Genomic DNA, 57,671 nt, shown 5'->3' with positions numbered 1-57,671 from the left:
AAGGGTGTTGGTGTAAATAACAGTAGCTACGGCATTGGCGGTGTCATGAAAACCGTTGATAAACTCGAAAAAGCAGGCGGCAGCCAGGCAAAGAATTAATAGAACAAGTAATCCTGTCTCTAAGCCAAACATAAAACAATAGGTGAGAAAAAAGCAGACAAAGGTAACGTAAAGAAGAAAATAGATAAGTTATCAAATTGTAAACTCTAAAGCTCCTATATAAAGTGGTTCCCATATATGTATTGGGTAAATGAAATGCTGAAGGAGCCTGTATATTAAAGAAAAAGATAGTTGCTGTTCATTTAAAAGAAGGTGAGAAAGTATTTGATGGGTTATTTCAAACAGCACTGCCTTTTACTGCACACTAATACAAAGGCAATTGGGTAAAGAAATTTTGTGCTTTTTAAAAACAAGTTCAGGTAAAACATCATCAAATGAAAAGCTTATCTTGAGGTTGTGCTTTAGAATCCTCTATATTTGCGATTATGAGCAAACAAGAGAAACAGACTGAGAACGCGCAGTTAAAAGATATTATCTCGCATGCCAAGGAGTACGGATTTGTTTTTCCTTCCAGCGAGATTTATGACGGTCTGCAGGCCGTGTATGACTACGGGCAGAACGGAGTAGAGCTAAAAAATAACCTCAAGAACCTGTGGTGGAAAGCCATGACGCAACTGCACCAAAATGTAGTGGGCATTGACGCTTCCATATTCATGCACCCGCTCACCTGGAAAGCATCGGGTCATGTGGATTCATTTAATGATCCCATGATTGATAACCTCGATTCTAAAAAGCGCTATCGCGCTGATGTATTGATTGAGGAAAAAGCTGCCGAATACGAGAAAGCCGGTGATGTGGATAAAAAGCAAAACCTGCTGAATCAAATGGCGCGTTTGCTGGAGGCCGAAGATCTGAAAGGCGTGCAGCGATTAATTATCTCAGAAAACATAAAGTGCCCAATTTCAGGCACCTGTAACTGGACAGAAGTCCGTCAGTTCAACCTGATGTTCTCCACACAGGTAGGTTCCGTGGCCGAAGACTCTAGCACTATTTACCTCCGCCCCGAGACTGCCCAGGGAATTTTTGTGAACTTCCTGAACGTGCAGAAATCGGGTCGTATGAAAGTGCCTTTTGGGATTGCCCAAATTGGCAAAGCTTTCCGAAATGAGATTGTGGCTCGTCAGTTCATTTTTAGAATGCGCGAGTTTGAGCAGATGGAAATGCAGTTCTTTGTTCGCCCTGGCACCGAAATGGAATGGTACCAGCATTGGAGAACTGTTCGCCGCCGTTGGCATGAGGCTTTGGGCGTTCCTTCTGAAAAGCTTCGCTACCACGACCACGAAAAGTTGGCTCACTACGCTAACGCCGCCGTTGATATTGAGTTTGAGTTCCCGTTCGGTTTTAAAGAAGTAGAAGGTATTCACTCCCGTACCGATTTTGACCTGACCCAGCACCAGGAACTTAGCCGTAAAAAGCAGCAGTACTTTGACAACGACCTGAACGAAGACGGTAAGCCATACGGAAACTACGTGCCATACGTAGTGGAAACATCGGTAGGCGCTGACCGTCTGTTCCTGATGACGCTGTGCAATGCGTACCAGGAAGAGGAAATCACGGAAGGCGAGAACACTAAAACCCGCACCTTCCTGAAGTTCCATCCAGCTATTGCCCCAGTAAAAGCCGCTGTTTTCCCGCTGGTGCGCAAAGATAGTTTGCCAGAGAAAGCCCAGCAAATCTTTGATGATCTGAAGTTCGATTTCAACGTGATCTATGAAGAGCGCGACGCCATAGGAAAACGCTACACCCGCCAAGACCTGATCGGTACGCCGTTCTGTATAGCCGTTGATTACGAGACCCTTGAGAACGACACCGTGACCGTACGCGAGCGCGACAGCCGAGAGCAGAAGCGCATGCACATTTCGGAGCTTCGCCAGTACATTGGTGACGCCGTGAGCTTCAAACGTATTTTCGAGAAACTTTAAATGTCTGTTTTAGGTCTGTTTTTCTGAAAATAAGCCTAAAACAAAATTAACAAAAAAGGCGCTTCCAATGCGGGAGCGCCTTTTTTGTTGTGGATACTACCAAGTGGATAAGAGGAAGAAAAATAAGTTGCTAACAGTAAAAGCGCCCCCTAAATGCAGATTCCCCCTTTTAAGGGGGTAGGGGATGTTTACACTTGCCAATTATGGCGTTCCCTGTAGGGACAGGTCGCGACCTGTCCTTTGCGGATGCCCCTACAAATTCCATTCATGTAAAGGTTCTGCGCCTGCCGGAGTGATTTTCTTTTCCATAGTAAGCCCTACATCTAGGGCCAGCGTCTCCGGACAGGTCGCGACCTGTCCCTACGATCAGCAATGCGTGATACTTTTGTGTAAACATCCCCCTTCGCCCTTCTAATGGGGAGTATCTGCAATAGTGCCGTAAAAATAAAGAGCGTTTTGGATCTGCTTTTCAGAACGAAGGTCCAAAACGCACTTCAACATTCTAGTTACTACTTCAAAGGACTTTCTAACCAAACCCCGTGCCCAGCCACATCTGAAGACAGAGTTAGATTCTCGCCGTTCTGCTGAAACCCACCGCTGAACGAATGCTCCGCTATAAACAGAGGTGTATCTAAATCAATAAATTCAAACCCTCCAATGCCCGCCGCGAAATGTGCTGAAAAAGTCATGGCCAGAATACTTTCCACCATGCCGCCAATCATTAGTCCAAGACCGTGTACTTGAGCTAACGCTGCCATCTGCAGGGCCTCCAGCACTCCGCACTTCATTAGTTTAATGTTGACAACGTTCGCACTATTATCTTGAGCCAGCCGTGCTACGTCCGCAGCGCTTCGCGCCGATTCATCTGCGGCTATGGGGAAAGGACAGGTAGTTGACAACACGGCTAATTCCTCCCAACTATCCCGTGGAAGTGGTTGTTCCAGCAAAATAATAGGGATTTTGGCTTCTGCTGCCCTGTGGACAAAGGCTTGAACACGCTCCAGATTATACCCGCAGTTTCCGTCTACAATCAAGGTAGCGGAAGGTGCGGCATTGTGGATAGCCTGCAACCGTCGCAAATCATAATCCACATCAGTTCCCTCGGTCTTTACTTTGATCACCGAGAAGCCTCTTTCCACAATTGACTTGGCCGAAGCCGCTGCGTGTGCTTCATCTCCGGCGGTAATGGTGAGATCAGTTTTCAAATAGTTTTTCACTCCGCCAAAGAAAACGTACAGTGGCATTTTGTAATGTTTACACAGCGCATCTAAAATGGCCATCTCTACACTGCAACGGGCAGCTGGCGCCTGCGGCGCAAGTTGATCTAATTCTTTGGCAAGGGTACGCCAGTTTTTCACATCCTTTTGGAGCAAATGCTTTTCCAGTTCCTGAAGCACCAACAGCGTACTTTCCTGCGTCTCACCACTCACGGCCGGAAAAGGAGCAGCCTCGCCCAAACCCGTGGTACCATCTTTTAGCTCAATCTGCACTACCACGTTCTCCACATTATATTGGGTGCCTGTGGCAATGGCAAATGGTTCAAGCAAAGGCAGGTTCAACGGTTGAAAACGCACCGCGGCAATTTGAGTAGCAGACATATCAGCTGTGAATAAGTACAGAAGCAAAGAAAAGCAGGATTTTCAGGATTATTAAAATTTTCAGGATGAAGTCTTTAAAATCTACGCTTTTAGAGACCCATGTTGTAGAGAACTTGGGTAAATTCTGTTTTTGAGATGTTTTTTGAAAAACAGGCTGAAAACGCAAAACCTTTGATGTTTTATCAGAAATGTTTGGAGACTCTAAACAATAAACTAGCTGTTTGAGAAAAACTCGTTTGTCTAAAGGTTCTACAAGTGTCTCTTCCAAACCTGTTTTCAGCCTGTTTTTCAAAAAACTATGCTAAAACGGAAAATCCTGTGAGAATCCTACCACATGTTAATTATTGCTTAACTTTGCTAAATGGACTGATGCGAACGGAACAGTAATATGTTCTCCGCGCCATTCTTAAGGAGTAGCTGCTTCATACCAGCATCGAAACATTTGATAGATTAGAATAACAACACTACACACCATATTTACAAAAAGGTGAAGTACAACGAGTATAAGCAATTAGACTATGCGGGCCTGGCCGAAGAGGTGAGAGCCTACTGGAAAGAGAACCGCATCTTTGAGAAATCAGTGGAGACCCGTGCGGGTCAGCCTACCTTCGTATTTTATGAAGGCCCGCCCTCGGCTAACGGTGCGCCAGGTATTCACCACGTGATGGCCCGTGCCGTGAAAGATATTTTCTGCCGGTACAAAACCTTACAAGGTTTTCAGGTGCAGCGCAAAGGCGGCTGGGATACCCACGGTTTGCCAATTGAACTGCAGGTTGAAAAGGAGCTGGGCATTACCAAAGAAGATATTGGCAAAACCATTTCGGTAGAAGAATACAACGCCCGCTGCCGCGAAACGGTCATGCGTTTTAAAGACCAGTGGGACGACCTAACTGAGCGCATGGGCTACTGGGTAGACTTGAACAACCCGTACATCACCTTTGAGAACGAGTATATTGAGTCTAATTGGGCTTTGTTGAAAAAGCTCTATGACAAAGGCTACCTGTACAAAGGCTATACAATTCAGCCGTTTTCACCAGCGGCGGGCACGGGACTTAGCTCACACGAGCTGAACCAACCGGGCACGTACCGCAACGTGAAGGACACGTCTATTGTCGCGCAGTTCAAGATTATCCACAACCAGAAGTCCACGTTCTTGTTCGAGGGCGACATGGAAAACTACTTCCTAGCCTGGACCACTACGCCCTGGACGCTACCTGCCAACACAGCTTTGGCGGTGGGTAAAAATATTAAGTACGTGCAGGTACAAACCTATAACCCGTACTTATTCACACCTATAACCGTTATTCTAGCCAAAGATTTACTGGGCAAATATTTCTCACCAAAGGCCGCTGAACTAGATGTTGATGATTACAAGGCGGGTGATAAACTAATTCCGTTCAAGGTCATTGGCGAATTCACTGGTGAAGAACTGGCAGGCATTCAGTACGAGCAATTGATGCCGTATGTGCAGCCAGACCCAGAGAAGCCAGCTTTCAGAGTAATTATCGGTGATTTTGTGACCACGGAAGACGGTACTGGTATTGTGCATATCTCCCCAACCTTCGGGGCCGATGACTTTAGAGTAGCTGCACAAAACAACATCCCGCCGCTGTTGGTAACCGATGAAAATGGCAAGCCTTCTCCACTGGTAAACCGTCAGGGCCGCTTCGTGAAAGAAGTGACCGATTTTGCCGGTATGCCGGTGAAAAACTATGATGGCTTGGATGAAAACGCCGCTGATTACAAAAGCACTGATGTGTTGATAGCCATCAAGCTGAAAGAAGAGGGCAAGGCGTTTAAAGTAGAGAAGTACGAGCACAGTTATCCACATTGCTGGAGAACTGATAAGCCCGTGCTGTACTACCCGCTAGATAGTTGGTTCATCAAAACCACGGCCGTAAAGGCCCGCTTAATTGAGTTGAACAAAACTATCAACTGGAAACCTGAATCTACCGGCTCGGGCCGTTTCGGAAACTGGCTGGAAAACTTGGTAGACTGGAACCTATCGCGCTCGCGCTACTGGGGTACACCGCTGCCTATCTGGCGCACCGAAGAGGGCGACGAGGAAATCTGCATCGGCTCGGTAAAAGAACTGGACCGTGAGATTGAGCGCGCCATTGCTGCTGGTGTTATGACAGAGAATCCGCTGCGCAAAGCTGCCGGTGCTAGTACAAAACCAACGGCTCCACAGGAAGATGAGTCTCTGCTAGATAAAGCTGAAGACCTGGTAAAATCTTTAGTAGGCGCCGACGACGAGAACGCGCAGTTCCAATTGCCGGACTTCGACTATAAAGGCTTCGACCTGCACCGTCCTTATGTAGATAATATTGTGCTGGTGAGCAAGAGCGGCAAACCAATGCGCCGTGAACTGGACCTGATTGACGTGTGGTTTGACTCTGGGGCCATGCCTTATGCCCAATGGCATTATCCGTTTGAGAACAAAGATATTTTCAACGCCAATTTCCCGGCAGATTTTATTGCTGAAGGCGTAGACCAAACCCGTGGCTGGTTCTTTACCCTGCACGCGCTGGCCGTAATGCTGGAAGATAGCGTGGCGTTCAAAAACGTAATCGCGAATGGTCTGGTGCTGGATAAGAACGGCAACAAGATGAGCAAGCGCCTCGGCAACGCTATCGATCCGTTTGAAACCATCGGCCGCTTCGGACCAGATGCCACCCGCTGGTACATGATTGTGAACGCGCCTCCGTGGGATAACCTTAAGTTCAACCTGGACGGTGTGACTGAAATCCAACGCCGTTTCTTCGGCACACTTCAAAATACCTACTCATTCTTCGCGCTGTACGCCAACTTAGACGGCTTCACGCTTGGGGGAGAAGAGATACCAGTTGCGCAACGCACCGAAAGTGACCGCTGGATTATCTCTCGCCTGAACACCTTGGTGAAAGAAGTAGCCGGTTTCTATGACGATTACGATCCTACCAAAGCGGCCCGCGCCATACAGGAGTTCGTAGCTGATGAATTAAGTAACTGGTACGTGCGCCTGAACCGCAAACGCTTCTGGAAAGGCGAAGTAAACCAGGACAAAACTGCTGCTTACCAAACGCTGTACACTTGCTTGGAGACTGTGGCTAAGTTGGCCTCACCAATTGCACCTTTCTACATGGATCGCCTGTTCCTGGACCTGAACCGCGTGAGTGGCCGCAGCAAGTCAGAATCAATCCACTTGGAGCTGTTCCCGCAGGTTCAGCAAGACTTGATTGACACTGATCTGGAGCAGCGCATGCAGCTGGCGCAGAACGTATCGTCACTGGTGCACTCGCTCCGGAAGAAGCACACCATCAAAGTACGTCAGCCGTTGAGCCGCATTTTGGTGCCAATTTTAGATGAGAAAATGAAAACCCAGCTGCAAGGCGTGGAAGACCTGATTCTCTCTGAGGTAAACGTAAAAAACCTGGAGTACCTGGAAGACACCACCGGCATTTTGGTGAAGAAGATAAAGCCCAACTTCAAGCGTCTGGGTCAGGTTTTCGGGCCGAAGCTGAAGCTAGTAGCTGCGCAGATCCAGCAGATGGGTCAGGAAGACATCGCCAAAATGGAGCGTGAAGGTTTCTTTGAAATTGCCTTAGGCGAAGATGAAACCACAGTGCTGAGCCGCGAAGATGTGGAAATCATGTCTGAGGACATTCCAGGCTGGTTAGTAGCTTCTGAAGGTGCCCTGACTGTTGCTTTAGACGTAAATATTACGGAGGAACTTAAGCAGGAAGGTATAGCCCGTGAACTGGTAAACCGCCTGCAGAACCTCCGGAAAGACAGCGGTCTGGAAGTACAGGACAAAATACGGGTGATCCTTCAGGAAGGTAATGCCGAAGTTGCTGCAGCGGTACAGTCGTTCGGGCAATACATTTCTGAAGAAGTGCAGGCCCTGGAGCTAAACCTGGTACCAACTATTGCCGAGGCAGATGCCACTGTGTTGGACATGGATGGTTTCACGCTGCCGGTTCGTATTGAAGTAGCGAGGTAATACAATAATCTGGTTACCTTTACATATTGAGTCTACCGCCCGCTGTTTTTGGTCTGTTTTTTGAAAAACAAGCCAAAAACAGCGGGTTAAACGTGAAGCATGAAGTACGCAAAATATTACCTGATTGCCTTAGTGGTGATTGCCATTGACCAGGCGGTGAAGATGTGGGTTCATAATAACATGCAAATGGGCATGAATGGACAAATCCCCGTTTTTGGCGATTGGTTTAAGTTGCACTATACTCTAAACCCAGGAATGGCCTTTGGGGTAGAATTAGGGGGCTCTTATGGCAAAATAATTCTGACCGTTTTCCGGATGGTGGCTATGGTTGCCATTGGTTACTTGGTGTACTATCTGGTAAAGGAGCGCTACCACAAAGGTTTGATCGTTTGCGTAGGTCTAATCTTGGGCGGCGCCATTGGTAACTTGATCGACAGTGTCTTCTACGGTGTTTATTTAGATAATGCTCCCTATGATGCGCCCACGCCTTGGCTCCACGGCCAGGTAATTGATATGTTTTACATTGACATTTGGGAAGGGATTTTGCCGCATTGGATTCCTGTTATAGGCGGCACACCTATGTCTTTGTGGCCAATTTTCAACATTGCAGATGCAGCCATTTTTGTAGGCGTGCTCATTATAGTCTTCAATCAGAATAGATTTTTGAATCCTCCTAAAAAAGAAACAGATATCAACGCTCAAAAAATGGACATTGATATTGTAGAAGCATAAAAGCGAGAGGGCTGCCAATGTTGGCAGCCCTCTCGCTTTTATGCTTCTAGTAACTTGAACTTCAACTAAAAATTAGAAAGAATAGCCCATAGTTAAGCCTGCTGAAAATATAGAGGAACCAGCATTATAAAAGTAACCACTAGCCCGCCAGCCAAAGAATAGTCGGTTGTCGTTATGGAAGTCATTTTCCAACACAATTTTACCCCCGAAATCTCTCTCACGATTGTGTATGAAATGTTCGTCGGCAGTGGTACCCGGTGTACCACTATTGTTGTTTATAGCACCCTGTACCAAGTCAACTTCAGATCGTCTTCTCACTGCCGGGCCAGCTCCAATTTTGATAGTAAACTTATCATTCTCCAGCAAATCAAAGTAAAGTGAGGCATCAAACATCACAAAGGCTTTACGAGAAGTAAAAATCTCTTTACCCTGGTCATATCTAGAGGAGCTGAGATACTCACCTGACAATGAAAAATTCAGGCGGTCAGTTAATTCTCTGGTGTACTGTTGGGTAAAAATGGCTCCGCTGTTGTCGCCTTCCACAATATAGGCAAAGCCAACACCTGTTCTAAAGTTGTTCCGGTACCGAGCCTGCGCTGACACAGTTTGGGAGAGCAAAAGGCAAAATATTCCGCAGGCTATGATTTTAAATAGGAAAGAATTCAAAAAGTAAGAGTTTTTCATAAAAAGGATAATCTAAAAGCCGCTTTAATCTAACAAGAGGTACTGTGCAATACTATTCTTTAAGGGCATAGGTTGTATTTTAGCCGTAGATTTTAGAAGTCATTGGTTTATTCGTCATTTAAAAAATAACTTATGTGGTCTTTAAGGCTTCTGTTTCAGAGAAATTTCTGTTTTAGCCTGTTTTCTGAAAAGTAGCCTCAAAACAGAACCACTCATTTAAGCCCTCACTACTGCTCATTCTCTTTCACCTCAAATGCCTTTGTCTACACCGCTTCTACAAGTAAACCAGCTGCAAATAGAGTTTGCTACTCAGCAGGGTTTGATAAGAGCAGTAGATACTATTTCTTTTCAGCTTCAAAAAGGTGAGACACTGGCCATTGTAGGTGAGTCTGGTTCTGGAAAATCAGTTACGGGTTTGTCGCTCATGCAGCTTATCCAAACTCCGCCCGGACAAATTACTGGCGGAACTGCCCTTTTCAATTCTCCGCAGTTTGGTTCGGTAGATGTGCTGAGTCTACCTGAAAAGCAGATGCAGAAAATTAGGGGGAACGAAATCTCCATTATTTTTCAAGAGCCGCAGTCTTCTCTGAACCCAGTCATCAGTTGTGGGAAACAAGTGGCAGAGGCTTTGTTAATCCACCTCCCAATTTCCAAAGAAGAGGCATATGCACGTACTGTTGCCCTATTGGACAAGGTAAAGCTGCCAAGACCCGAGAAGATTTTCCATAGTTATCCACATCAATTGTCTGGGGGGCAGAAGCAACGGGTCATGATTGCCATGGCCATGGCTTGTCAACCTTCTTTACTTATAGCAGATGAACCCACCACGGCTTTAGACGTGACGGTACAAGCAGAAATACTAAAGCTACTGAACCAACTTAGGCTGGAGCAGGAAATGGCCATGCTGTTCATCTCACATGATTTGGGCGTAGTTTCCGAAATAGCCGACCGTATTTTGGTTATGTACCAAGGCAAAATGGTGGAGGAGGGTACTGTTGTAGATATTTTCACAAATCCGAAACATCCATATACAAAAGCCTTACTTTCTTGCCGGCCTAGCCTTAAAAAAAAGGTTCAAGTGCTGCCAGTGGTATCAGATTTTATGGAAGTTGATGACCTGGGGCAGGTGCGCGAGAAGCCGGTTAAAGTACCTCATTTAATTGGTTTAGCTGTGGAAAAGACAACAAATGAAGTACTCTTTTCCCAGAATCAACAGCCAGAGACGCTTCTCCCGCAACCGCTGCTCCAGGTGAAAGATTTATACGTGGATTACACCATAAGCCGAGGCTTTATTTTTAAAGAAAAAGAGTACATACAGGCTGTAAAAGGTGTTTCTTTTGATGTTTTCCCTGGTGAAACTGTAGCCATTGTGGGTGAATCTGGCTGTGGAAAAACAACTTTAGGGCGCACCTTATTAAGGTTAATAGAGCCTACTGCCGGTCAAATACTTTTCAACGGCGCTGACTGGACTAAACTTGAACCAGAAGACTTGCGGAAGTGGCGGAAAGATTTCCAGATGGTGTTCCAAGACCCTTATGCTTCGCTTAATCCATACATGAGAATAGGTGAGGCCATAATGGAACCTATGCAGGTGCACCGGCTGTTTATTTCTAAACGGGAGCGTAAACAGCGCGCATTGGAGCTACTGGAAACAGTAGGTTTGCTTCCCGAACATTTTCACCGTTATCCCCAAGAATTTTCCGGCGGTCAATTACAACGCATCTGCATTGCCAGAGCGCTGGTGCTGGAACCCACGTGTATCATCTGCGATGAAGTAGTTTCTGCACTTGATGTATCTGTACAAGCACAGGTACTGAATTTGCTCAACCGCCTCAAGCGCGAATTTAACCTTACCATTCTGTTCATAACCCACGATTTGGCAGTAGCCAAGTTTATGGCTGACCGTTTGCTAGTCATGCAAGCGGGGCATATTGTGGAGCAAGGCCCAGCGGAGCAAATTTTCTCGCAGCCCCGGCAAGTGTATACAAAAGCACTGCTGGAAGCTGTACCCACGGGTGAGCTGGAAGATATTTTAACGGCGCAACAGAAACGAAAAGCGTATAAAGCAAGTATAGACGAATAGATATATTTGCGGAACGCTTCTCCTCACAAGCGTTTTACCTTATTTTTCCCAAAACAGGTCTAAAACAGAAACAGATAAGGCATTTCCCTGAAATAGGAAATCAAAAGAAATTTAAAACAAGCAGCTAATAAGCTGTAAAGAGTAGTGCTGCTGAAATAAAAGTTAGCCTACCTAAAATAAGAAATTAATGAGAAGAGAAAGAAAAGGGCCGGGCGCAGGAAAAGATTCTGCCCCTCGGTCTAGCAATACCAGAAAAGACAAAGGCGCACCGCGTCGTAACAAAAGCGGTGGAAGTCGTGGCCAGAACTTGGGCGAAGTATCAAGAGAGGTACTGCTGAATATTTTCAGCCAAAACCCAGACAAAGTATTTACTTACCGCCAACTGCACCGCCGCTTAGGCATTAACAGCAAAGAGGGCCGCGAAGAAGTATTTGCCCTGTTGAAAAACATGCGCAAGAACGGAGAATTGGTGCACCTGCAGGAAGATACCTACACCTTCAACCCTGACTATAGAGGCACCGAACGTACCTCCACTAGAGGAGAGCGCACCAGTGAACGCGGTAGCCGCCGTGATTCTGATAGAAGAGGCGCTACCGTTTCGCGCAGAGGTGGTCCTACCATTGTGGGTAAAGTAGATTTAGCCAACGGGCGCCATGCCTATGTGATCAGTGAAGACAGCGAGCAAGACGTGCGCGTGCCTGTGGAAAAACTCATGTTTGCCATGTCTGGTGACACGGTGCGGGTGCAACTGAGAAAGAGCCGCCGCGCCAATGAGCGTCCAGAGGGCGAAGTGGTAGAAGTTATCCACCGCGAGCGCGAAGAAGTGGTAGGTCGTCTGGAGATGTCGAAAGGCTTCGGGTTTATTGTGCCTGATATGAAGCGCATGTACTTTGATGTGTTTGTGGGCGAGCGCGGCTTAGCCGATGCCCAAAACGGAGACAAAGTGCTGGTACGCATCACAGAATGGCCGGAAGATCCGCAGCGAAACCCAATGGGTGAGGTGATCAGGGTGTTCGGTCCAGCTGGTGAGCACAATACCGAAATTCATGCTATTATGGCGGAGTTTGGTTTGCCATTTGAGTTTCCGGAGTCGGTGGAAAAAGAGGCGAATGCTATTCCAGAGGCAATTACCAAAGAAGAAATTGCCAAGCGCCGCGACTACCGTGACGTGACCACGTTCACCATTGACCCCGCCGATGCAAAAGACTTTGACGATGCTCTGAGCGTGCGTCAGCTGGAAAACGGTAACTGGGAAATTGGTGTGCACATTGCTGATGTTACACATTATGTACAGCCAGGAACAAGACTGGAGAAAGAGGCCTACCGCCGCGCCACCTCGGTGTACCTGGTAGACCGTACCATTCCCATGCTGCCTGAGCGGTTGTCAAACGGCTTGTGCTCGTTAAGACCCAATGAAGACAAGCTAACCTTCTCAGTAGTATTTGAGATTGATGAGAACGCCAAAATTCATGAGTATTGGATTGGCCGCACCATTATTCACTCAGACCGCCGGTTTGCCTATGAAGATGCGCAGCAGGTAATAGAAACTGGTGAGGGCGACTTTAAAGAAGAAATTCTGAAGCTGAACGAGCTGGCCAAAAAATTCAAAGACAAACGCTTCAAAAACGGAGCCGTGAACTTTGAAACCATTGAGGTGAAGTTTAAGCTAGACGAAAACGGCAAACCGCTGTCACTGTACGTGAAAGAGCGAAAAGACGCGCACAAGCTTATTGAAGAATTTATGCTGTTGGCCAATAAATACGTGGCGGAGCATGTGTACAAGATGAAGAAGGGCAAGAACAAGCTGACCATGGTGTACCGTACGCACGGCGCCCCAGATCCTGACAAGTTGGTGAACTTCTCTTTGTTCGCGCGTAAGTTTGGCTATCAGGTAGATTTAGAGGAAGGCAGAGACATCTCAAAAGAGCTGAACAAGCTGGCCTCTTCCACCGAAGGTAAGCCAGAGCAAGGGCTGCTGCAGAGCCTGGCTATCAGAACCATGGCCAAAGCTAAGTATAGCACTGAGCCTGAAGGACATTTCGGGCTGGCGTTTGCGCATTATTCGCACTTCACGTCACCTATTCGCCGGTACCCAGACATGATGGCGCATCGGCTTATTGATCAGTATAACCACGGCAACTACACCGTTGACGCAGAAGAGTATGAAGAGCGGAGCCAGCATTCTTCAGACATGGAGAAACGTGCCGCCGATGCCGAACGTGCTTCTATCAAATTTAAGCAGGTAGAGTACATTAACCAGTTCCTTGGGCATCAGTTCAAAGGAATGGTGTCTGGCCTGACAGAATGGGGTATGTACGTGGAGATTGTGGAGAACAAGTGCGAAGGCATGATTCGTCTGGCAGATTTGCAAGACGATTTCTACGAGCTAGACTCAGCCAATTATCGCATTATAGGCAGAAATAACAAGCGTATTATTTCTTTCGGTGATGAGGTAATGGTGGAAGTAAAAGCCACCAATGTGCTAGAGCGTACCATTGATTTGGAGCTGATAGATGTACTTTAAACAGTGCTGAAATTACGTATAAGCGTTTTCGGGCTCTTTTTTAGAAAAGTGCACGAAAACGCTTTTTTACCTTAAAGCCTAAAACAACAAAGTCTTTTTGCTGATTTTACCGTAGCTTTGACGGTGTAAACAGAGGCCGCTAAGTCTATATTACAGTAGTTTCTGCCCCCAATACTAAATTTATTTCTGTGGATATCTCACAATTTTCTGAACGGATAAATCAGACGCTTTCCACGCTTTCTTACGGAGAGTCCCCCGACAAACTGTATGCCCCTATTCGCTACATGATGAGCCTGGGTGGTAAAAGAGTTCGTCCTGTGCTTACCTTACTAGGAGCTTACCTATTCAATGATGATGTGGAAAAAGCTGTCATGCCTGCTGTGGGCGTAGAAGTTTTCCACAACTTTACGCTCATGCACGATGACATTATGGACCAGGCGCCGCTTCGGCGTGGGCAGGTAACGGTGCACGAGAAATGGAACACCAGCACCGCTATCTTAAGTGGAGACGTGATGTTGGTGCGGGCCTACGAATTTTTTTTAGGTATTGAACCAGAGAAACTTCCTAAGGCACTGCAACTCTTCAGCACCTGCGCAGCGCAGGTTTGTGAAGGCCAGCAGTTAGATATGGAGTTTGAGAGTCGCCAAGATGTTCAGATAGAAGAATATCTGAACATGATTAAGCTGAAAACGGCCGTTTTACTGGGCTTTAGTTTAGAATTAGGAGCCCTGTTAAACGACGCTACCCCAGAAGATGCCCAGCACCTGAAGGAATTTGGCATTAACATGGGCATTGCTTTTCAGCTGAGAGATGATTTGCTGGATGTGTACGGCGACCAATCCAAGTTTGGTAAACGAGTAGGCGGCGACATTCTATCAGACAAGAAAACCTACCTGCTGCTTACTGCTCTGGAAAGAGCTTCGGCAACCCAGCGAAAAGAACTGGAGCAATGGCAAGGGCTTTTAGAGCCGGAACAGACTGATAAAAAAGTAGAAGCCGTAAAAGCCATCTATGACGAGCTGGATATTCAAGGTCTTACCCAAAACCAAATCAACCACTATTTTCAGCGCGGCCTGCACCACCTGAACGAAGTCAACGCTCTAAACAGCAAAAAAGACCTTCTGCGTGGGTTAGCTATTCAGTTGATTGAGCGTGATAGTTAGAATTTGAGCATGAGCAGATTTGAAAGTATGGAGATGTAAAATTGTGGATATGTAATCTTGTTTTCGGATTGTTTTCTGAAAAAAAGGGCTAAAACACATTTTAAATTATCCCTTTCTTCCCTGTTGATATACTTTCGCCCTTTCGCCCTTGTTCGTGTTCTTACCAACTAGACTAGTTCAGTTGACTACTTACATAACAGGTTTTTGTCAGAAGAATGAACTGTAATGCGCTTTCTTCTAAATGAATAACTCAACTACTTGTTGGTGACAACACCAACAAGGGCAGAAGTTTAAGATTCAGGTACTTTAGCTTTTCGCCTTTATGATACTTTCACTGAGAAGTCTTTAGAAAATGGAGTTTCTTAATTCATTGCTCACTGTTGAAGATGAAGAAAGGAGCCAATCAGAAATAATAGGCTGGTGGGAGAAGAGAAGGATTCTGTACAACTTGATTGTGTTAGTCTGCGGATTGGTTAGCCTAGGGTTTATGCAGATTCTGGTATATTTAAGAGAGGGCAGAGGCTTGTCAGTGCATATTGGTATAGTTGGTTTTGCCTTAGTTTGTAATGTCTGCTATACATTAGGTTGGATAACAGAAATAGGTGCACCAAGAGCAAAAACGTATGGCCCGAAAATGTTTAAAGCGGGGCTCTACTTCACCTTGTTCTTTGTTTTTCTTCCGGCCTTTCTCCACGTAGTATTCAGCATTTTAAACCTATTAGAAGGTATTTAGAACAACATAAAGTACGCTTTGAAAAGAACGTACTCTTTTAACTTCAACAAAAGATTTACTTAAAATATGCTTAGCATCACCTTATTAATCATAGCCTTAACTGTAATTGCTTCAATATATGCGTGGCAGAACAGCAACTTAATGGAGAATTGGGTGCATCATCCGCAAAGCGTGGCGCAGGGTGAGTGGTGGCGCTTGTTGACCTCTGGTTTTCTGCACGCAGATTTTATGCACCTCTTCTTCAACATGTACTCGCTGTATCTCTTCGGAAGCGTGGTGGAGAATGTGTTCATCAATGTGTTTGATCCTTTTATAGGTATTGGTTTATATGTGGGGCTATACATTGCAGCCATCATTTTATCTGACTTGCCTACCTATTTCAAACATAAGAACCAGAGCAACTATTATTCTTTGGGGGCATCTGGTGGTGTTTCTGCCATTATCTTTGCCAGTATCTACTTCAACCCGAACACAGAACTCATTATTTTCCCAATACCACTGCCTATCAAGGGCTACATTTTTGGGGCACTGTATCTGTTCTACTCTTACTACATGGGTAAAAAGGGAACGGACGGTATCAACCACAGTGCCCACTTCTATGGGGCTGCCTTTGGTTTGTTAGCTAGTGTACTTCTCATTCCAGGGCATATTCCTACCTTCTTTTCTATGATTTTTGGTTAATTGCACTTTACTAAATATAGCGTTTTTTATCTTTTTCTTAAAACTTTCGTATAGCTATTAGTATAGGCTGATTTAACGGAGGGAGAGATGAGAAATAAATATAATTTTGTAAAGATAGTGATGGTATTATGCTTCTTCCTATGTGTGCAGAGCAGAGGTATGAGTCAATCATTTTTGGCAGCTACAGCGGCATCAGCCAAAGTAGCGACCATAAGCTTAGGAGAAGGGTTAACCAACACTGAAAGCCCACTACTTCTAGAACTAGTTACCAAAGCAGGTTTAATGCCCGTGCTGACTGGGTCAGAAGCTTATACTTTTTTTGCTCCCTCAGAGCAGACCCTACAGCAGTATAAAGAAGCCAGGCCTGAAGTGCTAAAGCAGCTGTTGTCGCAGCATATAGTAAAAGGCACGCTCACTACTTCTGATTTAAAAGATGGTTCTGAACTAACCTCTATCAATGGTAGCACAATTAAAGTGTACCGGAAAAAGGGAGCCGTTATTGTAAATGGAATGCGAGTGAAAGAAGGAGATAAATTATATACCAATGGCGTGTGGCACCAACTAAATGGCTGCTTTACGCTATAACCTTTCAACCTCTTAGTAAGATAAAAGTGAATGTGAAAGGGCTGCCCTAGTTGGCAGCCCTTTTCCTTTGTTTTAAGCTACTGTTTTCAGCCTATTTTAGAGAAAACAGGCTGAAAACGGAAAACACAATTAGTTTTACCTGATAAACTCAGTCTCTACCTTACGTTCCATTACAGATACCGCAGAAGCACCAAAATACCCAATAGCTCCGTTGCTGATGTTGCTGGGGGCATTGGCGGGCGGAGAGTCAAAAGGGCCACCGGTGTAGTACTGCATGCGGCTGAGTACCCGGAAGAATTCGTAACCAGGTCGGTCAATGGAAAGCATTTCTACCCGCAGTGTGTCTCCTAGTTTCAGTTCCTGGCCAATTTCAGGGTCGCCGTAGTTGCCGTCATACAAATCATCATTTATGGCCACCACGTCTCTTTCAGGCTCACTGTTGTAATAAACGTTGAACTTATAGAAGTCGCCTTTGCCAGCTGGTTCTCTGAAGTAAAAGGTGCCATAATACCCCTCTTCTACCTGCGCGTTCCCTTTCTTGAACCGGAACAGGAGCGAATCAATGGGGGGTACGGGTTTTAAGTAGCTATTGGCTGTGTATTCCTGTCCGTTCAGTTGCACCTTTAGATAGTAGGTATTACCCGTTTTGCCCTGCAGTTGACTGGTTTGGTAAAGGCCATTTCCTTTAGAAACCAGCGTTTCTTCAAAGCCTTGGCTGTCAGAAATTTTGACCACCGCGTTTTCATAACCCGGAGCAGCGCCGTTTGCCAAATAGCCTTTGGTAGAAGTAATTCGCACCGAATATGGCCCCGGCTGGTTAGTCACTAAACCTTCAATCACCACTTTTGAGGCGCCCTCAGGCAAATCATAGGAGATAATTTCTTCGCAGCTGCTCAGGAACGGAAGAACGGCGGCAAGTAAGAACAAATACTTTTTCATGATATTTTCTGATGCTGAATCTTTAGAAATTGAAGTTGTAAGTAAGGGCCGGAATTATGCCGAACAGGTAGGTTTTCACGGCTTCGGTTTTCTCCGGATGGTCTTCATTCTCTCTAAAGGAGATAGAGAAGGCGTTTTTGCGGCTGTAGGCGTTGTAAATAGACAGGCTCCAGCTGCTGTCATACTTTTTGCCGGTGAGGCTGCGCGGACGGTCATAGGTCACGGCCAAGTCTAACCGGTGGTATGCAGGTAACCGGAAACCATTTTTGGAAGAATAAACAGGGTAGGTATGCCCTTCATACTCAAAACGACCTACCGGCATAGTAATGGCTCCGCCGGTAGCGTACACCCAATTGGCGCCAATGCTCCACTTCTCGTTTAGTTGGTACGTGCTTACCAAATTAACCGAGTGCCTACGGTCATAGCGGGTAGGGAAAGCTTTTCCGCCGTTCAATTCAGGCACGGTGCGGTCGGTTTTGGACCACGTATAACTCACCCAGCCCGTAAAAACGCCTTTTTGCTTCCGGAACATGAACTCAGCGCCGTATGAGGTGCCTTTGCCGCGTAGCAGCACCGTATCAATGCGGCTGTTCAGGAAAACTTCAGAATTGTCTTTGTAGTCAATCTGGTTATCCATGTGCTTGTAGTACACTTCGGCAGAGGCTTCATAGGTATTGTCTTGGAAGTTGCGGAAGTAGCCGGCCGCTACCTGGTCGGCAATTTGGGGCTTGATGTAATGGATGCTGGGTACCCACACGTCAAAAGGCAAAGAGGCGGTTGAGTTAGACAGCAGGTGCAGGTACTGGCGCATGCGGTTGTATGAAGCTTTAAGGGCGCTGCTTTCGGTCAGTTCGTATTTAGCTGAAAAGCGAGGCTCAAACCCTGAATATTGTTGAATCACTTCCATGGCACCGTACTCTTTGCTGCCTGTTTTGGTGAAACCATCTTCGGCGTATTCATAAATGGTGCCTTTGCCCACTGTGGCGAAATAAGAGAAGCGCAAGCCGTACTCTACTGTGAACTGCTGCGACAGCTGATACTCATGGCTCAGGTAAGCAGCTCCTTCTACGGCGTTTGTTCCGTCTAATTTAATCTCGTTGAAATAAGACTGCGGCCCTGGTTTTACTTTACCAGGCTGAAACTTGTGGAAGGTTCCGGCTACTCCAAACTTGAGCTGGTGCTGCGGGTTCAGGTAAAAAGTGTAGTCGTTTTTGAGGCCGTAGTCTATAATGTGCGAGGTCCAGGTGAACTCGGTAGACTTCTCTTTTGAACCCAAGGAGTAATCAAAATCTGAGAAGATAAGGGTGGTGTTGGTGAAAAGTTTGTCGTTGAAAAGATGGTTCCAGCGTAAAGTGCCGGTAGCGTTTCCCCAGTTAAAGGCGCCAGAGTTGTTACCCGCCACATCACGGCCAAAGTAGCCGCTCACGAACAAGCGGTCTTTAGGGCCTAGCGTGTAGTTAGCCTTCAGGTTGAGGTCATAAAAGTACAGACGGTTGTTTTTGATGCCTTCATCTGAGCTCAGCTTAAAGAAGATATCAGCGTACGTTCTGCGGCCCGATACCATGAAGGAGCCTTTGTCTTTCACAATGGGGGCTTCCAGAGTTAGTCGGCTGCTCAGCGTGCCAATTCCGCCGCTGGCGGCAAAGCGTTTGCTGTTGCCTTCTTTCATTCTAATGTCTAGCAAGGAAGAAAGCCGACCGCCATGCTCAGCCGGTATTCCGCCTTTATACAACTGCACGTCTTTGATAGCATCAGCGTTGAAAACTGAGAAAAAGCCCATCAAGTGCGAAGCATTGTACACGGGCGCCTCATCTAATAAAATTAAGTTCTGGTCTACGCCGCCGCCGCGTACGTAAAAGCCGCTGGTGCCCTCGCCGGCAGTCTGCACGCCCGGTGTCATCTGAATAGCTTTAATCACGTCTACCTCGCCCATAAGCGCAGGCATTTTCTTCAGTTCGGTTACCTGCATTTTCATGGTGCTCATGGCCATGCTCCGCACGTTTTCGTCTTTCTTCTCGGTGTTGGTAATGACCACTTCCTGCAGCTTTGTATGATCTTCTTGCAGCTCAATGTTTAGCTTTTGAGCCGAAGTGAGTTGTATAGTTTGGGAATAAGTGGCATAGCCTAAATAGCTGACCACTACAGTATAGGTTCCTTGTGCCAAGGTGAGCGAGAAAAAGCCGTACTCATTTGTAGCGGCTCCTGTGCCAGACAGTTCTCTTACGCTCACAGTAGCTCCAATCAAACCCTCGCCAGAGGCTTTGTCTTTTACATACCCACTTAAGGTTATTTTTTGCTGTGCCTTCGCGGGGAAGGAAAGTAGCAATGCCATTAGGCAGCTGAAGAAGAGCATCATGCTTCGCTTCAAGAGATGGAATTTTAGGACAGGTCTCATATATTTTTGAATCATTTTCCGAATTATTGAGAGCAAACCTAGATAAAACCCCTATATAGTCTTTTGTAAATATGACGGACCGGTTGAAAACTTGACTGAAACAGGAAAAGCAACTACTGAACTGTTTTTTGTTTTTAAAATTTATTTAAAAGTAGAAGGTAAGTGAATAGAGCTCAAAGGGATTGGCTTGATATTCAAGAAGGTAAGCTGAAAATTGAGAGTATCTGAAGCTGGTGGCCATAGAAGAAGCAAATAAAAATGGCATTTGAAGCAACCATTCCCCTGGTGCAGCCATCTTTAGATTAAATAAAACTTGCTATTCCCATGAAAAACTTAAACATCCTCACTTTGCTGGCCTTTGTAGCCGTATTGGTATCGCTGTCTTCGTTCCGTACTACAGCACTGGCTCAAGAGGAAGCCAGAAATTTACCATCGTTCAATGGCATTGGATTGGCGTATCCGGCTCAAGTAATACTTCGTCAAGGAAACACGCAGAGTGTGCGCCTTGAAGGAGATGCGGAGCAGCTGGCTCAAATAGAGACCGAGGTAAAAGATGGCCAGCTGAACATTAGAAACAAAGAAAGAAACTGGAACAGAACCAGCAATAACAAAGAACGCGTGACCATTTACGTTACCGTACCTAGCATTGAGCGTTTGGCCGTGAGTGGTTCAGGCAGAATTAAAAGCGAAAGCACCTTTAAAGCCACTTCATTAGACTTAGCGGTGAGCGGCTCAGGCTCAATACAACTAACTGCTAATGTGGATAAAGTGTCCAGCCGTATTTCTGGCTCCGGCAGTATTGACCTGAAAGGATCAGGAAAACAGTCTACCGCAGCAGTTAGCGGCTCTGGCAGCGTACGTAGTTTTGATTTTAAAGCCGATGAAGCCAAAGTGAGCATAAGTGGCTCGGGCAAATGTGAAGTAAGCGCCAAGAATAACCTCAAGACCAGTATCAGCGGCAGTGGCAAAGTATACTATGCCGGCTCACCTACTGTAGACAGCCGTGTAAGCGGTAGCGGTTCTGTACAGAAACGCGGATAACATTCTATTTTTGGCCTTTTTTCCTAAAACATGCCGAAAACCGATAAATAAATATTTCAGAAGAGCCTGTGCCGCCGGTACAGGCTCTTTTATGTGTAGTTGTTAACACATCTAACACTGAGATGAAGAAAAGAAAATTGTTGTTTAGTAGGGGCAAGCCATGGAAAGTCTGTCAAATAGAAAAGACATTTACCCGCTTTCTCTTAGCTATGAAAACTTTCACCTTCCGTTGTCTGGCTTTTGCTTCTTTGGTACTGTTGGGTACCTCTTGTATGCACCAATATGTGCCAGACCATTCATATAACCGTTTGTCTGCCATTCCTACGCCTTTCCATCAAAATGAAGTGGAGGTATTTTTCCCGGGTGAGAAACCTACTGATACAGCCTATGTTAAAATTGGCGTGCTGGAACATAAAGCCGAAGGAGAAGTAGCCTACTCTACTTTACTGGAAAACTTAAAAGCTAAAGCGCAGGAGCAGGGCATAGACGCTATCTTGCTGTTGGGGAAAAACCAGAGCACCCGTATCAAAACCGACGAAACACTGGGCGAAATACTTACAGAAATACTTTTCAACACTGAAATTGAAGACAATTATTATTCGGTCACCACACATGAGTTAGCCGCTGTAGGCATAAAATACAAGCGAAACCTACAATACTTACCAGGTTACGTGCAGGCGAAGAGCATCTATGCCCTGGAAGGCGGTAAAGAAGAACTTGTAGCCACGGTGCGTTTAAATCACCAGGGCATGCCTGCCAATGTCACTCCCACCTCAAGCAGCAATGAAATCACCTACAACTATTATGTGCAGCCGTACGATGTAGATTTTTTGCTGCGCAGTGAGGGATCCGAATGGCGGTACAGCACCAAAAGTGGCCAGATAAAAACCCGGAAGCAAATGAGTGGCAACGGAACGGGTCCGGCTTTGAAAGTGAAGATCACTTATAATGCACAAAACCAACCGACTGTGTTAGAATTGATTTATCCTGGTACTACAACCTCCAAGACTATTCAGCTAACATACAGAGGCAACCAAATTGCAGAAAAGTTAATTTTAATGGAGCAGCAGCTGTACCTAAAAGAGATAAATCAATTTTCTACAGAAGGTAAATTACTCAGTACCACGCATTACAAAATGGTCGACGGGCAGGAGCAGCCTTTCCTGAAAACAGTGTATGAATATTACGGAACTATAAGTTTGCAGCAATAAACAAGAATTCTTCAATAGAAGACTTAAGTCTGTTTTGAAGCTGATTTTTGAAAAATAGCCTTATAATGCATATACTTTTTCCACAGAAAGTATATGTGGAAAGCTAAGCTCTACAAACGAAGCGATATTCTATAATGGAAGAGGTCTACGTGCACGATTCACGTCTTGCCTAAACAGGTTAGATCTTCAGAAATGTAGCTTTTCGTTAGAAACAAACCCGCGGAGTTAATCACATAATAGTGTCACGAACGTTGATGAAGGTTACTCTAGAGTACGGGGCCTGAAAATGAGGAAACCTACGTGGCCAAAGACAGACCAGCGGTTAGTGGGATTGTCATAATGTATAAAGTGGAGGGCAGCCGGGCCAATAGGTAATTGAAAGACAAATCCGGTGCTGGCGGTAAGGTAAGGTCTTGAAAACCCTTTGCTTCTGACTGCTTTTTGCAGCAGATCCTCTTGTAGGCGCTGGTGCATGATATGTGTATACACTTCGGTGCGCCATTCAAACTTGTTCCAGAACGTAAGCGAGTAGTTGAGACCTATTGCTCCGTACCGGTTAGCTCGGTAATTCTCCAAGAAAATAGTGCGTGAATCAGGTAATGGGCTAAAGGCCGGCGCACTGATTAAGGAAGACTGAAAATTGGAGAACAGACCCTGTGTACTTATCACGCCTTTTATAAAATAGCCCCAACTGCTCTTCTGGTTGGCAAGCGGGTAAAATCCTTCATACGTAGCCGAAAACTGTAGCCATTTGTGCTCATTGGTGTTCGCCTCTGTGGTGATGGAAGTAGAGCCGGGTCGGTAAAGCTCAGAAGCAGTGACAGCCCTTACTCCTAATACAGCCCGATGGCCTTTGGTGGAGTACATTTTCCGGTTCAAAGAGTTTCGCTCAAACCTAAGGGCGGCTGTGTAGCCGTCATAATCGGTTTCGTCCAGCACATCGTCAGTAGAAACGTTTTCTGAGTTGGCGTACATGTCTTCGTTAGAGAACCAAGCCCCATCCAGAACAAAACGGCTTCTGAAGTTGTGGCTGAAACCTGCCTGCAAGCCTACTTTAAAGTTTCGGAGTCTTAACTGCGTGCTGGTAGCGTCACGGTCCAGAAAACCGTTTGCATCTTGGTAGTTCATAGAATGGTACAGCACCGAGGGCTCAAGATAAAAGGGGATGAACGCAGGTATATTCACCCTGAAACTAAAGGAGCCTGCGGGGTTAAATCTAGAGATATTTCCGTTAGCCCCTATTGTGTACAGCAAGCGGTTCAGGTATCTGAATTCTAGCCCCACATATAAGTTATCCACAGGTCGGGTGCTGAAAACAGCGCCTACCTCAGCGGTAACGTTATTACTCTGGCGGGCATCAATGCTCAGTTCATAGCCTTTAGAGGTGCTGTCATAGTGAATACGCGGATAAATTCCCCTGAAGAAGTCGTTGGCGGCTAAGCGGTAGTATCCTTCTTCAATGTCATCAATAGTATAGTAACGGCCGATTTTCCGGAAGAATTTGCGTGTATACTCGTTTTGGTTTTCCTCTAACCCATGCACCTCAACGTTGCTGAACCGAGGTTTAGGCGCTCTGCTTTGGAATTGGTGCCTGCGTTGGATTAAGGCCACCGTATCTACTTCTCTCTCAATACGCTGCTTCATAAGAGGCAACTTCTCTTGGGCGGCTTTCACGCCAATGTCAATCAGTTCCTGCACACGGGCAAAGTCTGTGGTTCCGAAGCCTTCTAAATTAGGCTGAATAAGAATGCTTTTACTACCCAAGGCTGTTGTGTCGGCTACATCCAACGCCAGAAATATGAGGGCGCTGTTCAACAGTTCGTCGTCCTTTTCATGTGGATATTTTTTGTAGGAGACGTCGCCCACGTTCACACCAATGATGATGTCGGGTTTGAATTCAGAGCGCATGACATCGGCGGGGAAATTGTTGAAAACGCCTCCGTCAAACAAGTAGCGCCCATCAGCCTGTCTTATTGGCCTGAATGCCAACGGAACGGCCATGGAATTACGAACGGCATCGGCTAAAGAGCCTTTTTCCTGTACTACCTGCTGGCGGGTAAAGATTTCGGCGGCCAAACTCCTGAAAGGCACAAACAGCTTATCAAAGTCATAGTTGGCAATGGCGCTTCCGGCGGCAAGGCGGGTGGCCAGGGCGTAATTCAGGTTAACATCATTCACCAGACCGCTGGTGGCTTGCACCTTTAAGCTTGAATTAAGGTCTAAAGGTAGTCTAAGAGCGGCTGGCGAGGGGTCTAAGCTAAAATAATTGAATGCGTGCTCATCCATTTTCTTGCCTGTAGCCCAATGTTGAAAATGAGGTGACAGCACCAGCTCCTCAATTTCAGAGGGTGAGTACCCGGCTGCATACAAGGCACCTACGACTGAGCCCATGCTCGTACCCACTATGTAATCTATCGGGATTTGGTGTTGCTCCAGCACTTTCAGTACGCCCACATGTGCCAAGCCCTTGGCCCCGCCGCCACTTAGCACCAAACCCACCTTCTGGGCAGTGGCAGCAGTGGTAGTTATCCACAAAAGGCAGAAGAGGCAAATCCAGGTTTGGAAGCTCGGCGGATGCATGGTTTTTTATATGAATAATGTACAAGCCAGTAAGACGGTTTTTTTAGAGAGATGATAAGTTAAACCATTGACAATCATGATAAAACTTACACCAAAACCGGTATAAACCTATAGGTAAGATATGATTCATACTGCTAAGGCTAGAAAAGGTTGATGCCGCTGCTTAACTAACTTTCTGTTCTTCATAATGTTTAACCTCTGCCATTAATTTTAGCGGAGCTCTAGAACCTCTGTTTTAGGTCTATTTTTGCAAAAACTGACCTAAAACGCCTTCTGAGGGAAGAATGGCTTGTGGATAACTATTCTTCTTGCAGCGGTAATATCCATGGGGCAGGAGCAAAGTAGGGCCACGGTGTACAGGCCAGGTTGGCGGTAGTATCTATCAGGTATTGTGGCGGTCTACCGTTCAGGCTCACTTTGCTGTGGGCATATACTTCTACTTCTTTATAGCCTTTGGCGCGGTACTGTTGCGCCAGATACTGACTGAATTGCCAGATAAGGTCTGGGTGTGTAGCCAAAGATCGCTGCTGTTTATACGTCAGGTGCGTGGAAGGCGATTCCCAAAAAGTCTTTTCGTCTGCTATAACTTTAAACTGGGCAAAACCAGATTTAGAACGTAACATCATGTGCCAGCTCATGCGGTGACCTTCCTCGGTCCAGTTGGCATTTCCGGGGTAGAAAAAAGGGCGCAATGGCAGCACTATTTGTAGAAGGAAGTGCAATCCCAACACAGCTAAGATAAATTTGCTCTGTGGATAAGTTTGCCCATGTTGTGCCTCAAGTGCGTCTACAGGGTGTTTTGAACGAAGAAATACCTGCCTGATAGTTTCTGGGGGAAAGAAGAAAAGACAAAGCCCCAGCGCCAGATAAGGGAAAATACCAATGTGGAAAACTGCCGAGTTAAAGCCATGGAAAAAGATAGCTACCGCAAAGGCGAATAGTCTGGTGCGTCTCCACAGCAGCAGCGGCGTGATGAGCAAATCAAACGCAATGCCGCCGTACACCACCAGCCACTGAAACCACTTTTGCGCCAGCAACGGGCCAATCACATAGAAATGGCTTTTAGCCGTAAACCAAATTCCCACCGGAAGCCCCGCCAACCAATCTGCGGAGATTTTAGCCAGTGCCGCGTAGGTGTACACAATTCCCATCTGCACCACAAAAATGAAGAGGCACCAGCGTGGGCAGGTAGTGGCGCGTAGGTTAGAATTTCTTTTGGCGTCAACGGAGGCATAAGCGTTAGCGGGCACCAACACCATCAGGAAACACAGCACCAGCAGCAGGTAATAGTGGTTGTTGTAGCTGGCTTTCTGCATTAAATAACTGCCCCACCACAGCAAGGTGAACAGCCCCAAGCTTACACGATAATATAGCCCCACCATGACCAGAAGGCCCAGAAGCGCCATTAAAGCGTAATAGTAGTACATGCCGTTGCCAGGCAGCGGCTGCAGCCACTCAAACCCAATAAACGGCAACTGTACGGTAGGCTCTATAAGGTTTTTCTTTACCCAACCTGTGGCAATGGCTCCGGCAGTCTCCAAGAACAGCATCAACCCAAACAGCCACCGGAAGACGATCAGCGGGGCGTTATCCACAGGTTGGAAGAGCCAGTCTATAACATTAGCCTTTGGTAAACGAAAAGCAGATTCAGCCATAGTGAATAGGAGCAGAGGTGTTTTCTGTTCTTTACTGTCACGGCAAGTTGTGGAAAAGAACTGAAAATATGGCAAGCTTGGCTAAATGGGGTTTCACAAAAATAGCCCGGCCGATGCAGCGGCCGGGCTATTTTAAAGCTATTTTTGAAAAACTAGCTCAAAAACGAGATTTACCTTACCGGTCTTGGCACTACCGGCAGGCTCTCATGGCCTTCGGCGTCTACGGCTTGTACGGCAAAGAAATAATTGTCTTTAGAATAAGGCAGAGTAACAGTGGTGCCTTCCACATAAATCTTTTTCTCCCACATAGGAGCTGATGTCTCGCGCATGAGCAAATAGTAGCCAGCTGGCTTTTCCCCTTTGGTAGGGGCATTCCACTTCAGCTCGGTTTTGTTCGTGAGGTTGCTAATGACCACGCCAACTTCCTCTGGTGCGTAAGGAGCCATGGCTAAGTTGGCAAGCGTGGCCAAATTTAGAGTGGTGTTCTTGCGGAGGTATTCAAAGTCTACGTGCTCCGGGAAGTCGCCGTAGGTAATGCCGTTTTCGGTGCGTACGTCTTGGTGTTGGTACCGGTAGTTCTCGTTCATTTCGCACACGCGTACCGCGGTAAAGCCGGCCTGACTGAAAGGGGTGTGGTCACCGCCACGCAGGAAGCGGTCGGTGCGGTAGTTCAGTACTACCTCTAGCTGTGGCACGTAGCGAGTAGCCATTTCTTTCATGTAGCGGGCTAATTGGCGGCTCCGGCTGTCGTTTTCGCCACCAATGCTTTTTCTGAGGGAGGCCATTTCAGGAGTTTCATGGGCAGGTACACCTTCAGAGAATATACGCACGCGGGTGTTGTCGTTCAGGTTGGTTTCGTCTGAAAATGAGTTGCCAATCATGTCGTTGTTAATCATGGCCACCAGGTTCCAGTTTTCTTTTTTGGCGCGTTCGGCTAAGTGCTTTGCTCCGTATAGTCCTTGCTCTTCGCCCTGCACGCACACAAAAATAATGGTAGCCGGAAAAGGCTGTTTGGCCATCACGCGGGCCAATTCTATCACGGCGGCGGTGCCGGAGCCGTCGTCGTTAGCACCGGGTGCTTTGCCTTTGGCATCCATGATATCAGTATTGCGGCTGTCTATGTGGCCGCTTACTATAAATACACGGTCATCGTTGGGGTCGGTGCCTTTTAACGTAGCCATTACATTGGCCATTTCCACATCCTGCGGAATGCGGCGGCCATCGGCTTTCACCACGTATTTGTCTTGGGTAACAGTCATGCGCCCGCCTGAGGTGGCGGCGGCTTTCTCCAGCTCGGCCTGCGCCCAGTTGCGGGCGGCGCCTATGCCTTTCTTTTTGTCTTTGGTAGTGCTGAGCGAGTGGCGGGTTTCAAAGCTAACCAACCCGCGGACCAGCCTTTCCAGTTCCTGGGAACTTACCTGCTCGGTTAGTTTCTGAATGGTAGGGTCGGCTTTTACAATGGTTTGGGCTTGGGCAAACGGGTTTATCAGTAGCAGGCCTAGAGCGGCTGCCCCGGCTCGGGCTAAAGAACCAATAGTTGAGGTCATAAAAAACGGTTGTTTGTTAATCTATCCCGTAATTTCCGTAATATTCCGCAGAAAACCATTGCGGTTGCTCCAAGTTTCTTGTTAATGAAAGGCCGAATAGCTGTTTTTAAGCTAAATTTTAAAAAACAGAGCAAAAACATATTTCTAAAGATGTTCGTCGTGGAACATGAGCAAAAAGAGCAACGCAGGTAAGTAATAGTACGTTCTAATCAATTAACTACCAACCGCAGCAAAAACTATGAGTCAACTAATCTCGCCCGGCAGAGAGTTCTTGGACAGTGTCCATTACTACTTTGACCAGGCTGCCCAACACTCCAAGCTAGACGCAGGTATCATTTCGCAGATCAAGACCTGCAACAGTGTGTACAAGGTTAACTTCCCAGTTGAAATAGACGGCCACGTGACAGTGTTTGAAGGCATAAGAGCCCAGCACAGCCACCATAAACTGCCTACTAAAGGCGGTATACGGTACAGCATGCACGTAGACGAAGATGAAGTAGTGGCACTAGCTACGCTGATGACGTTTAAATGCGCGGTGGTAGACGTGCCTTTTGGCGGCGCCAAGGGCGGGGTGAAGGTAAACCCAAGAACCTCGTCACCGGAGTTGCTGGAGAAAGTTACCCGCCGTTTCGCCAGTGAGCTCATCAAGAAAAACCTGATTGGCCCCGCTATGGACGTGCCCGCGCCTGACTACGGAACCGGTAGCCGCGAAATGGCGTGGATAGCCGATACCTACCATACGTTCAAATATGGGGAAACCAATGCTTTGGGCTGCGTAACTGGTAAGCCAGTAGGGCAGGGCGGCATCAGAGGGCGGACTGAGGCAACAGGCTTAGGAGTATTCTACGGTATTCGCGAAGCGCTGAATGACTCTGAGGTGATTAAACCGTTGGGCATGACAGCAGGTGTGGCTGGCAAGCGCATCATTATACAGGGTCTAGGAAACGTGGGTTATCATTCTGGCCATTTCTTACAATTAGACGGTGCCATCATAACCGGTATAGCTGAGCGTGAGGGAGCTATTTTCAACCCAGACGGCCTAGATATTGAAGATGTATTCAAATACCGCTCTGAAAACGGAACATTGTTGGGCTACAAAGGCTGCGTGTTCTTAGAAAACTCAGTAGAGGTGCTGGAGCATGAATGCGATGTACTATTACCGGCCGCTCTGGAAAACCAGATTCACAAAGACAACGCGCCGCGCATAAAAGCCAAAATAATTGCTGAAGGTGCCAACGGACCTATCACGCAAGAGGCCGAGCGTATTCTGCTGGAAAGAGGCATCATCGTTATTCCGGACCTTTACCTGAACGCGGGTGGGGTAACGGTTTCTTACTTTGAGTGGTTGAAAAACCTATCAAACGTGCGCTTCGGGCGAATGGGGAAAAGAGCCGAGGAGGCTAGCCTTAAACGTTTGGTAAGCACTATTGAGCAAACTACCGGCAAGACGCTGTCAAATGAAGAAAAGCAGCTCATTGTACACGGTGCCGATGAAAAGGCCTTGGTGTACTCTGGCTTGGAAGACACCATGATTACCGCTTACCACGAGATCAGAGAGGTAACACGTCAGGTAAAGTCCATCACTGATTTGCGTACTGCCGGCTTCTACAGCGCCATCGAAAAAATTGGTGTGAGCTACCGTTCATTGGGTATTTTCCCGTGATTTAGGTGGTATTACTTGCCAGTTATCCACAGTAATAAAAGCCGTTTTTGCCCTCTTTTTGCAAAAACAGCCTTAAAACAGAAATCCCAGCTGACCATGGTTAGCTGGGATTTTTTATGTCAGAGGCAGATTGGTGGTCGCTACTTGTTGATTGTTAGTTGCTGATTGTTTTTTGTTGCTGATGGTTAATTGTTGGTTGTTAATTGATTTTAATTTAAAGATGCTGTTGGGAGTCTGATGACTGCCAACTTTGAATAATGGGTAGTCTCTGACTGCCCTCGCTGCGGCAGCAGCGAATACAGGCATTGCTTCTTTCTTAGTCTTTTGCATTGTTCATACTTCTTGTTGCGCTAGCAAGTGCAATTGGCGCAGACACTCGCAGGTCTGCAAGACACTGCGAGGTCATTTGAGTTAGCGTTTTAAGCTTAGTTTTTGAAAAACAGGTCAAAAAAGGAATTCCAGCTTCACATTAGTAACATCTGGTATTCCAATAACGAGCAACCAATAACGTTTAACGAATTTTCTTCCACAATTTGTAATTTCCAGCTCTGGCTCACTACTAATACCCTAAACCCTTTACCAAACCCGTGGAGAATTCGGCACTTCGCAAAGAATTTGTACAGCTTATAGCCCAGGACCAAGCCCTGATTCATAAGGTGTGCAGCATGTACTGCCGGGACCCCGAGGAACGGAAAGATTTATTTCAGGAGATAGTACTGCAACTTTGGAGGTCATATCCTTCGTTTAAGCACGAATCTAAAGTAAGCACCTGGATGTACAGGGTGGCTCTGAACACCGCCGTGTCAAGTTTCCGGAAAGACAGCCGCCGCCCCCATCACGGCTCCCTTTCTGAAATGGAGATAGATATTCCGGCTAGTCCGGACACGTCTGCCGAGTACGAACTGAAGATTAAGTACCTCTATGCGGCCATTGACCAACTCTCTCAGGTAGAGAAAGCCATTGTCATGCTGTATTTAGAGGAAAAAAGCTATGATGAAATGGCTGACATCATAGGAATAACCAAAACGAACGTAGGCGTGAAGCTGAACCGCATAAAAGCGAAATTGGAGAAGCTCTTAACCCCGGTGTATGATGAAATTAGATAGCCTCAAAGACGCATGGAAAGTGTACGCTGCCCAGACTGCTGCGGCACACCAGGTCACCGAGGACCAGATTTCCGGATTAATGAAGGTGCGAACTGAAAACGCAGTAACCAAGCTCAAGACCAACATATATTTTGAGTTAGGGGTGCAGCTGTTTACCGTACTGTTGTTTGGCGTAGGTGCTTTCTTCACAGAAAATGACCCAGTCTTTACCGGCATATGTGCTTTGGTGGTAGTGCTTTGCCTGCCTTTCCTGGCCTATTTCTGGATGCGCCTGATGTATCTAAAAGCACTGAACGTTTCTACTGCTAACCTGCGGGCTACTCTCCGCAACCTGATTGAAATGCTTTCAGGCTTAACCAGACTTTACTTCTGGACCAACATGTTACTAGCCCCTATTGGTCTGGTGGCGGGGCAGCTGGTGTATCTGAAACTAGCCAACGGCATCAACATTTCGCACCTGCCATGGGAGCAGATGTACCTGCGCCTAACCATAGGGTTTTTAATTGGAGCTGTGGTAGGGTATTTCTTCCTGAAGTGGTATATCCGCAAAATGTTCGGGAATCACTTACAATCACTTAGAAGCGCTTACTGCGAGCTAGAAAGCCTGGAGGCCGCAGCGTAATTAATTTCTAAGGCGGTTGGCACAGACGCTCGCAGGTCCTCCGGACGCTACGAGGCCCTTTGAGCCGGCGGTATTACTGTTGCGTGCCGTAAGAATCCCTCCTTTTTGGATACTGTAGAAAAAAAGCCCCTCTCTATGGCACGAAAGTTACTAAAGGAATTAATCTTATAGTTGTGCGTAGAGTTAGCAAAAGCGCTCTACGCACTGCCGGACAGCCAATCTCCCGATTGGCGTAAAGCTGTATTCCAGATGTACCTATAGTAGCTGCGGCTACTGGCACAGACACTAGCAGGTCTGAAAGACACTGCTAGGTCTTTTGAGCAGGCGTCAAAGCTGTTTTCTGTCTGATTTTTCAAAAACAGCCTGAAAATGTATCAGCCGGAAAAGTTTTACTTTCAAATTTAGGAGGGGCTGGTTAAAGAGCTTCTGACTTAAGTTTCCAAAGCCAAACAAAAAAATATAAATTACCTGTAACATTTCAGTATTTCTGAAGACTAACAGGGTACACCGCCTTTCTAACAAACAAACCAATATGATTCGTCTTTTACTCTCACATCAATGGAAAGAATCTAAACGCTCAAGTGTTTGGCAGAAGAACCTGGCCATTAATCTGGTGTTGGGTTTCCTGATGCTCATTTTGCTGCTGTATGTAGTACTGCTCGGCTTTTTCATGAGGGAGCTGATTGAAGCCATAAAGCCTGGTGCAGACCCAATAGCGGCCGTTAACGCTGGTTTGCTATATTATTTCCTGTTAGACTTGGCCATGCGGTTCTTTTTGCAGGAACTGCCGGTGCTGAGTGTACAGCCGTATTTACATTTACCCATACGCAAAAGTAAACTGGTGAATTTCGTTCTCTGGAAGTCCATCACCAGCATATTCAACTTTTTGCCCCTGCTGCTGTTTATTCCGTTCGCGTTGAAAGAATTACCCGAGGTGTACGGCGTGGCGGGTGCATGGAGCTGGGTAGCAGGGCTGTTCCTACTGACATTGGTCAACAACTTTCTCACGCTCTACTTCAAACGGCTAATGGTGGAAAAGCCTTTGCTTTCCTATGGTTTTCTGTTGCTGGTTATTGCCCTGGCTACCGCCGATTATCTTGGGTATATCTCCGTTGGTAAGGTTTCCGGGGTTTTCTTCAACGCCTTAGGTGCCGCCCCAATATGGGTAATGGTGCCACTGGCGCTGCTGGCGGTGGTGTATTATATGAACTTTCAATTCTTAATAGCCCACACGTATCCGGAGGAAATGCGGGTGCGTCAAGCATCTAAAGTGGGGGACAATGCCGAAATAGGTTTCCTGCAGCGGTTTGGAGAATTGGGTACTTTAATTGGTTTAGAGCTGAAGCTGATTATGCGTCACAAGCGGCCTAAGTCTACTACCATGATGTCGGTTTTCTTTTTGGCGTACGGTTTCATCTTCTACGGGCAAGAAATTTACACCAACGGTTTTGCCATGCTTATATTCCCGGGCATTTTCATGACAGGATTTATGATGATGAGCTACGGTCAGTTTGTGCCGGGTTGGCAAAGCGCTCACTTTGATGCCCTGCTTACCAAGCGCCTGAGCCCTTACACCTTCTATCTGAGTAAATTCTGGATGTTCGTGCCCGCCTGCACCTTGGCTTACCTCATTACGTTGCTGTACGGCTTAATGCCTGAAATTGGCGGTAAGATTGTCGCTATTAATACGGCTTGCTTTCTGTACAATATTGGCATAAATACTTTTGTAGTGTTGTTCATGAGTACCTACAACAAAAAGCGGATTGACTTGAGCAAAAGTGCCTCGTTTAACTGGCAAGGGGTAGGTGCCTCACAATTTATCATGATGCTGCCTACGCTTATTCTCCCCATCTTAATTTACCTGCCATTCGGGCTCATGGACCAACCTTGGTGGGGAATAGCGGCCATAGGTTTGTTGGGTGTACTTGGCTTTATTTTCCACAGACAGTTAATGGGAGTGGTGGTGCAGCGCTTCCAACGCGAGAAGTACAGAATAGCCGCTGGCTTTCGTCAGGCGTAGTTTTAATCTGAATGAATTGTTGATAACTAACAACTGCTAACTGCTAACTGTTTACTGATAACTGTTAACTGAACAAAACGATATGATAGAAGTACGTGAACTCCAAAAGAATTATAACGGCGTAACGGTAGTAGACATACCGGCATTGACCGTGCAGAAAGGTGAAACCATTGGTTTGGTGGGCAACAACGGAGCCGGAAAAACCACTTTCTTCCGGATGATTCTCGACCTCATTCGCCCGACCAGAGGCGAGGTGTTCAGCAAAGGCGAGAATGTAAGCTCCACCGAAGACTGGAAGCAGTATACCGGCTCTCATTTGGACGAAGGTTTTCTCATAGATTTTCTCACCCCAGAAGAGTACTTCAACTTCATAGGCAAACTCAATGGTCTGACCAGCGGCGATGTGCAGGCATTTATGGATAGGTTCCGTGACTTTTTCAACGGTGAAATTCTGGAGCAGCGCAAGTACATCAGAGATTTCTCTAAAGGAAACCAGAAGAAAGTAGGTGTGGCGGCCGCGGTGATGTCAGACCCTGAGCTGCTGATTCTGGATGAGCCGTTTGCGAACCTAGACCCAAGCTCACAAATTCGCCTCAAGAACCTGCTAAAAGACCTGAAACGCCAAGGCATGACCATGCTCATCTCTAGCCACGACCTAAGTCATGTCATAGAGGTCTGCGACCGCATAGTTCTGCTGGAAAAAGGCAAAGTGGTGGAAGACATGAAAACGTCAGAAACTACCCTGCAGCAGCTGGAAAACTATTTTACTGTGTAATTATCCACAGAATTGGGTGTGGATAACTGTTAGAAGTAATTTGCACCAACATTTATAAAAAAGGTAGCTGGCAAGCTGCTTTATACATGGCGTTTTTAAGCTGATTTTTGAAAATTAGCCTAAAAACGCCATTTTGCTTTTCATCAGTTCTAAAACAGAAGCCTCTCCTGTATGGATTCATTAACGCATGCTGCCTTAGGAGCCTGTTTAGGTGAAGTAATGCTGACCAGAAAGCTGGGGAAGCGGGCGTTGCTTTGGGGAGCAGTGGCGGCAAACATACCAGATATTGATGTGGTGGCTGCTCTCTGGCTGCCTCCTTACCAGAACCTGTTGGTGCATAGAGGCTTCACCCATTCGTTTCTGTTTGCTCTTCTGCTGGCGTTGGTGTTAGCTGTTTTGGCCGGTAAGTGGCAAAAAGAGCGCGAAATACACTGGAGCCATTTCTTTGCCTTCTTTCTGATTCAGTTTCTGACCCACGACCTGTTAGACACCTGCAACGCCTACGGCACAGGTTTGTTGGAGCCTTTCAGCCAGGAGCGTTTCACGTTTCACCTGCTGTACGTGGCTGACCCGCTTTTTACGTTGTGGCCGTGTCTGGGAGTGGCGGGTCTTCTGTTGCTCCGGCGTATTAATCCGGCGCGGGGGAGGTGGGTGCTGATAGGATTGGTGCCAGCGGTTTTTTATCTGGGCTATGCTGGCTTCAACAAGAATCATATTAAAACACACGTAACGGCTGCTCTCAAGCAAAAGCAGATTTCGGCCCAGCGTCTTTTTGTCACGCCCACACCGTTCAACAACTGGCTTTGGTACGCGGTGGCCGCCACTGATTCTGGGTATTACGTAAGCAACAGGTCCGTTTTTTGGCCAGCTGATTATCAAACGGATTTTCAGTTTTATCCAAAGCAGCAGCAGTTGTTAAACCCAGTTCAGAACCAGCAGGAAGTTCAGGAACTGAAAAATTTTGCCGAGGATGGCTTCTATACCGTGGAGCGCTGGGGCGGAGATACGCTGGTGTTTAACGTACTCCGGTTTGGGCAAATGGGCGGCTGGCAGAACACCAAAGCCAGATTCGCTTTCCATTATTTTCTGAGCCCGCCGGAGGCAGACAACAAATTAGTAATGCAACGCGGCCGCCTGAAGGGTTGGAGCTCTGAAACTATTCAGCGTATGCTGAAGTACATTTTTGTGGTGCCTAAACAGGAACATGAGCAGGAGCTAGAAAGTCAGTAGCGCCAAATTCTTCAACTAGCAGATGAAGCGGCTACTGTGCCTGTTTAAAAAAAGTCACAAAAAGAAAGCTAATGCGTTTCCATTGCAGGTTTAAGACCTAAACGCCATTTTTGCGGCAATTTTCACCTTCAGAAAAACTAACACGTGGCGGACCTGCTGGCAAATCTGGATAATATTGACTGGCTGCTCATCTGGAATATTGTCTATTTTCCGGTGCTGGCGGCGGTGTGCCTGCGCATTATCTATGATACCGGCTCTACCTCCAAAACATTAGCCTATCTGCTGCTGGCCATTTTTGTGCCTGTGCTGGGCATCATCACGTACTTCTCCTTCGGAATAAATTACAAGAAGCGGAAGCTCTACACCAAAAAGCTGCTAGACGATGAGGTGTTCCTGCGTGAACTAGAGGAGCGGGTGCATTCTTACACACAGGAAATGCTGGCGGCTCACAATGGCAGGGTAGAGCGGTACACCGAGCTGGTGAAATTGCTGTTGCATGATGGCCTAAGTCCCTTAACAGGCGGAAATCAGGTAAAGCTGCTGCAGAACGGCGAACAAAAGTTTCCGGAAGTGCTGGAGGCGTTGCGGCAGGCCAAAAACCATATTCACCTAGAGTACTACATCATAGATAACGATGTCATTGGCAACAGGCTGAAAGATGTTCTGATTCAGAAGGCGAAGGAAGGGGTGCAGGTGCGGTTTATTTACGACGACTACGGCAGCCGCTCCATCCGGCGAAAGTATGTGCAGGAACTGAGAGCTGCTGGGGTAGAAGCCTATCCTTTTCATAAAGTGCATTTCTGGTTGCTGGCCAACAGGCTAAACTACCGCAATCACCGCAAAATCATTATCATAGATGCCCAAACAGCTTTTGTGGGTGGCATGAACGTGGCTGACCGGTATATTAACAGCCGGAAGGACAGCAAAAAGCTTTTCTGGCGCGACACCCATCTGCGCATTGACGGCCCCGGTATTTATTACCTGCAGTACCTGTTCTTCTGCGACTGGAATTTTGCTTCGGGGCAGCAGCTACACCCGCATGAGAGCTATTTCCTGGGCAAACCGATAATGGATGAAAACACGCTGGTGCAGATTGCCGCCAGTGGTCCGGACTCGCCCATGCCTACCATTGTGTTCTCTTTCTTGCAGGCGTTCTATCTGGCGCAAAAAGAGATTCTCATCACAACGCCTTACTTTATTCCCGGCGAAAGTATTCTGCAGGCGCTCACGGTGGCGGCTTTGGGCGGGGTAAAAGTAAAGTTGCTGGTGCCCGGCATTGCCGATTCCGCCTTAGTGAACGCGGCGGCTTGGTCTTATTATGACGACATGCTCAACGCAGGGGTAGAGATTTACCTGTACCAAAAGGGCTTTATCCATTCAAAAACGGTGGTGATAGACAAAGCCGTGAGCATTATAGGCACCGCCAACATGGACAACCGCAGCTTCGAGCTGAACTTTGAGGTAAATGCCGTGGTGTATGATGATGCCGTTTCTGAGCAGCTACGCGATGATTTTTACCAAGACCTGCAGCACGCCAAAAAGATCAATTTGGAGGAATGGCGGCAACGGCCTCACCTAAAGCAGTTCTTCGAGAAGCTGGCCCGGCTGCTGTCGCCGTTGTTGTAGAACTTGCCTTTTAGGCCTATTTTTGAGAATTCAGCCTGAAAACAACCTACAGTTCAAACGCCACCTGACAACGTTGCCCCACCAAAGACGCTACATTCTGCCTTAGCTCCAGCTCAGTTTTAATGGCTTTGAATTCCTGCTCGTAGCGGGCTTTAATTTCTTTCCGCTGCTGGGCCTCCATAAACCGCCGCACATCATCGGGTGTTTCAAGAAGGAGACCAGGTACTTTGGCGGGTTTATCGTCTTCGCCTTTGGCCACCATGGTAAAGTAGGAGGTGTTCGTGTGCTTTACAGTTCGGGTCTTCACGTTTTCGGCAATCACCTTTATACCTACTAACAGAGAAGTGCGGCCTACGTAGTTAACTGAAGCCATTAAACTCACCAGTTCGCCCACTTCCACGGGCTGCAGAAAGTTTACGCCGTCTACCGTCACCGTCACGCAGTAGTTTCCCGCATGCTTGGCGGCACAGGCATAGGCTACTTTGTCCATGAGTGATAGCAAAATGCCCCCATGTATTTTGCCGCCAAAGTTGGCGTAGCTGGGAATCATGAGCTCAGTAAGCGTGGTGCGTGAGTAGGAGACAGGGCGGTAGAAATCTGGTTCTGGTATGGGTTGCTGCATGGCTGTTTTTACGCTGTTTTTCTAAAAGTAGGCCAAAAACAGGAAAACTGTCAAACATAAAATTAGAGAATGGTGTCATATTAGCCTCACCGTCAGAAGATCATGCAGTTGCGATTAATAGTACTTTTTGTTTTATTGTGCAAACGATTGCATTCAATAAACCTGTCTCCCCTGAATTATGGTAAAATCAATTTCGTCTTTTCTGCTTCTGTTGTTTTGGAGTCTTCTTTTGCCAGCCACTGCGCAGCCGCAACCCACAGCGCTGAAACTCTGGTACACCCAACCAGCCACTAACTGGAACGAGGCGTTGCCGCTGGGGAATGGTCGGTTAGGAGCCATGGTCTTTGGCGGCACGACACAGGAGCAACTGCAACTGAACGAGGAAACCGTTTGGGCGGGAGAACCGGGCAACAACATCAATACTGAACTCTATGGTGCTTTGCCCCAGATCCGGCAGCTGATATTTGCGGGGAAGTACAAGGAGGCGCAGGCTTTGGCGCTGGAGAAATTCCCAAGAAATCCGCCGCCAAATCTCAATTACGGAATGCCATACCAACCCGTGGGCGATCTACTGCTCCAGTTTCCGGGGCACGAGGGCGCCACAGACTACTACCGTGACCTTGACATTGAGCAGGCAGTGGCGTCAGTGACGTATAAAGTGAAAGGTACCACTTTTAGGCGCGAAATTTTTTCTTCTTTCCCAGATGAAGTGATTGTAATTCGTCTGACGGCCAGCAAACCGCGCAGCATTACCTGTACCCTCAGCGCCAACAGTCCGCATAAAAACTATAGCGTGGGCACCAAAGACAATCAACTGTTGCTTTCTGGGGTGTCTGGCGATAATGACAATAAGAAAGGGAAGGTAAGGTTTCAGGCGCTGGTGCAGCCTAAAGTGAAAGGCGGAAAAGTGTCGACTACGGGCAATACAGTGCAGATTATGGGGGCCGACGAGGCAGTGATTTATGTCTCTATAGGCACCAATTTCAAGAACTATAAAGACATCAGCGGCGATGAAAGTGCCAAAGCAGGGGCTTTTCTGGCAGCAGCGGTAAAGAAAGACTTTCAAAAAGCCAGAAAAGACCACGTCACCTACTACCAGAATTTCTTCAATAGGGTGTCGCTGGATTTGGGTACCACTGAGGCGGTGAAAAAGCCGACCAACGTGCGTCTGGCGGAGTTTGCCCAGGGTAATGACCCGCAACTGACGGCTTTGTACTTTCAGTTCGGGCGGTACCTGCTTATCTCCAGTTCGCAGCCCGGCACCCAGCCCGCCAACCTGCAGGGCATCTGGAACGACAAAGTAAAACCGTCCTGGGACAGCAAGTACACCGTGAACATCAACACCGAGATGAACTACTGGCCCGCTGAAGTCACAAACCTGCCTGAGATGCACGAGCCGCTCTTTAGTATGTTAAAAGATCTGGCGGAGACAGGGCAGGAGAGTGCCCAGAAAATATACGGCGCCAGCGGCTGGAACATGCACCACAACACCGACATCTGGCGGTTCACCGGACCTATAGACGGCGCTTTTTACGGCCTCTGGCCCATGGGCGGCGCTTGGCTCACGCAGCACCTCTGGCAGCACTACCTCTACACCGGCGACAAAGCTTTTTTAAAGGAATATTACCCTGTTCTGAAAGGGGCGGCCATGTTTTATATGGATGTGCTGCAAGAGGAGCCGGAAAACAAATGGCTGGTAGTGGCACCGTCTATGTCGCCGGAGAACAAACACCAGAGCGGCGTGTCTATTGCCGCGGGCACCACTATGGACAACCAACTGGTGTTCGATGTCTTCTCCAACGCCATAAAAGCTGCCGCGCTACTGGGTACTGATCAGGCCTTTGCCGATACATTACAGAAGATGCGCGACCGCCTGCCGCCCATGCAGATTGGGCAGCACGGGCAACTGCAGGAGTGGATGCACGATTGGGACAAAACCGGCGACAAACACCGCCATGTTTCGCACCTGTACGGGCTGTTCCCCAGCGACCAGATTTCACCGTTCACGCACCCGCAGCTCTTTCAGGCCGCCAGAAACTCGTTGGTGTACCGCGGCGACAAATCCACGGGCTGGTCTATGGGTTGGAAAGTAAATCTGTGGGCCCGCCTGCTTGATGGAAACCGTGCCTATAAGCTCATAGAAGATCAACTTACCCCCGCCAGTGTAGCGGAAAAAGGCGAAAGCGGCGGTACGTACCCCAATTTGTTCGATGCGCACCCGCCTTTCCAGATAGACGGTAACTTTGGCTGCACCACAGGCATTGCCGAAATGCTGCTGCAGAGCCACAACGAGGCATTGCACCTGTTGCCCGCCCTGCCGGATAAATGGAGCTCCGGCGAGGTGAAGGGCTTGGTAGCCAGAGGCGGTTTTATAATTGACATGCGCTGGGAGAACGGGAAAGTGAAAGCCCTGACTATTCAGTCAAAGTTAGGCGGCAACTGCCGCATTAGAGTGTCCAATACCTTAGCTTTGCAGAGGAAGGGCGAACTGAAAAAAGCGTCTGGCGATAACCCGAACGCTTTTTACCAAGCTCCCAACATCAAAGCCCCGCAGGTTTCTCCAAAGGCCAATCTGCCGGAAGTAGAGCTGCCCAACACGCAGTTGTTTGACCTGGAGACTAAGAGAGGGCAGGTGTATCACCTAAACGCTTTGTAGCACATGAGAATTGACGCGCACCAGCACTTCTGGCAGTTTAACCCTATAAGAGACAGCTGGGTCACCGATGACATGGCCATTATTCAGCGTGATTTCCTGCCTCAGGACCTGCAACCCCTGCTGCAGGAGCACGGGTTTGACGGGTGCGTTCTGGTGCAGACATCACAGCCGGAGCACGAGAACGAGATCCTGCTGGAGTGGGCTCAAGGGCACGATTTCATTAAAGGTGTGGTTGGCTGGGTAGATTTCTTCGCACCAGACATTGCTGAGCGGCTTGCGCACCTGAGCCAGTTCAAAAAGCTGAAAGGCTTCCGCTACGTGCTGCAAGGGGCCGAGAACAAGGAGCTGATGCTGAACCCCAATTTCAAAAAAGGAATTGCGCAGTTGCAGAAATTCAACTTCACGTATGACATTCTCATTTACCCTAATCAGCTTAGGCCTACCGCAGAACTAGTGGCCGAGTTCCCCGACCAGACATTTGTCATCAATCACTTGGCTAAACCAAATATGAAAGCCGGAGCAGAGGCATTCAAAGAATGGCAAAAGGACATGAAAGCCTTTGCCCCGCATGAGCAGGGGTTCTGCAAAGTGTCGGGGATGGTAACGCAAGCAGACTGGCAGAACTGGAAAAAAGAAGATTTCACCCCGTACCTGGACACTTTGATAGAGATATTCGGGCCGGAAAGGCTGATGTTCGGGTCAGACTGGCCTGTTTGTTTAGTAGCCGCCTCTTACGCCGAGACGCTGGGCATTGTGCAAGATTATTTCTCTTCTTTCAGCCAAGAGGAGCAAGGCTTAATCTTTGGAAGAAACGCAGCCGCTTTCTATAGATTATAGTTGATGCTTCGCAGATTCCTGTGGAGCATTACCTTTCGCCGTCCGCTGTTCGGAGTCCTCCGTAGGGCGACTCCGGATTTATAATGGAAATGGAGGACTCCGACTTCCTGCCTCCACGGAGCAAAAGCAGCTCCAGACATTGGCAGTTATTCCATAGGTAAGATTTTGCCACTTGGCCGGAACGGAGTTCCTACTGATTCATTTTCGGTTTGAAGTCACCCTACGGAAGACTTCAAACAGCAGAAGGCATCAATTACGCTTGCCAAACGCAGATTCCCCCTTTGAAGGGGGCGAAGGGGGGATGTTTACACCTGCCGGTCATGGCGTTCCCAATATTTTTAGTAACTGGTAGTTACAAAAAAAGGCAAGTGCAGCTGTCACCTATAAATTGTGTGAATGTTTTTGACCTGTTTTCCAGAAAATGGCGCTGAAACAGAAATCTACAGAAAAACAACCTCGTCAATTACCTGTTCGCCCATCTCAGAGTTAATAAGAGACACCACCTTGGCTTTGGCCATGTTCAGCTCGTGCTTCAGCGGGGCCGAAGTAAGGCGCACGAACAATTTACGGTTGCGCACAAACACCTCCTGGGTCTTAAGCGCAATGGCCTTGCCCATAATCTTTTCCCAAGAACTCACCAGTTGCACCTCACTCAGCTTCCCATTCAATTTATACGCCTTCAGCATAGACTCAATGCTGTCTTTCAAGCTGATGGTATCAGCTTTGCGCATGAACGGACTTCTGGGGTTTAGCGGACGCAGGGACATAGTGTAATGAGTGAAGGAATGACTGTGCGAATGAGTGAATACAAATTCTACAGCGCTAAATTAGGCGTTTTAAAATGGGTAAAATTGGGTTTAGGGAAATGAATTTATCCACGCAACTTATCCCCAAGATACGCACAATTCACCTTTTTTTGTTTACGGCCTGTAACAGTGAGCAGTTATCAGTTATCCTTAATGTTATTAAATCAATAGTTTCCCTGCAGAAAACGTGCAGATGAACTTGTTTGCTGATAACTATAAATTGCTAACTGCTCACTGTTTACTGATAACTGTTCCCTGCTAACATTCATCGTCAATAGTCTCGGCTTTTCCTTCAGAAATTCTGAACCTCCGGATGTTGTTTGACAGGGGCTGCAGAATGGCGTCGGTGCGGTCTAAGTGGGTGTCGGTGAGAAAAATTTGGCCGAAGGTGTTGTTGGCCACCAGCTGCATGAGTTGCTCAATGCGTTTCTGGTCCAGCCGGTCAAAAATATCATCTAGCAGCAGGAGCGGTTTTTGACCGTTTTTCTGAGCCAGCACCTCAAACTGCGCCAGTTTCAGGGCAATGACGTAGCTTTTCTGCTGGCCTTGTGAGCCGAAGTTCTTCACGCTTTTGCCGTCCATCAAGAACACAAAATCATCTTTGTGCGGCCCTACGGTGGTGCGCTGCAGCACAAGGTCTTTGCGTTGGCTCTGGTCTAGCAGATAGGCATAGTTCTGCCTGATGAGCTGGCTTTGGTAATCAAGCGTTACTACTTCTGAAGAACCAGACAGGTGCTGGTAATGGCGCTGAAACACCGGCTCAAACTGCTCCAGAAATGATGCTCGGCGTATGCTTAGTTCGGTGCCCAAAGGCATCAGCTGCTCATCCAGCACCTGCAGATACTCTTTGTCTACGTAATTTTTCTCGTAGAACTGCTTAAGCAGAGAGTTTCGCTGCTTATGCACGTAAGTGTATTGGATAAGCAGGTCTAGGTAGGTGTGGTCCAGCTGGGCCATCAGGCTGTCAAAGAACTTGCGGCGCTCTTCGCTGCCTTCCCTGATCAAATCAGTGTCATACGGTGAAATCAGCACCACCGGAAATTTGCCCACGTGCTCGCTCACCCGCTCATAGGGTGTTTTGTTAAGCGTGATGATTTTTTTCTGCCCCAGCTTCACATAGCACTGCACGGCACTCATTTTCTCTTCATTCTTAAAGCGGCCCCGCACAATAAAATAGTCCTCGCCTTCTTTGATATTCTGCAAATCTGAGGCGGTAAAGGCACTTTTAGTAAGCGATAGATAATAAATAGCATCCAGCAGATTGGTCTTGCCGCTGCCGTTGTCGCCTATAAAGCAATTAATGTGCGTTGAAAAAGGCAGAGTGGCTTCCTCGTAATTCTTAAAGTGCAGTAAGTGTAGATTTTCGAGGAGCATGAACTTGTTTCCAGATTTTTACTTAATTTCGCATGTTATAATGCCTTACGGAACAAAACTATCGCTAATTCAGCAGTTGAATGGCAATATTTGAAATTCCGTACGTTTGATTTAATCCTTACGAACAACAGACATAAGATATGGCGGACGCGAAAGCAGCGAAGAAGACAAAGGTAAAAGGTGCCCCTTCATTTTCAAAAGAGACCTACCTGCGCTGGTATGAGATGATGCAACTCATGCGCAAATTTGAGGAAAAAGCAGGCCAGTTATATGGTCAGCAGAAAATAAAAGGTTTTTGCCACTTATATATTGGGCAAGAAGCATGTGCGGCTGGAGCTATCACCGCCCTTACCAAAGACGATAAATGGATTACCGCTTACCGTGACCACGCACACCCACTGGGGCTAGGCACTTCGCCAAACGCGGTTATGGCCGAGCTTTTTGCCAAGGCTACCGGTTGCTCAAAAGGCAAAGGTGGCTCCATGCACATTTTTGATAAAGAAGTAAACTTTGTGGGCGGCCACGGTATTGTAGGCGCTCAGGTGCCGCTAGGTGCTGGTTTGGCGTTTGCCGAGAAATACAACAAAACCGGTAACCTGTGTATTACTTACATGGGCGACGGTGCCGTACGCCAAGGTGCTTTACATGAGGCTTTCAACATGGCCATGCTATGGAAACTGCCGGTAATCTTTGTAGTAGAGAACAACGGTTACGCCATGGGTACTTCTGTACAACGCACCTCAAACGTAACTGATCTGTATAAATTAGGTTTGAGCTATGACATGCCATCTGAGCCGGTAAACGCCATGCGTTGCGAAGATGTGCATGATGCTGTAGCCCGTGCCGCTGAGCGTGCCCGCGCCGGTGAAGGTCCAACCTTCCTAGAGTTCAGAACTTACCGTTACAAAGGCCACTCTATGTCTGACCCGGCTAAGTACCGCACCAAAGAGGAACTGGAGAACTACCGTAACCAAGATCCTATTGAGAGCGTGCGTTACACCATTCTGGAGAATAAATTCGCCACTGAGCAGGAACTGGAAGAAATTGATGCTAAAATCAAGGCGCAGGTGCAGGAATCAGTGGAATTTGCAGAAAACTCTCCTTACCCAGAGCCTGAAGAATTATACACAGATATATATGTAGAAAAAGACTATCCGTACGTGATGGTCTAAAAAAGCTGCCAGGCGGGGAACGCACCAGAGATATTTGGGGTTCAGCGGGCAAGGCTTTGTGTAGCAGCATTTAATATTATTTTTATACTTACTGATGTCAATTAAAACAATGAAGCAAGAGAGCGACTTAGAGCTAGTGGAAAACCCAGATGCCCTGGCTGATCGCCTTGTAGGAGGGTCGGAGGATTTTGTGACCCGTCACAAGAATTTGCTGATCGGGATTTTTGTGGCCATAGCTGCCGCTGTGGTGGGTGGTTTCCTGTTTTACCAGAACCGCCAGAATCAGAACGAAGAAGCGCTGGCTGCTATGTTTCAGGCAGAATATTATTTAGAGGCTGACTCGTTGAATAAAGCCATCAATGGTGACGGCCAGTATGCCGGCTTCAAGAAAATTGCCGATGAGTACGGTAGCACCAAAGCAGGTAACCTTGCAAACTTCTACGCTGGTATAGCCTTGTTAAAGCAAGGTCAGTTCCAAGAGGCTCTGAATTATTTAGAGGAGTTCAAATCTGATGATTTGTTGCTTCAGGCCCGTGCTTATAGCCTTCAAGGTGATGCCCAGTTAGAGCTAGGAAAAGCCGAAGAGGCCGCTGAGTTGTATACCAAAGCTGCTGAACACAAAGCCAACGATTATTTTTCGCCGCAGTACCTCATGAAAGCCGCTTTGGCTCTGGAGACCGCTAACAAAAATGCCGAAGCCGCTGAGGTGTATGGCCGTATTATTGAGAACTACCCTGTAAGTCAGGAAGTGAACGACGCTAAAAAATTCAAGGCTCGGGCCGAAGAATTAGCTAACTAATTCCTGCACAAAGAAATAAAGTAAAGCGGAGCAGCAACCTAATTTATTTAGGCCGCTGCTCCGCTTTTTTATGCAAATTTGCGTAGAACCGTTTCCGGCTCGTTTTTAGCAAATCAGCCTAAAACCAAGACTAAGATCAGGATTCATTTTCCCTAACCTACAGCAAGATGGCAAGCGCCCTTAAAAATCTAAGCGATTATAATTCAGACAACCTTCCTGACATTTCAGGTAAAAAATTTGGGTTGGTAGTAGCAGAATGGAACAAAGAAATAACTGACACGCTATGCCACGGTGCCTATGACACGCTGATCAAACACGGGGCAAAGGCAGAAAATATTCACCGCAACACAGTGCCAGGTTCTTTTGAACTTACGCTGGGGGCTCAGCTGCTAGCCCAGAGCTATGAAATAGATGCCGTTATCGCACTGGGTGTAGTGATCAAAGGCGAAACGAAGCACGATGATTACATCTGCCATGCCGTAGCCCAAGGCCTGACTCAGGTAGGGTTGAAGTTCAATAAGCCCGTTATATTTGGTCTGGTCACCACCAATGATGAGCAACAGGCCTGGGACCGCGCCGGCGGAAAACACGGCAACAAAGGAGTGGAGGCCGCAGTAACTGCCATTCAAATGGTGGGTCTTTTTAGCTAAGCGAAGAGATTTCTTTCAAAACAAAGGCCAGCCGGTAACTCGGCTGGCCTTTGTTTTTGGCTTACTTTCAGAAAAACAACGCTAAAACGCAATGCCTACAGACAGTCCTCCACGCGGGCTAAAGCCGCTGAAAGTGCCCAGGTTAAAGTCTTTTTCACTGTTGCCGCCGTTCACATTGGCGGCATTAAAACCAGGCCCAGCAAAGGCATCAATGACAAAATGCTTCCCAATGATCAGCTGATAGCCCAGTAGGCCGCCGGCGCCAAAAGAAGTAAGAGAGCCTTTGGATTGGGTGTCTTGGCGGGTGAGGTCAAAGTTTTGGTAGCGCACATAGCCAGCGCCATACAAACCAGACGGAGCCTGACCACTAAAAAAATAGCGCACCTCAGGGGTAAGGCCAAAGCCATCAAAGCTGGTCTCCTTTATTTTAATGCCTGACTGAAAATAACCTAACTGAGCGCTTAGGTTGGGCGAGACAGCGTATTCGGCAAAAAAGGAACCTGTCTTCACTACTGGGCTCAAAATATTAGCCTTTATTGTAACTTGTTGTGCACTGGCTGAGGGATTCAAACCTATAGCGGCAAAGAATATGAACAGAAAGAGAAGTGCTTTTTTCATGGTAGTAAACATTGGTGCTACCATTAATTCATAAATGATGCCAAACCTCACTGATGGGCGTAGGCTCAAAAAAGGATCAGGTTCTGTTAAGATAAAGCTATGTAATTGTAAAATTCAGCTATCATTTTGACTGTCTGCATAGTTTTAAGAAATAATAACTGTATTTTTGCGCAAAATTAGGAGGGATTTTTCTTGAAAAAGCCTCTCTATTGAGTACCAAATTACTACTACAGCGGTGCTGCGGCAGGGGGACTTACTTTAAACTAGGGAACTCAGTTAAGCTAAACCGCATTAAATTAAACTAACAAACTATACAAACCCGTTACTAACAGTACAGCCATGAGTGAAGAAAAACAACGGTATTCCCAGGAGGAGTTGAACGAATTCGAGGAAATAATCATTGAGAAACTGAACAACGCCCGCAAGGAAGTTGCCTTTATCAAGGAAACGTTGAGCAGACGCAATGACTCTGGTACTGATAACACCGCCTCTACTTCTAAAGTGTTGGAAGACGGTGCAGACACCCAGGAGAAAGAAAGCTTAAACCAATTAGCTTCAAGACAGCTTAAGTTTATTCAGCAGTTAGAGAATGCCCTTATCCGCATCAGAAACGGAAGCTACGGGGTATGTATCAAAACCGGTAAACTTATTCCTAAGGAGCGGTTAAAGGCCGTGCCGCACACGCAGCACACCATTGAGGCGAAAATGAATCGCATCGATTAATTAAACAGAATACTAATTTGAACCTGTTACTGAACCATCTTCAGGCCCTGATTTTTTGTGCCACTTCACCGGTGTCTATTGAGGAACTGCAGAAATGCCTTTCTGAAGCGCTGGTAATTGAGGTGAGCGTGAGTGATGTATTGGAGGGAATTGAGCAGCTGAATGCTCAATTCTCTACCGATGCTTTTGCTTTTCAGATTTATGCCATTGGGGGTGGGTATCAGTTTTTAACCAAACCTGCTTACCAAGATTCGGTAAGCATTTTGCTCAAGCACAAATCAAAGAAGAAGCTTTCTGCTTCTGCTCTGGAAACCTTGGCAATTATTGCCTACAAACAACCTATTACCCGCTCTCAGGTAGAGCAGATCAGAGGCGTTAGTTGCGACTACGCCATTCAGCGCCTGCTAGAAAAAGGCCTGCTGGAGATTAAAGGCAAGGCAAATACCATTGGCCGTCCGGTATTATTTGGCACCAGCCAGAAATTCATGGAGTACTTTGGCCTGAACCACCTCAGAGACCTTCCGCAGCTTAGAGACCTGGCGCCGGAAGAGAATACCATCGGCGAAGCCGCCGCACAATAATCCGCATTACACACTTCTTTATACAGTAGCGATACTGCAATTTTTCAACACAACATGGCTAGAAATGAAGATATGCCTCAAGAAGGCAACAACCGCCTGCGGGGAAACTCCGCCGGCGGCGATAAAAAAGTATTTGGCAGAGGCACCCGCTTTGACCGCCCCGAAAGCGGCGACCGAGAGGGTGGTTTCCGCAACAGAAGAGACGATGCAGACGGTGAAGTAAACAGCCGCCGCGAAGACCGCGAAAGAGCACCTAGAAGAGAAAACGATCGCCGGGGTGGAGACTTCCGCCCAGCTCGGGGATTTGATAGACCAGACAGAGGCAATAACGACCGTTCTGATTTCCGCGCACGCGGAGGTGATGACCGCCCTGCCCGCCGTGGAGATGATTCTCGTCCGGCAAGAGGAGGTGACCGCCCATCTGGCAGAAGACCTCGCCGTGGCGATGACAACCCTCCACGCAGAGCCGACGGAAACATACCAGGCCGCAGACCAGAAGGAGACTTTTCAAGAGGTGGCGAGCGCGGAGGTGATACTTACCGTCCAGCCCGCGGTGGCTTCAACCGCAACGACGACAGCCGCCCAGCACGCGGTGGTGACCGTAGAGAAGGTGGCTTCCGGAAACCAGGCTTCGGTGCTGACCGTGAAGAAAACCGATTCTCCCGTGGCGGCGAACGCCGTGACAATGACAGAGGCAACCGTTTTGAAGACCGCCCGCGCAGAGACCGTGAAAATGACTCGTTTTCTGGAAATCAGGGCGAAAACAACTTTGACCGTCCAGCCAGAAGAGAAGGAGACCGATCGTTCAACCGCGAAGGCCGTGGAGGAAGAGACCGCAGCCGTTCCTTTGACCGTCCTGATCGCGATGATCGTTCTGCCCGTGGCAATCGCCCAGACCGGAACGAGCGCCCAGACAGAGGTGGCCGTTTTGAGAGAGCACCTAAAAGCTTCGGGCCGCGTGAAGAGCGTGGTGGAAGAAACACTGACGATGTGCAAGATGCGCCGCAGTATAACCTGAAGCGTTACGAAGAGCGCCAGAAGAAACGTAACCCGGAGGGCGGCAACGAAGAGTGGCGCCTGAACCGCTACATTGCCAATGCCGGTATCTGCTCTCGCCGCGAAGCCGATGAGCTTATTGCCTCTGGCGAAATCAAGGTAAACGGCGAAGTGGTGACCGAAATGGGATACCGCGTAGGGCCTAATGACACAGTTACTTACGGCCGCAAGACCCTGAACCGCCAGAAAACGGTGTACGTGTTGTTGAACAAGCCGAAAGACTTTATCACCACTACCGAAGACCCTGAGGGTCGCAAAACCGTGATGGAGTTGGTAAAGAATGCTTCTAAAGAGCGTTTGTTCCCAGTAGGCCGCTTAGACCGTAACACCACCGGTTTGCTGCTGTTCACCAATGACGGCGAGCTTGCCCAGAAACTAACCCACCCGTCAAACGACGTTTCCAAAATCTACCAGGTTGAGCTAGACAAGCCCATTACTGAGGAAGACTTCAAGAAAGTGCAGGCAGGCGTAGAGCTGGAAGATGGCAAAGCCGAGGTAGATGACGTGGCCTTGATTGGCGACAGCAAGAAGTTTTTAGGTCTGGAAATACATATTGGCCGCAACCGCATTGTGCGCCGCATTTTCGAGCACCTGGGCTATGAGGTAGTTACCCTAGACCGTGTGCAGTATGCGGGCCTTACTAAAAAAGACTTGCCTAGAGGCAACTGGCGATTCCTTTCTGAAAAAGAAGTGGTTCGCTTGAAATACTTCATGTAATCAGCTTTTTGTTAAAATGCTGAACCTGGCGGTAGACAGAGGCAATTCGCGCATCAAAGCTGGTCTTTTCAAAGACGGGCATTTGGTGCGCGAATTTACTTGCCCTACGTTGTCTGTGCTGGCGGAAGAATTGGCGGGGGTGCAGGTGCAGCATGCCATAGTCTCGTCGGTCAGTGCGGAGCCTACAGAGCTGCAGCAGGTGGTGCCGGTGGCAGGGCAGGTAGTGTATTTTAACAACCAGACGCCAGTGCCGGTAACCAACAATTACGGTACACCGCATACCTTGGGAGTAGATCGTATGGCCGCGGCAGTTGGAGCGTATCAACTATTCGAAAACCAGAACTGCCTGGTTATAGATGCCGGTACCGCCATTACCTATGATGTGCTGGATGAGAACGGTGTTTTTCAGGGCGGGAATATTTCTCTGGGTCTGGATATGCGTTACAAGGCACTTCATGCGTTTACTGGTAAGTTGCCTCAACTTTCGGGCAATGTGCTGCCTTCCCGACCCGGAAAATCTACCACTGACGCTATCACCGGTGGCGTTTTGTACGGAGCCGTGGCTGAGGTAGAAGGCTTTATCCGGCATTATGAGCGTCAGTACAAACCGTTGACAGTCATATTGTGCGGTGGCGACGCCCGGTTTTTTGAAAGTACAGTAAAAGCACGCATCTTTGTCATTCCCGAATTGGTTTTAATCGGGTTAAACCGTATTTTAGAGTATAATGTATAAGCCTTTTCGCGCCCTGTTGCTTCTTTCTAGTTTATTTGTTGGCACTCAGGTACAGGCGCAACAACTCTCCAATTCTCCTTATTCACGTTTTGGCGTAGGAGAGATGTTCCACGGAACCGGGAGTATTCGTAACGCCGGCATGGGGCAGGTTGGAGTGGCAGCCTTCAATGTGAGTGGCACCCTTTTCAATGATATTAATCCCGCCCTTAGTTACTATAACCCTGCTGTAACCTTTGAAGCAGCGGTAAACTCTGAGCTGAAAAAGCTTTCAGACGGACAAAATTCCCAATTGGACGGTACTGCTAATTTAGGTTATCTGACATTGGCTATTCCGGTGGCACGCCGCTGGCACAGCGTGATTGGCTTACGCCCTTACAGCCGGGTTAACTACACTACCTTCTTGAACAGCCCAGTAGAAGGTGCTCCCTCAGTTACTACCTATACCGAGTACAAAGGAGAAGGCGGCTTGAACGAGGTTTTCTTCACTAATAGCTTTTTTCTTTTCAAAGGTTTCACTGCGGGTTTAACAAGCTCTTATGTTTTTGGCACCATTGACCGTGATGCCTCTACGGTATTGGTAGATGCCAACGACACCAATGCCGCTTTGCAAAAAACGCTTGTTCACACCACCACCAAATACAACGGGTTCTTGTTCAAAGGAGGATTGCACTACCGGAACAAAATAAAAGACGGGGTGTATTTAGGCGTGGGAGGTACCTATACTGCTCAAACAGTTCTAGACGCCGACCGCATGGTAAGCCAGGAGCGTCGTTATCTTGATGATGCTCTTATTTCTAGAACAGTTACTGACAGCACAAATGGCTTTACGTCACTGCCGCAGTCTTTCCAGGTGGGTATTGGTATTGATAACGCCCGTAACTGGTCTGCCGGTATTGACTATACCGCCAACCAGAATTCTAGTTTCCATGGTTTTAGTGCCCGTAAAAACGAAGGAACCCAGGAAATGGGCGATGGCTACCGCATTGGGGTTGGGACTGAGTTTACCCCAGATCCAGGCTCCGTAACCAGTTACCTGAAAAGGGTAAATTACCGCTTAGGCGGTTATTACAGCAAAGCTGAAATGTTAGCCAGCGGTGGTACGCATAACCTTACCAACATGGCCATAACAGCAGGTATGTCATTTCCGGTGGGTAGAGGTGTAAGGCCTCCAGACTACACGCAGGCATTGCTGAGCACTAGCTTTACTGTTGGGATTCAAGAGTCTAAAGAATCTGGTTTAAAGGAAGAGTTCTTCAGAGTAAATCTAGGCGTAACGTTTAACAACCGCTGGTTCATTAAACGCCGGTTCGACTAAGCTGGCTTTATATATTGAAAGGAATAAGTCAGATACCGGAACAATAGAAGACAAATCTACTGTTCCGGTATCTGATGCATTTATAGCAGAGGTAACTCTTGTCTTTGCTTGTAACAAAGAGTATAAACAGCAGCATAAAAAACTTGCAGATCATACACTCACCCGTACGTGCAATGGTTTATTCGCTCCAGAAGGAGGTGAAGGTTAAGGTCCTGTATTTTTTTGCAGCCTTGTGGTGTGTAGCCAGTTGGGGCTGTCAGAAAACAGATGAAACCGTAAAGCCTGTTGAGTATACCGGCCCAGCCTCTGAAACCTATGATGTAGAAACCATCTATAGTGATTCTGCCAAAACCAAGCTGAAAATGAGTGCTCCTTTGCAGCAAGATATGCAAAACGGAGATGTGCTCTATCCGAAAGGAATGCATATCACTTTTTATGAAGAGGGGAAACCTACCAGTACGGTATCTGCCAAGTACGGCAAGTATGACAAGGCCAAAGACCAATACTTCGTGCGCAATGATGTGGTGGTGAGAAATACTGTTAAGAATGAGCAGCTAAATACCGAAGAGTTGTACTGGGACCGTAGAAAAAGGAATATCTACACAGATAAATTTGTGCGCATTACCAGTGCTGATGAGGTAGCTACAGGCCATGGTCTTACCTCTAATGAAGACTTCTCAAACTACACCATCAAGAATTTTACGGGCAGTTTCAAAATCAAAGAATGAGCTTAAAGCAAACCATATATTTAGCCTTAGCGGTGGTGGCGCTGGTAATTGGCATTCACCGCTCTACCATAGACGGTATTGTGGCCAGTTACTGGATATTTATGCTAGCCGTTATTTTTCTCATGCTTTTCCGTATGAACAAAAGAGAGTCCTAATCTCTGAATCCGGTTAATGGATATAATATCATTGTACATGTTAATAGGAGTAGGGGCTGTCTTACTCTTGCTATTTAGCACTGCCGAAGTAGCCCTTAGACAGGCAGAGCAGGTGGTGCTGAATTTGGAAGCCGTTGAAAGCGGCAACAGCCTCACCAAATTTTTGCTTCGCCGCCAGAAACAAGTGTTTCTTACCCTTCAACTAGGTTTGGCGGCCAGTTTGCTGCTGTTAGGCGCGGGCAGTTACGGCTGGTTTCTCTCCCTATTGCAGGAGCATTTTGAATTAAAAGCTGCGGTGGCTACTATGCTAGCAGGGGTTATCTCTTTTCTGTTGGTGTGGTTACTGCTGCTGCTTAATGGTTTGTTGGCCTCTCTCCTAACCCCATTAAAGGTACTACAACTTTTAGCGGCGCCTATTGCTCTTTTTTTTCTGCTGCTTTACCCCATCACGTTTTTACTGGGAGCTGTTTTTGGCCTGTTTTCTGAAAAAGAAAACGAAAACAGCCAAAATCTTGCAGCCAATGCCTTGGCCTTACAGCCCTTCAGCCTGAAAGTACCCTCGTCTGAAGATGAGCTGTACGGTTTTGTGCCCTCCAGTGAGGTAGACAGTAAGATTTTTCACAATGCCTTGGAGTTCAGAACGGTGCGGGTGCGGGAGTGTATGGTGCCTCGTACAGAAATAGACGCTATTGAGGTAGACGAGGGTCTTGAGGTGCTCAGGGAGAAGTTTATTGAAACCGGCCACTCCAAGATCCTGATCTACCAAGATTCCCTGGATCACATTTTAGGGTACTGCCATCAGTTCTCCTTATTTGAGAACCCCGCCACCCTAGAGGAAATATTAACGCCCATGGATGCGGTGCCGGAAAATATGCTTGCCCGTGAACTGTTCGTGAAATTTATCACGGAGCACCGCAGCATTGTGCTGGTGCTAGATGAGTTTGGCGGCACTTCCGGCATTGTGACGCTAGAAGACGTGATGGAGGAAATTATTGGCGATATTAATGACGAGTACGATGAGGAAGACCTGCTGGAGCAAGCGTTGCCAGAGCCAGGCACCTACCTGTTCAGCGCCCGCCAGGAAATAGATTACCTCAATGAGAAGTACCAGTTGCAACTGCCCGAGGGAGATTATGAAACCTTAGGCGGGTTTATTTTGTCTGTGCTGGAAGAAATTCCTTCAACTGGCGATGTGATTAGCGTGGCTCCCTTTGAGATCAAAATTCTTTCAATGGATGAACATCGCATAAACACGGTGCATCTTGCCAAAAAGGCCACTACCCCAGAAGAATAGCTCTACCCTTAAAAAAGTTTGATTTCAATTTTGAGACCTTAATTCTAAGGTGAAGAGCTGAACCTCGCGTTTTTAAAGCACAAATCTTGAAATTTAAACGGGCTCAAGCACTTATATTTTGATTTTACCACATATTCAGATTATTTTGCATAACGCTTAAAATACGTCAAATACTTACATGGCATTAATTAACAAGATTAGGGAGAAGTCAAGCTTCGCCATTGGCGCAATTGCCATAGGCTTGCTTATTTTCATTGTGTTGGGTGACTTACTGGGACCAAATTCCCGGCTGTTCGGAAACGATACGATAGTAGGTGAGATTGCAGGGCATGAAGTGTCTGTGCAAGAGTTTGAGCAAATGTTTGAGCAGGCCAGAAACAACTATGCTAACCAGTATGGCCGTCAGCCCAGCGAGAATGAATTAGCAGCCCTGCGTGAGCAGACCTGGAACCAGTTGGTATTCAAATATTCTTTTGAAGAGCAATTTGAGGATGTAGGTATTGGTGTTTCTGACGATGAGCGCTTTGACATGTGGCAAGGCCGCAACATTCACCCGTCTTTGCGCCAAATGTTTACTAACCCGCAAACTGGTGAGTATGACTATGCCCGCGTAAAAGAGCTGTTCAGCAACCAGGCTAACATGCCGCAAGAGCAGATGGCCATGATCCGTCAGTATGAAGATGATCTAGCCAATGACCGCCTGCGCAACAAGTACTTCAACCTGTTCACGCTGTCTAGCTACGTAACTGCTGCTGAGGCCAAGCGCTATAACATGGAACAGAAAGCTACCGCTAACTTAAACTACCTGTTTGTTCCCTATTTCAGCATACCAGATTCAACCGTACAGGTCACCGACAGCCAACTGAGCGAGTACCTGAACAACAACAAGAAAAAATACGAAGTAGAAGCGGGTCGTTCCATTGCCTATGTAACAGTACCGGTTGCTCCGTCTAAAGACGACAGTGCCTCTTACGCTACTGAAACTTCAGAACTGGTCTCTCGCTTTGCCGCCACAGACAATGATTCATTGTTCGTAAAAGCTGAGTCTGACACTCCTTACAATGGAGCTTACGTACCTGTAAGCCAATTGCCAGAAGAACTGAAAACCCAGAACCTGGAAGAAGGCAAAGTATATGGTCCTTTTACCAGCAATGGTTCTTTCACCCTGTACAAAATCATGGATTCGCAAGACGGAGGTACTGCCTCTGCCCGTGCCAGCCATATTTTGATTAAGCCAGATAACACTACACCAGAGGCCAAGGCTGCTGCTAAAGCAAAAGCACAAGGTATCTTAAACCAAATCAAAGGAGGTGCTGATTTCGCCGCCCTTGCCGCTCAGCACGGTACAGACGGAACCGCCTCAGTAGGTGGTGACTTGGGTTGGTTTACGGAAGGCCGTATGGTGCCAGCTTTTGAGAAAGCAGTATTTGGTACAAACAGCGCTGGCTTACTGCCAAACTTGGTTGAAACTGAATATGGTTACCACATTGTAAAAGTAACTGCTCCTAAAACAACTAAATCTTACCAACTGGCTCAGGTTACCCGCACCATTACCCCAAGTGATGATTCACGTGAATACGCCTTCAGCCGTGCCGGTGCCATTGCCGCTAACAGCAGCAATTTAGAAGAGTTTGAGAAAGCCGTTGCCAACGAAAAAGGTTTGATCAAAGCAGAAGCCAAAAACATTACCGCTTCTGACAGAGGTGTCAACAACCTGATGAACGCGCGTGAGCTAGTACGCTGGGCATTTGCCGAAGACACCAAAGTAGGCAGCGTTTCACACGTGATCACTATGGATGACCAGTATGTGGTAGCTGTGTTGACTGGTAAGCGTGAAAAAGGAACTGCCAAAGTGGAAGATGTACGTGAGGAATTAACCGTTGCCGTACGTAACCAGCTGAAAGCCGAGAAGATCAAGGTTAAATTAGGTGAAGTGAAAGGAAACCTACAAGAAGCCGCAGCTAAATATGGCTCAGATGCCATTGTACGCCCAGCCAATGATGTGACTTTAGCTAGCCCTAACATTCCTGGATTAGGTTTAGAGCCAGTAGCCTTGGGTAGAGCGTTCGGTCTGAAACCAGGTGAGCGCACTCCAGTGATTGTAGGCGAAGGCGGTGTAATTGTTGTGGAACTGACCAACCTGAACCCAGCTCCTCCAATTGCTGACCTTGCTACGGTGAAACAGCAGTTGAAAGCTACCAAAGACGGCCGTGTTCAAGCTGCCCTTTATGAAGCCGTTAAGAAAAACGCGAACATTGAAGACAATCGGGTAAGATTCTTCTAAGCCAGCGTTCCAAATAAAATCTCAGAGAGCCGCACTTTTAAAGTGCGGCTCTTTTGTTTTAGAGGCAAGACTACGTTTTAGGCCTGTTTTCTGAAAAAGAGCTCAAAAACAGTATATTGTAAAACCAGAACCTACGTTAAAAGATTTTATCCTGAAGGAAAGAAGAAGAATATGATGAGACGGTTGATGCTTGTTTGTCTGCTAAGTGTGGTGAGTTTTCTTGCTTTGCCGGAGATAGCCAGCGCGCAAAGCTTTCCGGAACAAATGGCCTTGTCAAGGGAATACCTGCGAAAAGGCGAGTATGACAAGGCAGAAGTGCTGCTAAGCCAGCTGATAAACCATGACATCCAGTTTGGTATAGTATATCCAGAGTACCTGAAGACATTACTGGCTCTGCGTAAATTTCCTGAAGCCGAAAAGTTAGTGAAGCGTGCCCAGAAAAGGTTTCCTGGGGTGCCCAACTTTTCTATAGATGAGGGAAAGGTTTTGCAGGCATCAGGCAAGGGTGCCGCTGCAGAAAAGATGTGGGCACAGGTTGTGCAGAACACTACCCCAGAAAATGTATACGGCATAGCCTCCGCCTTTCAGCAGGCAGATCTAATGGACTACGCCGAGCAGGCGTACCTGCGGGCGCGTGAGCTAGGCGGAAATGACAAGCTGTTTGCGGGGCAATTGCTGCAGCTGTACTCATACCAACGCAAAACAGACAAGCTGATAGATGAAGTTCTGAGGCAGGTAAATAATGAGGCCGTTCCATTGCCTTACGCCCAGAATATGCTGCAAAATGCCTTAAGAGATGAGGAATCTCTCGGCGCACTGGAACAACGGCTCATGACTGCCATTCAAACTAACCCAGACGGCAAAGAAGTACTGGAGCTCCTGATCTGGACGCTACTACAACGCAAAGATTTCGGTATGGCCCTTATGCAGGCCCGTGCCTTTGACCGCCGTACCCAGGGCGGAGGGGCCAAAGTACTGAGCCTAGCCGATATTAGCCTTAGAAATAAAGATTACGCTACCGCCATTGAAGGGTATACCTACATTATGCAACAGTACCCAACAGGTAATTTTTACCCAGTGGCGCGGCAGCGGGTCATTCAGGCGCGGGAAGAACAGGTGAAAAGCACGTTTCCGGTAGATCAGGATAAGATTAAACTGCTGGCCCAAGACTATGAGAAGCTTATTTCAGAAATGAGCCGCACCAATACCACTGCTGAAATCATAAAGAATTTGGCGGAGTTGCAGGCTTTTTACTTAGGCAACAAAGATGCTGCCGTTGAGAACCTGCAAGAAGTCATTTCAATGCCCAGGGTAAACCCAGACGTGGTAGCCGAGGCCAAATTAGTACTAGCCGACATTTACCTGTTACATGGTGAGCCGTGGGAAAGTACCTT

46 protein-coding genes (2 of these 46 running past the window's edge) are annotated in these 57,671 nt (G+C 47.3%); 33 read left to right on the top strand and 13 right to left on the bottom strand.

Annotated elements, in window-relative coordinates; translation table 11 throughout:
- A protein-coding gene (locus A8O23_RS14665) for an inorganic phosphate transporter (RefSeq protein WP_066622526.1) crosses the window boundary here: on the bottom strand, positions 1–132 show its beginning. It extends 1,275 nt beyond the left edge of the window; 132 of the gene's 1,407 nt are visible here — the first part of the coding sequence; its start codon is at positions 130–132; its stop codon lies beyond the left edge, outside the window.
- A gap of 353 nt (positions 133–485) precedes the next feature.
- Here A8O23_RS14665 and A8O23_RS14660 point away from each other — a divergent pair, with 353 nt between their 5' ends.
- A complete protein-coding gene (locus tag A8O23_RS14660; protein ID WP_066622524.1) occupies positions 486–1,982 on the top strand; it encodes a glycine--tRNA ligase in 1,497 nt (498 codons plus the stop codon).
- A 509-nt stretch (positions 1,983–2,491) separates the two neighbouring features.
- Here A8O23_RS14660 and A8O23_RS14655 read toward each other — a convergent pair.
- Positions 2,492–3,580, bottom strand: coding sequence for a dipeptide epimerase (locus tag A8O23_RS14655; protein ID WP_066622522.1), 1,089 nt, complete (start codon positions 3,578–3,580; stop codon positions 2,492–2,494).
- Positions 3,581–4,067: 487 nt separating this feature from the next.
- Here A8O23_RS14655 and ileS point away from each other — a divergent pair, with 487 nt between their 5' ends.
- Together ileS and A8O23_RS14635 are read left to right on the top strand one after the other, a co-directional pair.
- On the top strand, positions 4,068–7,562 hold the full coding sequence (gene ileS, locus A8O23_RS21225) for an isoleucine--tRNA ligase (RefSeq protein WP_074988391.1): 3,495 nt from the start codon (positions 4,068–4,070) through the stop codon (positions 7,560–7,562).
- A 99-nt stretch (positions 7,563–7,661) separates the two neighbouring features.
- A complete protein-coding gene (locus A8O23_RS14635; protein WP_066622518.1) occupies positions 7,662–8,294 on the top strand; it encodes a lipoprotein signal peptidase in 633 nt (210 codons plus the stop codon).
- 72 nt (positions 8,295–8,366) lie between these two features.
- Here A8O23_RS14635 and A8O23_RS14630 read toward each other — a convergent pair whose 3' ends face one another.
- The gene (locus tag A8O23_RS14630; protein ID WP_153042220.1) at positions 8,367–8,960 is read right to left on the bottom strand and encodes a hypothetical protein; all 594 of its coding nucleotides are present in this window, start codon (positions 8,958–8,960) and stop codon (positions 8,367–8,369) included.
- 271 nt (positions 8,961–9,231) lie between these two features.
- On the opposite strand from A8O23_RS14630, the gene A8O23_RS14625 reads away from it, so the two are divergent.
- The 6 genes from A8O23_RS14625 (at position 9,232) to A8O23_RS14600 (ending at position 16,747) form a co-directional block, all read left to right on the top strand.
- Positions 9,232–11,061: an ABC transporter ATP-binding protein gene (locus A8O23_RS14625; protein ID WP_066622512.1), complete on the top strand. Its 1,830-nt coding sequence runs from the start codon at positions 9,232–9,234 to the stop codon at positions 11,059–11,061.
- 187 nt (positions 11,062–11,248) lie between these two features.
- Entirely contained in the window at positions 11,249–13,585 is a 2,337-nt protein-coding gene (gene rnr, locus A8O23_RS14620) for a ribonuclease R (RefSeq protein ID WP_082883080.1), read from the top strand.
- 188 nt (positions 13,586–13,773) lie between these two features.
- Complete coding sequence (locus A8O23_RS14615; RefSeq protein WP_066622509.1) at positions 13,774–14,748, top strand: polyprenyl synthetase family protein; 975 nt, start codon at positions 13,774–13,776, stop codon at positions 14,746–14,748.
- Between the two features lie 352 nt (positions 14,749–15,100).
- Positions 15,101–15,481 carry a hypothetical protein gene (locus A8O23_RS14610; protein WP_066622507.1) on the top strand — a complete coding sequence of 127 codons (381 nt, stop codon included), beginning with the start codon at positions 15,101–15,103 and terminating at the stop codon, positions 15,479–15,481.
- A 66-nt stretch (positions 15,482–15,547) separates the two neighbouring features.
- On the top strand, positions 15,548–16,162 hold the full coding sequence (locus tag A8O23_RS14605; RefSeq protein ID WP_066622505.1) for a rhomboid family intramembrane serine protease: 615 nt from the start codon (positions 15,548–15,550) through the stop codon (positions 16,160–16,162).
- A gap of 159 nt (positions 16,163–16,321) precedes the next feature.
- Positions 16,322–16,747 (top strand): fasciclin domain-containing protein, encoded by a 426-nt coding sequence (locus A8O23_RS14600; RefSeq protein ID WP_066622502.1) that lies wholly within the window; start codon positions 16,322–16,324, stop codon positions 16,745–16,747.
- 135 nt (positions 16,748–16,882) lie between these two features.
- On the opposite strand, the gene A8O23_RS14595 is transcribed toward A8O23_RS14600, so the two are convergent.
- Together A8O23_RS14595 and A8O23_RS14590 are read right to left on the bottom strand one after the other, a co-directional pair.
- Positions 16,883–17,686 (bottom strand): DUF4249 domain-containing protein, encoded by an 804-nt coding sequence (locus A8O23_RS14595; protein WP_066622500.1) that lies wholly within the window; start codon positions 17,684–17,686, stop codon positions 16,883–16,885.
- Between the two features lie 22 nt (positions 17,687–17,708).
- Entirely contained in the window at positions 17,709–20,018 is a 2,310-nt protein-coding gene (locus A8O23_RS14590; RefSeq protein ID WP_239693416.1) for a TonB-dependent receptor, read from the bottom strand.
- 387 nt (positions 20,019–20,405) lie between these two features.
- Between A8O23_RS14590 and A8O23_RS14585 the strand changes: the two genes are divergently transcribed.
- Together A8O23_RS14585 and A8O23_RS14580 are read left to right on the top strand one after the other, a co-directional pair.
- Entirely contained in the window at positions 20,406–21,122 is a 717-nt protein-coding gene (locus tag A8O23_RS14585) for a head GIN domain-containing protein (RefSeq protein ID WP_066622499.1), read from the top strand.
- A gap of 209 nt (positions 21,123–21,331) precedes the next feature.
- Positions 21,332–22,333 carry a hypothetical protein gene (locus A8O23_RS14580; protein ID WP_066622496.1) on the top strand — a complete coding sequence of 334 codons (1,002 nt, stop codon included), beginning with the start codon at positions 21,332–21,334 and terminating at the stop codon, positions 22,331–22,333.
- 261 nt (positions 22,334–22,594) lie between these two features.
- On the opposite strand, the gene A8O23_RS14575 is transcribed toward A8O23_RS14580, so the two are convergent.
- From A8O23_RS14575 to A8O23_RS14565, 3 genes are all read right to left on the bottom strand, one after another.
- Positions 22,595–24,913 carry a patatin-like phospholipase family protein gene (locus tag A8O23_RS14575; RefSeq protein WP_066622494.1) on the bottom strand — a complete coding sequence of 773 codons (2,319 nt, stop codon included), beginning with the start codon at positions 24,911–24,913 and terminating at the stop codon, positions 22,595–22,597.
- A 299-nt stretch (positions 24,914–25,212) separates the two neighbouring features.
- Positions 25,213–26,508 (bottom strand): HTTM domain-containing protein, encoded by a 1,296-nt coding sequence (locus A8O23_RS14570; RefSeq protein WP_239693415.1) that lies wholly within the window; start codon positions 26,506–26,508, stop codon positions 25,213–25,215.
- A gap of 230 nt (positions 26,509–26,738) precedes the next feature.
- Complete coding sequence (locus A8O23_RS14565) at positions 26,739–28,115, bottom strand: M20/M25/M40 family metallo-hydrolase (protein WP_066622490.1); 1,377 nt, start codon at positions 28,113–28,115, stop codon at positions 26,739–26,741.
- Between the two features lie 238 nt (positions 28,116–28,353).
- Between A8O23_RS14565 and A8O23_RS14560 the strand changes: the two genes are divergently transcribed.
- On the top strand, positions 28,354–29,778 hold the full coding sequence (locus A8O23_RS14560; protein ID WP_066622488.1) for a Glu/Leu/Phe/Val family dehydrogenase: 1,425 nt from the start codon (positions 28,354–28,356) through the stop codon (positions 29,776–29,778).
- A gap of 114 nt (positions 29,779–29,892) precedes the next feature.
- On the opposite strand, the gene A8O23_RS14555 is transcribed toward A8O23_RS14560, so the two are convergent.
- Positions 29,893–30,108, bottom strand: a complete 216-nt coding sequence (locus A8O23_RS14555) for a hypothetical protein (RefSeq protein ID WP_066622486.1) — start codon at positions 30,106–30,108, stop codon at positions 29,893–29,895.
- A 257-nt stretch (positions 30,109–30,365) separates the two neighbouring features.
- Here A8O23_RS14555 and A8O23_RS14550 point away from each other — a divergent pair, with 257 nt between their 5' ends.
- From A8O23_RS14550 to cls, 6 genes are all read left to right on the top strand, one after another.
- The gene (locus A8O23_RS14550; protein ID WP_066622484.1) at positions 30,366–30,884 is read left to right on the top strand and encodes an RNA polymerase sigma factor; all 519 of its coding nucleotides are present in this window, start codon (positions 30,366–30,368) and stop codon (positions 30,882–30,884) included.
- Positions 30,868–31,506 (top strand): hypothetical protein, encoded by a 639-nt coding sequence (locus A8O23_RS14545; protein ID WP_153042218.1) that lies wholly within the window; start codon positions 30,868–30,870, stop codon positions 31,504–31,506. Before A8O23_RS14550 ends, A8O23_RS14545 begins: the two co-directional genes overlap by 17 nt.
- 532 nt (positions 31,507–32,038) lie before the next feature.
- The gene (locus A8O23_RS14540) at positions 32,039–33,526 is read left to right on the top strand and encodes a DUF5687 family protein (protein ID WP_066622481.1); all 1,488 of its coding nucleotides are present in this window, start codon (positions 32,039–32,041) and stop codon (positions 33,524–33,526) included.
- 82 nt (positions 33,527–33,608) lie between these two features.
- Entirely contained in the window at positions 33,609–34,301 is a 693-nt protein-coding gene (locus tag A8O23_RS14535; RefSeq protein ID WP_066622480.1) for an ABC transporter ATP-binding protein, read from the top strand.
- Positions 34,302–34,472: 171 nt separating this feature from the next.
- Complete coding sequence (locus A8O23_RS14530; RefSeq protein ID WP_066622479.1) at positions 34,473–35,531, top strand: metal-dependent hydrolase; 1,059 nt, start codon at positions 34,473–34,475, stop codon at positions 35,529–35,531.
- A 144-nt stretch (positions 35,532–35,675) separates the two neighbouring features.
- On the top strand, positions 35,676–37,157 hold the full coding sequence (gene cls / locus A8O23_RS14525; protein ID WP_204377703.1) for a cardiolipin synthase: 1,482 nt from the start codon (positions 35,676–35,678) through the stop codon (positions 37,155–37,157).
- A gap of 46 nt (positions 37,158–37,203) precedes the next feature.
- Here the strand turns inward: cls and A8O23_RS14520 are convergent, their stop codons facing one another.
- On the bottom strand, positions 37,204–37,779 hold the full coding sequence (locus tag A8O23_RS14520) for an acyl-CoA thioesterase (protein ID WP_066622478.1): 576 nt from the start codon (positions 37,777–37,779) through the stop codon (positions 37,204–37,206).
- Positions 37,780–37,957: 178 nt separating this feature from the next.
- Between A8O23_RS14520 and A8O23_RS14515 the strand changes: the two genes are divergently transcribed.
- On the top strand, positions 37,958–40,435 hold the full coding sequence (locus tag A8O23_RS14515; protein WP_066622476.1) for a glycoside hydrolase family 95 protein: 2,478 nt from the start codon (positions 37,958–37,960) through the stop codon (positions 40,433–40,435).
- Positions 40,436–40,438: 3 nt separating this feature from the next.
- The gene (locus A8O23_RS14510) at positions 40,439–41,272 is read left to right on the top strand and encodes an amidohydrolase family protein (RefSeq protein ID WP_066622474.1); all 834 of its coding nucleotides are present in this window, start codon (positions 40,439–40,441) and stop codon (positions 41,270–41,272) included.
- 440 nt (positions 41,273–41,712) lie between these two features.
- On the opposite strand, the gene A8O23_RS14505 is transcribed toward A8O23_RS14510, so the two are convergent.
- Both A8O23_RS14505 and recF read right to left on the bottom strand, forming a co-directional pair.
- A complete protein-coding gene (locus A8O23_RS14505; protein ID WP_192849050.1) occupies positions 41,713–42,039 on the bottom strand; it encodes a DUF721 domain-containing protein in 327 nt (108 codons plus the stop codon).
- Positions 42,040–42,336: 297 nt separating this feature from the next.
- The gene (recF, locus tag A8O23_RS14500; protein WP_066622469.1) at positions 42,337–43,452 is read right to left on the bottom strand and encodes a DNA replication/repair protein RecF; all 1,116 of its coding nucleotides are present in this window, start codon (positions 43,450–43,452) and stop codon (positions 42,337–42,339) included.
- Between the two features lie 140 nt (positions 43,453–43,592).
- Here recF and pdhA point away from each other — a divergent pair, with 140 nt between their 5' ends.
- The 3 genes from pdhA (at position 43,593) to ribH (ending at position 46,073) form a co-directional block, all read left to right on the top strand.
- Positions 43,593–44,624 carry a pyruvate dehydrogenase (acetyl-transferring) E1 component subunit alpha gene (gene pdhA, locus A8O23_RS14495; RefSeq protein ID WP_066622467.1) on the top strand — a complete coding sequence of 344 codons (1,032 nt, stop codon included), beginning with the start codon at positions 43,593–43,595 and terminating at the stop codon, positions 44,622–44,624.
- 109 nt (positions 44,625–44,733) lie between these two features.
- Positions 44,734–45,423: a tetratricopeptide repeat protein gene (locus tag A8O23_RS14490; protein ID WP_239693414.1), complete on the top strand. Its 690-nt coding sequence runs from the start codon at positions 44,734–44,736 to the stop codon at positions 45,421–45,423.
- Positions 45,424–45,590: 167 nt separating this feature from the next.
- Positions 45,591–46,073 (top strand): 6,7-dimethyl-8-ribityllumazine synthase, encoded by a 483-nt coding sequence (gene ribH, locus A8O23_RS14485; RefSeq protein ID WP_066622463.1) that lies wholly within the window; start codon positions 45,591–45,593, stop codon positions 46,071–46,073.
- An 81-nt stretch (positions 46,074–46,154) separates the two neighbouring features.
- Here the strand turns inward: ribH and A8O23_RS14480 are convergent, their stop codons facing one another.
- Positions 46,155–46,691 carry a DUF3575 domain-containing protein gene (locus A8O23_RS14480; protein ID WP_066622639.1) on the bottom strand — a complete coding sequence of 179 codons (537 nt, stop codon included), beginning with the start codon at positions 46,689–46,691 and terminating at the stop codon, positions 46,155–46,157.
- A 339-nt stretch (positions 46,692–47,030) separates the two neighbouring features.
- Between A8O23_RS14480 and A8O23_RS14475 the strand changes: the two genes are divergently transcribed.
- The 10 genes from A8O23_RS14475 to A8O23_RS14435 all read left to right on the top strand — a co-directional run.
- Positions 47,031–47,414 (top strand): TraR/DksA family transcriptional regulator, encoded by a 384-nt coding sequence (locus A8O23_RS14475; protein WP_066622461.1) that lies wholly within the window; start codon positions 47,031–47,033, stop codon positions 47,412–47,414.
- Between the two features lie 17 nt (positions 47,415–47,431).
- Entirely contained in the window at positions 47,432–47,995 is a 564-nt protein-coding gene (scpB, locus tag A8O23_RS14470; protein WP_066622460.1) for an SMC-Scp complex subunit ScpB, read from the top strand.
- A gap of 54 nt (positions 47,996–48,049) precedes the next feature.
- Positions 48,050–49,768, top strand: coding sequence for a pseudouridine synthase (locus A8O23_RS14465; protein WP_066622459.1), 1,719 nt, complete (start codon positions 48,050–48,052; stop codon positions 49,766–49,768).
- Positions 49,769–49,784: 16 nt separating this feature from the next.
- Positions 49,785–50,501, top strand: coding sequence for a type III pantothenate kinase (locus A8O23_RS14460; protein ID WP_082883077.1), 717 nt, complete (start codon positions 49,785–49,787; stop codon positions 50,499–50,501).
- Positions 50,494–51,816 carry a hypothetical protein gene (locus A8O23_RS14455; RefSeq protein WP_066622458.1) on the top strand — a complete coding sequence of 441 codons (1,323 nt, stop codon included), beginning with the start codon at positions 50,494–50,496 and terminating at the stop codon, positions 51,814–51,816. The genes A8O23_RS14460 and A8O23_RS14455 overlap by 8 nt, the downstream gene beginning before the upstream one ends.
- Positions 51,817–51,959: 143 nt before the next feature.
- Positions 51,960–52,544, top strand: a complete 585-nt coding sequence (gene lptC, locus A8O23_RS14450; protein ID WP_239693413.1) for an LPS export ABC transporter periplasmic protein LptC — start codon at positions 51,960–51,962, stop codon at positions 52,542–52,544.
- On the top strand, positions 52,541–52,699 hold the full coding sequence (locus tag A8O23_RS21630) for a hypothetical protein (RefSeq protein ID WP_161486746.1): 159 nt from the start codon (positions 52,541–52,543) through the stop codon (positions 52,697–52,699). The genes lptC and A8O23_RS21630 overlap by 4 nt, the downstream gene beginning before the upstream one ends.
- A gap of 37 nt (positions 52,700–52,736) precedes the next feature.
- Positions 52,737–53,993, top strand: coding sequence for a hemolysin family protein (locus tag A8O23_RS14445; RefSeq protein WP_239693412.1), 1,257 nt, complete (start codon positions 52,737–52,739; stop codon positions 53,991–53,993).
- Positions 53,994–54,171: 178 nt separating this feature from the next.
- On the top strand, positions 54,172–56,277 hold the full coding sequence (locus tag A8O23_RS14440) for a peptidylprolyl isomerase (RefSeq protein WP_066622454.1): 2,106 nt from the start codon (positions 54,172–54,174) through the stop codon (positions 56,275–56,277).
- A gap of 171 nt (positions 56,278–56,448) precedes the next feature.
- On the top strand, positions 56,449–57,671 hold the 5' portion of the coding sequence (locus A8O23_RS14435; RefSeq protein WP_066622453.1) for a tetratricopeptide repeat protein. The gene runs 601 nt beyond the window's last position; 1,223 of the gene's 1,824 nt are visible here — the first part of the coding sequence; the start codon lies at positions 56,449–56,451; the stop codon falls past the right edge of the window.

Source organism: Rufibacter roseus (assembly GCF_001647285.1).
GTDB classification, from domain to species: domain Bacteria; phylum Bacteroidota; class Bacteroidia; order Cytophagales; family Hymenobacteraceae; genus Nibribacter; species Nibribacter roseus.
Note: the sequence above shows the minus strand (reverse complement) of the source record. Positions and strands in the feature narration are given on the sequence as shown.

Coding starts and splice junctions, on each gene's coding strand:
- A8O23_RS14660 (WP_066622524.1), top strand. CDS start 486: ATGAGCAAACAAGAGAAACAGACTGAGAACGCGCAGTTAAAAGATATT.
- A8O23_RS14655 (WP_066622522.1), bottom strand. CDS start 3,580: ATGTCTGCTACTCAAATTGCCGCGGTGCGTTTTCAACCGTTGAACCTG.
- A8O23_RS14635 (WP_066622518.1), top strand. CDS start 7,662: ATGAAGTACGCAAAATATTACCTGATTGCCTTAGTGGTGATTGCCATT.
- A8O23_RS14625 (WP_066622512.1), top strand. CDS start 9,232: ATGCCTTTGTCTACACCGCTTCTACAAGTAAACCAGCTGCAAATAGAG.
- rnr (WP_082883080.1), top strand. CDS start 11,249: ATGAGAAGAGAAAGAAAAGGGCCGGGCGCAGGAAAAGATTCTGCCCCT.
- A8O23_RS14610 (WP_066622507.1), top strand. CDS start 15,101: ATGGAGTTTCTTAATTCATTGCTCACTGTTGAAGATGAAGAAAGGAGC.
- A8O23_RS14605 (WP_066622505.1), top strand. CDS start 15,548: ATGCTTAGCATCACCTTATTAATCATAGCCTTAACTGTAATTGCTTCA.
- A8O23_RS14600 (WP_066622502.1), top strand. CDS start 16,322: ATGAGTCAATCATTTTTGGCAGCTACAGCGGCATCAGCCAAAGTAGCG.
- A8O23_RS14595 (WP_066622500.1), bottom strand. CDS start 17,686: ATGAAAAAGTATTTGTTCTTACTTGCCGCCGTTCTTCCGTTCCTGAGC.
- A8O23_RS14590 (WP_239693416.1), bottom strand. CDS start 20,018: ATGGCATTGCTACTTTCCTTCCCCGCGAAGGCACAGCAAAAAATAACC.
- A8O23_RS14585 (WP_066622499.1), top strand. CDS start 20,406: ATGAAAAACTTAAACATCCTCACTTTGCTGGCCTTTGTAGCCGTATTG.
- A8O23_RS14580 (WP_066622496.1), top strand. CDS start 21,332: ATGAAAACTTTCACCTTCCGTTGTCTGGCTTTTGCTTCTTTGGTACTG.
- A8O23_RS14575 (WP_066622494.1), bottom strand. CDS start 24,913: ATGCATCCGCCGAGCTTCCAAACCTGGATTTGCCTCTTCTGCCTTTTG.
- A8O23_RS14565 (WP_066622490.1), bottom strand. CDS start 28,115: ATGACCTCAACTATTGGTTCTTTAGCCCGAGCCGGGGCAGCCGCTCTA.
- A8O23_RS14560 (WP_066622488.1), top strand. CDS start 28,354: ATGAGTCAACTAATCTCGCCCGGCAGAGAGTTCTTGGACAGTGTCCAT.
- A8O23_RS14555 (WP_066622486.1), bottom strand. CDS start 30,108: ATGCAAAAGACTAAGAAAGAAGCAATGCCTGTATTCGCTGCTGCCGCA.
- A8O23_RS14545 (WP_153042218.1), top strand. CDS start 30,868: ATGATGAAATTAGATAGCCTCAAAGACGCATGGAAAGTGTACGCTGCC.
- A8O23_RS14540 (WP_066622481.1), top strand. CDS start 32,039: ATGATTCGTCTTTTACTCTCACATCAATGGAAAGAATCTAAACGCTCA.
- A8O23_RS14535 (WP_066622480.1), top strand. CDS start 33,609: ATGATAGAAGTACGTGAACTCCAAAAGAATTATAACGGCGTAACGGTA.
- A8O23_RS14530 (WP_066622479.1), top strand. CDS start 34,473: ATGGATTCATTAACGCATGCTGCCTTAGGAGCCTGTTTAGGTGAAGTA.
- A8O23_RS14520 (WP_066622478.1), bottom strand. CDS start 37,779: ATGCAGCAACCCATACCAGAACCAGATTTCTACCGCCCTGTCTCCTAC.
- A8O23_RS14515 (WP_066622476.1), top strand. CDS start 37,958: ATGGTAAAATCAATTTCGTCTTTTCTGCTTCTGTTGTTTTGGAGTCTT.
- A8O23_RS14510 (WP_066622474.1), top strand. CDS start 40,439: ATGAGAATTGACGCGCACCAGCACTTCTGGCAGTTTAACCCTATAAGA.
- A8O23_RS14505 (WP_192849050.1), bottom strand. CDS start 42,039: ATGTCCCTGCGTCCGCTAAACCCCAGAAGTCCGTTCATGCGCAAAGCT.
- recF (WP_066622469.1), bottom strand. CDS start 43,452: ATGCTCCTCGAAAATCTACACTTACTGCACTTTAAGAATTACGAGGAA.
- pdhA (WP_066622467.1), top strand. CDS start 43,593: ATGGCGGACGCGAAAGCAGCGAAGAAGACAAAGGTAAAAGGTGCCCCT.
- A8O23_RS14490 (WP_239693414.1), top strand. CDS start 44,734: ATGAAGCAAGAGAGCGACTTAGAGCTAGTGGAAAACCCAGATGCCCTG.
- ribH (WP_066622463.1), top strand. CDS start 45,591: ATGGCAAGCGCCCTTAAAAATCTAAGCGATTATAATTCAGACAACCTT.
- A8O23_RS14480 (WP_066622639.1), bottom strand. CDS start 46,691: ATGAAAAAAGCACTTCTCTTTCTGTTCATATTCTTTGCCGCTATAGGT.
- A8O23_RS14475 (WP_066622461.1), top strand. CDS start 47,031: ATGAGTGAAGAAAAACAACGGTATTCCCAGGAGGAGTTGAACGAATTC.
- A8O23_RS14465 (WP_066622459.1), top strand. CDS start 48,050: ATGGCTAGAAATGAAGATATGCCTCAAGAAGGCAACAACCGCCTGCGG.
- A8O23_RS14460 (WP_082883077.1), top strand. CDS start 49,785: ATGCTGAACCTGGCGGTAGACAGAGGCAATTCGCGCATCAAAGCTGGT.
- A8O23_RS14455 (WP_066622458.1), top strand. CDS start 50,494: ATGTATAAGCCTTTTCGCGCCCTGTTGCTTCTTTCTAGTTTATTTGTT.
- A8O23_RS21630 (WP_161486746.1), top strand. CDS start 52,541: ATGAGCTTAAAGCAAACCATATATTTAGCCTTAGCGGTGGTGGCGCTG.
- A8O23_RS14445 (WP_239693412.1), top strand. CDS start 52,737: ATGTTAATAGGAGTAGGGGCTGTCTTACTCTTGCTATTTAGCACTGCC.
- A8O23_RS14440 (WP_066622454.1), top strand. CDS start 54,172: ATGGCATTAATTAACAAGATTAGGGAGAAGTCAAGCTTCGCCATTGGC.